The organism is Ruegeria sp. K5 (assembly GCF_056531805.1).
On record NZ_JBQFML010000002.1, the window covers coordinates 56,990 to 112,770 of the forward strand.

56 protein-coding genes and 1 pseudogene (2 of these 57 running past the window's edge) are annotated in these 55,781 nt (G+C 59.8%); 35 read left to right on the plus strand and 22 right to left on the minus strand.

Translation table 11 applies throughout. The features are described from left to right. On the minus strand, positions 1–408 hold the 5' portion of the coding sequence (locus tag ACR0MO_RS09680) for an SCO family protein (protein WP_480890956.1). The gene continues 219 nt to the left of window position 1, outside the view; the window shows 408 of its 627 coding nt (coding positions 1–408); the start codon lies at positions 406–408; its stop codon lies off the left edge, out of view. A 90-nt stretch (positions 409–498) separates the two neighbouring features. Between ACR0MO_RS09680 and regB the strand changes: the two genes are divergently transcribed. From regB to ACR0MO_RS09730, 10 genes and pseudogenes are all read left to right on the plus strand, one after another. After that, on the plus strand, positions 499–1,896 hold the full coding sequence (regB, locus tag ACR0MO_RS09685) for a sensor histidine kinase RegB (protein WP_480872878.1): 1,398 nt from the start codon (positions 499–501) through the stop codon (positions 1,894–1,896). Between the two features lie 68 nt (positions 1,897–1,964). Then, a complete protein-coding gene (locus ACR0MO_RS09690) occupies positions 1,965–3,473 on the plus strand; it encodes a PAS-domain containing protein (RefSeq protein ID WP_480890959.1) in 1,509 nt (502 codons plus the stop codon). Positions 3,474–3,514: 41 nt separating this feature from the next. Continuing rightward, the gene (gene tsaE, locus ACR0MO_RS09695) at positions 3,515–3,988 is read left to right on the plus strand and encodes a tRNA (adenosine(37)-N6)-threonylcarbamoyltransferase complex ATPase subunit type 1 TsaE (protein WP_480626460.1); all 474 of its coding nucleotides are present in this window, start codon (positions 3,515–3,517) and stop codon (positions 3,986–3,988) included. Beyond that, on the plus strand, positions 3,985–4,989 hold the full coding sequence (locus ACR0MO_RS09700; RefSeq protein ID WP_480890961.1) for an aminoglycoside phosphotransferase family protein: 1,005 nt from the start codon (positions 3,985–3,987) through the stop codon (positions 4,987–4,989). Before tsaE ends, ACR0MO_RS09700 begins: the two co-directional genes overlap by 4 nt. Next, complete coding sequence (locus ACR0MO_RS09705; protein WP_170623547.1) at positions 4,986–5,672, plus strand: nucleotidyltransferase family protein; 687 nt, start codon at positions 4,986–4,988, stop codon at positions 5,670–5,672. Before ACR0MO_RS09700 ends, ACR0MO_RS09705 begins: the two co-directional genes overlap by 4 nt. Continuing rightward, positions 5,665–8,589, plus strand: a complete 2,925-nt coding sequence (gene addB / locus ACR0MO_RS09710; RefSeq protein ID WP_480890963.1) for a double-strand break repair protein AddB — start codon at positions 5,665–5,667, stop codon at positions 8,587–8,589. Before ACR0MO_RS09705 ends, addB begins: the two co-directional genes overlap by 8 nt. Beyond that, positions 8,586–11,945, plus strand: a complete 3,360-nt coding sequence (addA, locus tag ACR0MO_RS09715) for a double-strand break repair helicase AddA (RefSeq protein ID WP_480890965.1) — start codon at positions 8,586–8,588, stop codon at positions 11,943–11,945. Before addB ends, addA begins: the two co-directional genes overlap by 4 nt. Positions 11,946–11,987: 42 nt before the next feature. Then, positions 11,988–12,326 (plus strand): annotated as a pseudogene (gene trxA / locus ACR0MO_RS09720) (thioredoxin); the annotation flags it as partial. A 75-nt stretch (positions 12,327–12,401) separates the two neighbouring features. After that, positions 12,402–12,752: a Lin0512 family protein gene (locus tag ACR0MO_RS09725; RefSeq protein ID WP_170623541.1), complete on the plus strand. Its 351-nt coding sequence runs from the start codon at positions 12,402–12,404 to the stop codon at positions 12,750–12,752. Next, the gene (locus ACR0MO_RS09730; RefSeq protein WP_170453332.1) at positions 12,749–13,111 is read left to right on the plus strand and encodes a Lin0512 family protein; all 363 of its coding nucleotides are present in this window, start codon (positions 12,749–12,751) and stop codon (positions 13,109–13,111) included. Before ACR0MO_RS09725 ends, ACR0MO_RS09730 begins: the two co-directional genes overlap by 4 nt. Before the next feature lie 61 nt (positions 13,112–13,172). On the opposite strand, the gene ACR0MO_RS09735 is transcribed toward ACR0MO_RS09730, so the two are convergent. Beyond that, positions 13,173–13,367: a DUF1127 domain-containing protein gene (locus ACR0MO_RS09735; RefSeq protein WP_170453333.1), complete on the minus strand. Its 195-nt coding sequence runs from the start codon at positions 13,365–13,367 to the stop codon at positions 13,173–13,175. Between the two features lie 197 nt (positions 13,368–13,564). On the opposite strand from ACR0MO_RS09735, the gene hslV reads away from it, so the two are divergent. After that, positions 13,565–14,122 carry an ATP-dependent protease subunit HslV gene (gene hslV / locus ACR0MO_RS09740; RefSeq protein ID WP_170453334.1) on the plus strand — a complete coding sequence of 186 codons (558 nt, stop codon included), beginning with the start codon at positions 13,565–13,567 and terminating at the stop codon, positions 14,120–14,122. Here the strand turns inward: hslV and ACR0MO_RS09745 are convergent. Further along, positions 14,114–15,355 (minus strand): MFS transporter, encoded by a 1,242-nt coding sequence (locus ACR0MO_RS09745; RefSeq protein ID WP_170453335.1) that lies wholly within the window; start codon positions 15,353–15,355, stop codon positions 14,114–14,116. The genes hslV and ACR0MO_RS09745 overlap by 9 nt on opposite strands. A gap of 105 nt (positions 15,356–15,460) precedes the next feature. Beyond that, entirely contained in the window at positions 15,461–15,862 is a 402-nt protein-coding gene (locus ACR0MO_RS09750; RefSeq protein WP_170453336.1) for a DM13 domain-containing protein, read from the minus strand. 200 nt (positions 15,863–16,062) lie between these two features. Between ACR0MO_RS09750 and hslU the strand changes: the two genes are divergently transcribed. From hslU to ACR0MO_RS09765, 3 genes are all read left to right on the plus strand, one after another. Continuing rightward, the gene (gene hslU, locus ACR0MO_RS09755) at positions 16,063–17,370 is read left to right on the plus strand and encodes an ATP-dependent protease ATPase subunit HslU (protein ID WP_480890968.1); all 1,308 of its coding nucleotides are present in this window, start codon (positions 16,063–16,065) and stop codon (positions 17,368–17,370) included. 96 nt (positions 17,371–17,466) lie between these two features. Then, a complete protein-coding gene (locus ACR0MO_RS09760) occupies positions 17,467–18,567 on the plus strand; it encodes an alpha/beta hydrolase (protein WP_480890970.1) in 1,101 nt (366 codons plus the stop codon). Beyond that, positions 18,564–19,784 carry an MFS transporter gene (locus tag ACR0MO_RS09765; protein WP_480890972.1) on the plus strand — a complete coding sequence of 407 codons (1,221 nt, stop codon included), beginning with the start codon at positions 18,564–18,566 and terminating at the stop codon, positions 19,782–19,784. The genes ACR0MO_RS09760 and ACR0MO_RS09765 overlap by 4 nt, the downstream gene beginning before the upstream one ends. On the opposite strand, the gene ACR0MO_RS09770 is transcribed toward ACR0MO_RS09765, so the two are convergent. The 3 genes from ACR0MO_RS09770 to ACR0MO_RS09780 are packed head-to-tail and all read right to left on the minus strand — an operon-like array spanning position 19,781 to position 22,064. After that, the gene (locus ACR0MO_RS09770) at positions 19,781–20,368 is read right to left on the minus strand and encodes a Smr/MutS family protein (protein WP_170520868.1); all 588 of its coding nucleotides are present in this window, start codon (positions 20,366–20,368) and stop codon (positions 19,781–19,783) included. The genes ACR0MO_RS09765 and ACR0MO_RS09770 overlap by 4 nt on opposite strands. After that, entirely contained in the window at positions 20,368–21,408 is a 1,041-nt protein-coding gene (mltA, locus tag ACR0MO_RS09775) for a murein transglycosylase A (protein ID WP_480890974.1), read from the minus strand. Before mltA ends, ACR0MO_RS09770 begins: the two co-directional genes overlap by 1 nt. Beyond that, on the minus strand, positions 21,405–22,064 hold the full coding sequence (locus tag ACR0MO_RS09780) for a Tim44/TimA family putative adaptor protein (protein ID WP_480626470.1): 660 nt from the start codon (positions 22,062–22,064) through the stop codon (positions 21,405–21,407). The genes mltA and ACR0MO_RS09780 overlap by 4 nt, the downstream gene beginning before the upstream one ends. Before the next feature lie 108 nt (positions 22,065–22,172). Between ACR0MO_RS09780 and ACR0MO_RS09785 the strand changes: the two genes are divergently transcribed. Beyond that, positions 22,173–22,673 carry an FxsA family protein gene (locus ACR0MO_RS09785; RefSeq protein ID WP_480626471.1) on the plus strand — a complete coding sequence of 167 codons (501 nt, stop codon included), beginning with the start codon at positions 22,173–22,175 and terminating at the stop codon, positions 22,671–22,673. Between the two features lie 54 nt (positions 22,674–22,727). After that, a complete protein-coding gene (secB, locus tag ACR0MO_RS09790) occupies positions 22,728–23,228 on the plus strand; it encodes a protein-export chaperone SecB (protein WP_170453344.1) in 501 nt (166 codons plus the stop codon). 24 nt (positions 23,229–23,252) lie between these two features. On the opposite strand, the gene dnaQ is transcribed toward secB, so the two are convergent. From dnaQ to ACR0MO_RS09810, 4 genes are read right to left on the minus strand one after another with little or no spacing between them, the layout of a single operon-like run. Further along, positions 23,253–23,975 carry a DNA polymerase III subunit epsilon gene (dnaQ, locus tag ACR0MO_RS09795; protein WP_170453345.1) on the minus strand — a complete coding sequence of 241 codons (723 nt, stop codon included), beginning with the start codon at positions 23,973–23,975 and terminating at the stop codon, positions 23,253–23,255. Beyond that, the gene (gene coaE / locus ACR0MO_RS09800) at positions 23,968–24,561 is read right to left on the minus strand and encodes a dephospho-CoA kinase (RefSeq protein ID WP_170453346.1); all 594 of its coding nucleotides are present in this window, start codon (positions 24,559–24,561) and stop codon (positions 23,968–23,970) included. The genes dnaQ and coaE overlap by 8 nt, the downstream gene beginning before the upstream one ends. Next, positions 24,558–25,391: a shikimate dehydrogenase gene (locus tag ACR0MO_RS09805; RefSeq protein ID WP_480890976.1), complete on the minus strand. Its 834-nt coding sequence runs from the start codon at positions 25,389–25,391 to the stop codon at positions 24,558–24,560. Before ACR0MO_RS09805 ends, coaE begins: the two co-directional genes overlap by 4 nt. Next, positions 25,388–25,987, minus strand: coding sequence for a Maf family protein (locus tag ACR0MO_RS09810; protein ID WP_480890978.1), 600 nt, complete (start codon positions 25,985–25,987; stop codon positions 25,388–25,390). Before ACR0MO_RS09810 ends, ACR0MO_RS09805 begins: the two co-directional genes overlap by 4 nt. Positions 25,988–26,391: 404 nt before the next feature. Between ACR0MO_RS09810 and ACR0MO_RS09815 the strand changes: the two genes are divergently transcribed. The 7 genes from ACR0MO_RS09815 (at position 26,392) to ACR0MO_RS09845 (ending at position 33,764) form a co-directional block, all read left to right on the plus strand. Next, on the plus strand, positions 26,392–26,841 hold the full coding sequence (locus ACR0MO_RS09815; RefSeq protein WP_170453349.1) for a CopD family protein: 450 nt from the start codon (positions 26,392–26,394) through the stop codon (positions 26,839–26,841). A gap of 123 nt (positions 26,842–26,964) precedes the next feature. Then, positions 26,965–28,236, plus strand: a complete 1,272-nt coding sequence (gene rho, locus ACR0MO_RS09820; protein WP_170453350.1) for a transcription termination factor Rho — start codon at positions 26,965–26,967, stop codon at positions 28,234–28,236. Between the two features lie 30 nt (positions 28,237–28,266). Beyond that, positions 28,267–29,553 (plus strand): tRNA uridine-5-carboxymethylaminomethyl(34) synthesis GTPase MnmE, encoded by a 1,287-nt coding sequence (gene mnmE, locus ACR0MO_RS09825; protein ID WP_480890981.1) that lies wholly within the window; start codon positions 28,267–28,269, stop codon positions 29,551–29,553. Between the two features lie 12 nt (positions 29,554–29,565). Next, a complete protein-coding gene (gene mnmG, locus ACR0MO_RS09830) occupies positions 29,566–31,434 on the plus strand; it encodes a tRNA uridine-5-carboxymethylaminomethyl(34) synthesis enzyme MnmG (protein WP_480890983.1) in 1,869 nt (622 codons plus the stop codon). Then, on the plus strand, positions 31,431–32,051 hold the full coding sequence (gene rsmG, locus ACR0MO_RS09835; protein ID WP_170453353.1) for a 16S rRNA (guanine(527)-N(7))-methyltransferase RsmG: 621 nt from the start codon (positions 31,431–31,433) through the stop codon (positions 32,049–32,051). The genes mnmG and rsmG overlap by 4 nt, the downstream gene beginning before the upstream one ends. Beyond that, entirely contained in the window at positions 32,044–32,847 is an 804-nt protein-coding gene (locus ACR0MO_RS09840; RefSeq protein ID WP_170453354.1) for an AAA family ATPase, read from the plus strand. Before rsmG ends, ACR0MO_RS09840 begins: the two co-directional genes overlap by 8 nt. A 20-nt stretch (positions 32,848–32,867) precedes the next feature. After that, a complete protein-coding gene (locus ACR0MO_RS09845) occupies positions 32,868–33,764 on the plus strand; it encodes a ParB/RepB/Spo0J family partition protein (protein WP_170453355.1) in 897 nt (298 codons plus the stop codon). Here ACR0MO_RS09845 and ACR0MO_RS09850 read toward each other — a convergent pair. From ACR0MO_RS09850 to rph, 4 genes are read right to left on the minus strand one after another with little or no spacing between them, the layout of a single operon-like run. Then, the gene (locus ACR0MO_RS09850) at positions 33,754–34,107 is read right to left on the minus strand and encodes a YbaN family protein (RefSeq protein ID WP_170453356.1); all 354 of its coding nucleotides are present in this window, start codon (positions 34,105–34,107) and stop codon (positions 33,754–33,756) included. The two genes, ACR0MO_RS09845 and ACR0MO_RS09850, sit on opposite strands and share 11 nt — an antisense overlap. Positions 34,108–34,110: 3 nt before the next feature. Beyond that, positions 34,111–35,265, minus strand: a complete 1,155-nt coding sequence (gene hemW, locus ACR0MO_RS09855) for a radical SAM family heme chaperone HemW (protein WP_480890987.1) — start codon at positions 35,263–35,265, stop codon at positions 34,111–34,113. After that, complete coding sequence (gene rdgB / locus ACR0MO_RS09860; protein WP_480890990.1) at positions 35,255–35,869, minus strand: RdgB/HAM1 family non-canonical purine NTP pyrophosphatase; 615 nt, start codon at positions 35,867–35,869, stop codon at positions 35,255–35,257. Before rdgB ends, hemW begins: the two co-directional genes overlap by 11 nt. Continuing rightward, the gene (gene rph, locus ACR0MO_RS09865) at positions 35,866–36,579 is read right to left on the minus strand and encodes a ribonuclease PH (protein WP_480890992.1); all 714 of its coding nucleotides are present in this window, start codon (positions 36,577–36,579) and stop codon (positions 35,866–35,868) included. Before rph ends, rdgB begins: the two co-directional genes overlap by 4 nt. Positions 36,580–36,691: 112 nt before the next feature. Between rph and hrcA the strand changes: the two genes are divergently transcribed. Together hrcA and ACR0MO_RS09875 are read left to right on the plus strand one after the other, a co-directional pair. After that, a complete protein-coding gene (hrcA, locus tag ACR0MO_RS09870) occupies positions 36,692–37,756 on the plus strand; it encodes a heat-inducible transcriptional repressor HrcA (protein WP_170631560.1) in 1,065 nt (354 codons plus the stop codon). Positions 37,757–37,766: 10 nt separating this feature from the next. After that, positions 37,767–38,330, plus strand: a complete 564-nt coding sequence (locus tag ACR0MO_RS09875) for a nucleotide exchange factor GrpE (protein ID WP_170453361.1) — start codon at positions 37,767–37,769, stop codon at positions 38,328–38,330. A gap of 58 nt (positions 38,331–38,388) precedes the next feature. Here the strand turns inward: ACR0MO_RS09875 and mutS are convergent, their stop codons facing one another. After that, on the minus strand, positions 38,389–41,004 hold the full coding sequence (mutS, locus tag ACR0MO_RS09880) for a DNA mismatch repair protein MutS (RefSeq protein WP_480891262.1): 2,616 nt from the start codon (positions 41,002–41,004) through the stop codon (positions 38,389–38,391). Between the two features lie 161 nt (positions 41,005–41,165). Here mutS and ACR0MO_RS09885 point away from each other — a divergent pair, with 161 nt between their 5' ends. Together ACR0MO_RS09885 and ACR0MO_RS09890 are read left to right on the plus strand one after the other, a co-directional pair. Then, a complete protein-coding gene (locus ACR0MO_RS09885) occupies positions 41,166–43,421 on the plus strand; it encodes an NADP-dependent malic enzyme (RefSeq protein ID WP_170520907.1) in 2,256 nt (751 codons plus the stop codon). Positions 43,422–43,424: 3 nt separating this feature from the next. After that, positions 43,425–44,297, plus strand: a complete 873-nt coding sequence (locus ACR0MO_RS09890; RefSeq protein ID WP_170453363.1) for a ribokinase — start codon at positions 43,425–43,427, stop codon at positions 44,295–44,297. On the opposite strand, the gene msrA is transcribed toward ACR0MO_RS09890, so the two are convergent. After that, positions 44,294–44,965 carry a peptide-methionine (S)-S-oxide reductase MsrA gene (gene msrA, locus ACR0MO_RS09895; RefSeq protein WP_170623512.1) on the minus strand — a complete coding sequence of 224 codons (672 nt, stop codon included), beginning with the start codon at positions 44,963–44,965 and terminating at the stop codon, positions 44,294–44,296. The genes ACR0MO_RS09890 and msrA overlap by 4 nt on opposite strands. Before the next feature lie 100 nt (positions 44,966–45,065). Next, positions 45,066–45,815 carry a creatininase family protein gene (locus tag ACR0MO_RS09900; RefSeq protein WP_480890996.1) on the minus strand — a complete coding sequence of 250 codons (750 nt, stop codon included), beginning with the start codon at positions 45,813–45,815 and terminating at the stop codon, positions 45,066–45,068. A 55-nt stretch (positions 45,816–45,870) separates the two neighbouring features. Between ACR0MO_RS09900 and ACR0MO_RS09905 the strand changes: the two genes are divergently transcribed. Further along, positions 45,871–46,479, plus strand: coding sequence for a helix-turn-helix domain-containing protein (locus ACR0MO_RS09905; protein ID WP_480890999.1), 609 nt, complete (start codon positions 45,871–45,873; stop codon positions 46,477–46,479). Positions 46,480–46,512: 33 nt separating this feature from the next. Here ACR0MO_RS09905 and ACR0MO_RS09910 read toward each other — a convergent pair whose 3' ends face one another. Then, positions 46,513–47,283, minus strand: a complete 771-nt coding sequence (locus tag ACR0MO_RS09910; protein WP_170520917.1) for a transporter substrate-binding domain-containing protein — start codon at positions 47,281–47,283, stop codon at positions 46,513–46,515. A gap of 121 nt (positions 47,284–47,404) precedes the next feature. Here ACR0MO_RS09910 and ACR0MO_RS09915 point away from each other — a divergent pair, with 121 nt between their 5' ends. From ACR0MO_RS09915 to ACR0MO_RS09930, 4 genes are read left to right on the plus strand one after another with little or no spacing between them, the layout of a single operon-like run. Next, positions 47,405–48,145: an amino acid ABC transporter ATP-binding protein gene (locus tag ACR0MO_RS09915; RefSeq protein WP_170453368.1), complete on the plus strand. Its 741-nt coding sequence runs from the start codon at positions 47,405–47,407 to the stop codon at positions 48,143–48,145. Positions 48,146–48,154: 9 nt separating this feature from the next. Continuing rightward, positions 48,155–48,916, plus strand: coding sequence for an amino acid ABC transporter permease (locus ACR0MO_RS09920; RefSeq protein WP_480891001.1), 762 nt, complete (start codon positions 48,155–48,157; stop codon positions 48,914–48,916). A 13-nt stretch (positions 48,917–48,929) separates the two neighbouring features. Next, a complete protein-coding gene (locus tag ACR0MO_RS09925; protein ID WP_170453370.1) occupies positions 48,930–49,265 on the plus strand; it encodes a carboxymuconolactone decarboxylase family protein in 336 nt (111 codons plus the stop codon). A gap of 5 nt (positions 49,266–49,270) precedes the next feature. Further along, positions 49,271–50,323 (plus strand): aromatic ring-hydroxylating dioxygenase subunit alpha, encoded by a 1,053-nt coding sequence (locus ACR0MO_RS09930; RefSeq protein ID WP_480891003.1) that lies wholly within the window; start codon positions 49,271–49,273, stop codon positions 50,321–50,323. On the opposite strand, the gene ACR0MO_RS09935 is transcribed toward ACR0MO_RS09930, so the two are convergent. Further along, entirely contained in the window at positions 50,312–51,418 is a 1,107-nt protein-coding gene (locus ACR0MO_RS09935) for a hypothetical protein (protein ID WP_480891005.1), read from the minus strand. The genes ACR0MO_RS09930 and ACR0MO_RS09935 overlap by 12 nt on opposite strands. A 139-nt stretch (positions 51,419–51,557) precedes the next feature. On the opposite strand from ACR0MO_RS09935, the gene ACR0MO_RS09940 reads away from it, so the two are divergent. Beyond that, entirely contained in the window at positions 51,558–52,139 is a 582-nt protein-coding gene (locus ACR0MO_RS09940) for a peroxidase-related enzyme (RefSeq protein WP_170631544.1), read from the plus strand. 18 nt (positions 52,140–52,157) lie between these two features. Here the strand turns inward: ACR0MO_RS09940 and ACR0MO_RS09945 are convergent, their stop codons facing one another. Then, complete coding sequence (locus ACR0MO_RS09945) at positions 52,158–52,439, minus strand: SCP2 sterol-binding domain-containing protein (RefSeq protein WP_170520927.1); 282 nt, start codon at positions 52,437–52,439, stop codon at positions 52,158–52,160. A gap of 153 nt (positions 52,440–52,592) precedes the next feature. After that, positions 52,593–53,819: an argininosuccinate synthase gene (locus tag ACR0MO_RS09950; RefSeq protein WP_170520929.1), complete on the minus strand. Its 1,227-nt coding sequence runs from the start codon at positions 53,817–53,819 to the stop codon at positions 52,593–52,595. Positions 53,820–54,108: 289 nt separating this feature from the next. Between ACR0MO_RS09950 and ACR0MO_RS09955 the strand changes: the two genes are divergently transcribed. Then, a complete protein-coding gene (locus ACR0MO_RS09955; protein ID WP_480891008.1) occupies positions 54,109–54,729 on the plus strand; it encodes a threonine dehydratase in 621 nt (206 codons plus the stop codon). A 59-nt stretch (positions 54,730–54,788) separates the two neighbouring features. Then, positions 54,789–55,781, plus strand: the 5' portion of a protein-coding gene (ilvA, locus tag ACR0MO_RS09960) for a threonine ammonia-lyase IlvA (protein WP_170520933.1). It continues 234 nt past the right edge of the window; the window shows 993 of its 1,227 coding nt (coding positions 1–993); it begins with the start codon at positions 54,789–54,791; the stop codon falls past the right edge of the window.

Here is a 55,781-nt window from a genome sequence, read left to right on the forward strand (position 1 = left end):
CGCGATGGTTTTGCCACCCAGGTTGAAGGCATAGTCGCCGACCACTTCGGGCGTGTCCCGATCCGGATCGATCGAGATGAACAGGGGCGTCGTGGAATACCCGCGCCCGGCCAGAATATCGACCGCCTCGGCGTTGCGGGACATATCGAACGGGCAGACATCGGGGCAAAAGGTATAGCCGAAATAAACCAGCGTCGGTTCGGTGATCACATCTGCGTCAGTTACCGTCTCGCCCTTGCCGTTAATCAGCTCGAACGGCCCGCCAATGGCCGCTGTACCCCCGGCGATCTGACTGGACCGGCATTGCGCGAACTTGTCGTCCGAGCCCGACCCTTGCGTCAAAAGCCACATGGCCCCAAGGCCAATAGCCAGAACAACGGTTGCGAGAACAGCATACAGGCGGGTCATGGCGATTATCCGTGCGCAAGGGGTTGTTGATCGTTTCGGCCGGGACACCTATCAAGATGATCAGCCGATGCAACAGGACATAATCGACCGATGGCAGATTCCAACCAGACGTTTTGGCGCGGCCAGGAGCGCAGCAGCTGGATCCGGCTGCGCACGCTGATCCTGTTGCGCTGGGTGGCCATCGTGGGGCAGATCACCGCGATCACCGTGGCCCAGCAAACCTATCACGTGCAGCTTGAGGTTGGGCTGTGCTATCTGGCCATCGGTGTTTCGGTCATGGGCAATCTGACCGCGATTTTCCTGTTCCCGCAGAACAAGCGCCTGACCGAATTCGAAAACTTCCTGATGGTGCTGTTCGACCTGATGCAACTGGCGTTTCTGCTGTACCTGACCGGCGGTCTGAACAATCCGTTTGCCCTGCTGTTGCTGGGGCCCGTCACGATCTCGGCCAATGTCATGAGCACGCGGTCCACTTTGATCGTTGGTGGCGTTGCCATCATTCTGGCCACCCTGCTGGCCGAATTTCACCTGCCCCTGCGCACCGATATCGGGCTGATTCTGCGCATTCCGGATATTCTTCTGTTCGGCAACTGGGCCGCGATCCTGATCGCCATCGTGTTCATCGGCGCTTATTCGCACCGCGTCAGTTCCGAGGTGCAATCCATGTCCGAGGCGCTGTCGGCCACCCATATGGCCCTGGCGCGTGAGCAGAAGCTGACCGATCTGGGCGGTGTGGTTGCCGCTGCCGCACACGAATTAGGGACGCCTCTGGCCACGATCAAACTGACCAGTTCCGAGTTGATCGAAGAGCTGGATGACCGACCCGACCTGAAAGAAGACGCCGCGTTGATCCGCGAACAGGCCGACCGCTGCCGCGATATCCTGCGCGATATGGGCCGGGCCGGGAAGGATGACCTGCATCTGCGGCAGGCCCCGATCTCGACCGTGGTGCATGAGGCCGCAGAACCGCATATCGAGCGCGGCAAGATAGTTCACTTCGCCGAAGGCCCGGCACAGGATGGGGACGTGCAACAGCCCTCGATCCTGCGCAAACCCGAGATCATTCATGGCCTGCGCAACCTGATCCAGAACGCGGTGGATTTCTCGCGCGCCAATGTCTGGGTCGAGGCGCATTGGACCACGGATCAGATCACCGTCAGCATCATGGATGACGGTCGCGGCTACCCCTCGCACCTGATTGGGCGGATCGGGGATCCGTTTATGCGCCGTCGCCGGGCCGAGACCGATCAGCGCGCCCGCCCGGAATACGAAGGGATGGGGCTGGGCCTGTTCATCGCCAAGACCCTGCTGGAACGCAGCGGGGCCGAACTGGAATTTGCCAACGGATCGGACCCCTATCAGCACCTGTCCGACAATCCCGCCCACAAGGGCGCGATTGTGCGGGTGTCCTGGCCGCGCAAGCTGATTGACGCGCAAAAGGGCGACACGCCGGTGCCTTCGGGCAGCAACCAGCACATCCAGGTCTGAATTAACAGACCGTTAACCAATCAGAGCCATAGTCTGATCCCAGCATTTGTTCTGGCATGGGGTTTTCTATGGCTGACTGGATCATCCTGGCCGCAATCAGCCTTGTATCGTGCTGTCTGGCCATTCAATGGCTGCTTCCGCGCCGCGCGCGCCGGGATGAAAGCTATGGGATGTTTTCGAACGCCTTGCTGTTTGACGCAGTGTTTCTGTTCGACGGGGATCGGCTGATCAGCCATTCCGATATCGCGCTGGCAGGGTTCGAGCAGGTGGGGGATTGGGACGGGCTGCGCCGCTTGTTGCAGCGGGACTTCCCCAACTTTCCGGAAACGCCGGATATCGTGCGTGATCAGGGCAATCTGGTGGTCTCTGCCATCGATTGCACGGTTGAGCGAGAGGTTCTGTGCGAATGGATCGACGGAATCGTACGGGTGCAGTTGCACGAACCTGCGAAATCATCCGAAAGTCAACTGCGCGATCCGAACGATCCGATCCGGCTGGCGATGGATCAGGCCCCCTATCCGGTCTGGCTTTGGGGCCACAAAAACCGGGTTACGTGGTGCAACGCCGCTTATATCGCGCTGGCCCGCAAGGCGCGCGGTCAGGACGTGGATCTGACTGCGCCACTGTTTCCGACCCAAAAGGGTGACCCAAGACCTGCCGGGAAAACCCGCATCCCGATTGATGTTGTCGGCAGCGACAGTCAGTTATGGTTCGACCTGACCCAGATCGAACATGACGAGGGCTGCCTGTGCTATGCCATGGACGTCAACGCGATTGTCGAGGCGGAAACCGCCCAGCGCAAATTCGTGCAGACGATGACCAAGACCTTTGCACAGCTCTCCATCGGTCTGGCCATCTTTGACCGCAACCGTCAGCTGGCCCTGTTCAACCCGGCCCTGATCGACCTGACCACCCTGCCCCCGGATTTCCTAAGCTGCCGTCCCAGCCTGTCCAGTTTCTTTGACCGGCTGCGGGATCAGCATATGATGCCGGAACCCAAGAATTACCGGTCGTGGCGCAAGCAGATGAACGATCTGCTCGAGGCGGCAGAGGATGGGAATTATCAGGAAACATGGTCTCTGCCGTCCGGCTCGGTCTATTCTGTCAGCGGTCGTCCGCATCCCGATGGGGCCGTCGCCTTTCTGTTCGAAGATATCACGGCCGAGATTACCCTGACCCGCCGGTTCCGTGCGGAAATGGACCTGATGCAATCGATTCTGGACAAGCTGGCAGACGCCATTGCCGTCTTTGCGGATGATGGCACGCTGGCGCTGACCAACTACGCCTATCAAAAGCTTTGGGGCGATGCCGAGGATGCAGGATTCCACAGCGACTCGGTCATGGATGTGACCCGCAAATGGCAGGAGCGTTGTGTTGCCACGCCCATTCTGGGCGAGATCCGCGATTTCGTTGAAATGCGCGACAACCGGGCCGAATGGTCAGCTGAGATCGGGATGCGCGACGGCACCAAACTGGAGTGCACGGTGACCCCAATGCAGAACGGCGCGACCATTGTGCGCTTTGCCTGTGACGCCGCCGTGCTGGACCGAACTCCAATCCAGCAAATCAGCGCCTGAACCGGGTTGCAGCCGCGCGGGCGCGAGGCCATTGTGGCGCCATGACGATGCCGCCTGTTTCCCTTACCCTGACATCCCCGGACGACACCGCCGATTTTGCCACCCGATTGGGCAACACCCTCGGCCCCGGCGATATTGTGCTGCTTGAAGGGCCCATCGGCAGCGGTAAGACGCATTTCGCCCGCAGCCTGATCCAGTCGCTGATGCAGGTGCCCGAGGATGTGCCCTCACCCACATTCACTCTGATTCAGGCCTATGACACGCAGGCCGGTGAGGTCTGGCATTGCGATCTCTACCGGCTGAGCATGGTCGAAGAGGTCGAAGAACTGGGCCTGATCGACGCGTTTGAAACCGCGATCTGCTTGGTTGAATGGCCCGATAAACTGGGCCCTCTGACGCCGCAATCCGCGTTAAACCTTGTGTTCGAAACAGACCCTAACGCGGAAGAAACCCGCCACCTGACGCTTAAATGGTCCGACCCGAAATGGTCGCAAAAACTGGAGACGACCACATGACCAACCGGGCCATACTGACCGAGGCGCTGATCGCGCAGACCCCATGGGCCGGGGCCCGCCGCGCGCCTCTGGCCGGGGACGCGTCGAACCGCAGCTATGAGCGTCTGACCGATCACGCGACCGGCCGCACCGCCGTTCTGATGGATGCGCCGCCCGAAAAGGGCGAAGACGTCAACGCGTTTGTGCGGGTTGCAGAATACCTGCGCTCGGTCGGGTTGAACGCCCCCGAGATCTACGCCGAAGACGCCGAATTTGGCATTCTGCTGCTGGAGGATCTGGGCGATGACCTGTTCGCCCGCGTTCTGGACAAAGACCCCGGCAAGGAACGCGCGCTGTATGAGGCCGCGACCGATGTGCTGCTTCACCTGCACAATGCGCCCTCGCTGTCTTTACCGTCCTACGACCCGGCGCTGATGACCGAGCTGTCATCGCTGTCCTTCACGAAATATGCCCAGGGCATTCTGGGGCACCACGACACCGACGCGCTGGCCCGGTTCGAAAGCCGGTTTTCCGATATTCTGCACCGTGAAACCTCAGGCACAAAGGTGGTGGTTCTGCGCGATTATCACGCCGAAAACCTGATCTGGATGCTGGATCGTAACGGGGTGCAGCGGGTCGGCTTGCTGGACTTCCAACTCGCGATGCTGGGGCACCCGGCCTATGATCTGGTGTCCTTGCTGCAGGATGTCCGCCGGTCGGTTTCGGTGGGGACCGAGATGCAGATGATCAACCGCTATGTTGCGGCCTCGGGCATGAATGATCACGATTTCCGAACCGCTTACAGCGTTCTGGGCGCACAACGGAACCTGCGTATTCTGGGCGGGTTTGCGCGATTGGCCACGGATTATGGAAAACGACATTACATTGACCTGATCCCTGCGACATGGTCGCACCTGATGCGCGATCTGGAACATCCTGCCCTGCTTTCCGTGGCAGATGTAGTGCGGGAGGCGCTGCCCGAGCCGACCCCTGAAAATCTGGCGAGGCTGAGGGCGGTATGACCAACGCTCCGACCGCGGTCATGATGTTTGCCGCCGGGTTTGGAACCCGCATGGGCGCGTTGACCAAAGACCGGCCCAAACCCTTGATCGAAGTGGCAGGGAAACCTCTGATCGATCACGCTTTGGACCATGTGGAAGGTTTAAATCCCGAACGCGTGGTCGTAAACCTGCACTACCATGCCGATCAGCTTGCGGCGCATCTTACGCCCAAGGGGGTGCTGCTATCGCGGGAAGAGCCCGAGATTCTGGAAACCGGTGGCGGGTTGCGTGCCGCCTTGCCCCTGCTGGCGTCAAACCCGGTCTTCACCTTGAACACCGACGCGGTCTGGGCCGGGCCGAACCCATTGACCTTGCTGCAAAACGTGTGGGATCCGCAAAGGATGGATGCCCTGCTGATGTGCATCCCCATTGCCCACACGGTGGGTCACAGCGGCACCGGCGATTTCACTGCAGATGCCGAAGGCCGGATCACGCGCGGGCCGGGCCTGGTTTATGGTGGCGCGCAGATCATCAAAACGGATCGCTTGGCAGAATTTTCGGAACAGGCGTTCTCTCTCAACCTGCTTTGGAACCGGATGCAGGACCAAAATCGGCTGTTTGCAACCGAATACCCCGGTCGATGGTGCGATGTCGGACGACCCGAGGGGATTGCCCTGGCCGAAGGGTTGCTGGCCGATGTTTAAACCCAGCGCCCTGCCCCGCGTATTCGCCGTTCCGCCCGGCACCGACTTTCCCAAGGCGCTGGTCGACGGGCTGCACCAACGCAGCGATGGCCCGCCCGAGGCGCTGGCGCGGGTGCAACTGGTGGTCAATACCCGCCGCATGGCGCGCCGCGTGCGGGACCTGTTCGATCAGGGCCCGCCCTGCCTGCTGCCCCGGCTGTCTCTGGTCACCGATCTGGGGGAAAGCGTCGATCTGGCGCAAATCCCGCCCGCCATTCCGCCCCTGCGGCGGCGGTTGGAACTGACGCAGCTGATCTCGAAACTGTTAGAACAACAGCCCGATCTGGCCGCGCGCGCCTCACTGTTTGATCTGTCCGACAGTCTGGCGGCGCTGATTGATGAGATGCAGGGCGAAGGTGTCTCACCCGACGCGATCCGGCAATTGGATGTCAGCGACATGTCTGGCCATTGGGCGCGGGCACAGGCGTTTATCGGCATCGCCGATCATTTTGTCGATGCAGGCGATCAGGCGATGGATGCGCAGGCCCGCCAACGTCGTGTGGTCGAGAACCTGATTGCCCGCTGGCAGGGCGCGCCGCCTCAGCATCCCGTAATCCTGGCCGGATCGACCGGATCGCGCGGTACAACGCTGATGCTGATGCAGGCCGTTGCGCGCTTGCCGCAGGGCGCGTTGATCCTGCCGGGTTATGATTTTGACCAGCCGGATGCCGTTTGGGATCGTCTGGATGAGGCGCTGACCTCAGAGGATCATCCGCAATACCGCTTCCGCAAGCTGATGCACGCGCTGGAACTGACCCCCGATCAGATTCAGCCCTGGACGGACAAGCAACCACCGTCACCCGCGCGTAACCGGTTGGTTTCGCTGGCTTTGCGCCCTGCCCCGATCACCGACGCCTGGATGTCCGAAGGCCCGCAACTGGCGGATCTGGACCTTGCGACCAAGGACCTGACACTGATCGAGGCGGACTCGCCCCGGTCCGAAGCGCTGGCCATCGCCCTGCGACTGCGGCAAGCGGCTGAAACCGGCCAGACCGCCGCCCTGATCACGCCGGATCGGATGCTGACCCGACAGGTCAGTGCGGCGCTGGACCGTTGGAACATCCTGCCCGATGACAGCGCAGGCCTGCCCTTGCAACTGTCGCCTCCGGGCCGGTTTCTGCGCCATGTCGCGGGGTTGTTTGCCCGTCGGCTGGATGGTGAGGCTTTGCTGACCCTGCTGAAACACCCGCTTTGCCATGACGGAGCTGAGCGTGGCGCGCATCTGCTGCACACCCGCGATCTGGAACTGGATCTGCGCCGCTATGGCGCCCCGTTTCCCGATCATGTCAGCCTGACGGCCTCGGCCATTCGCACCGACGCGCCTGCGGATTGGCTGAACTGGGTCGGAGCGCATTTCTGTGATCAGCAAGTCACCGGTGAGCGCCCGCTGACCGAATGGGTTGACCGCTTGCGGCCTCTGGCCGAAGCCATTTCAGCCGGCAGTGCAGGCGAACAAGGCACGCTCTGGGACAAAAACGCGGGGCAAAAGGCGCTGGCCGTTTTGACCGCCCTGCAGGATGAGGCGCACCATGGCGGGCCCATGACCGCCCATGATTTCGCCGACTTACTTGGTGCGCTTTTGGCCGGGGAAGAGGTCCGCGACCGCGACGCCCCGCATCCCAACATCATGATCTGGGGAACGCTTGAGGCCCGCGTGCAGGGGGCCGATCTGCTGATTCTGGGCGGCCTGAATGAAGGTAGCTGGCCCGAGGCCCCTGCGCCTGACCCCTGGCTGAACCGTCAGATGCGCGACAAGGCGGGGCTGTTGCTGCCAGAACGCCGGATCGGCCTTTCGGCGCATGATTTCCAGCAGGCCATCGGCGCGACCGAGGTCTGCCTGACCCGCGCCACCCGCTCGGACGATGCGGAAACTGTGCCGTCGCGGTGGCTGAACCGCCTGACCAACCTGCTGCAGGGTTTGCCCGATCAGGGAGGCCGAGAGGCTCTAAAAGACATGCGCGCGCGCGGTCAAACGTACCTGAGTTGGGCGAAAGCGCTGGAACAGGCCCCCCGGATCGATGCGGCGCACCGCCCGTCCCCACGCCCTCCGGTCGCGGCGCGGCCCCGGCGTCTGTCGGTGACCGAAATCAAGCGGCTGATCCGCGATCCGTACTCGATCTACGCCAAGCATGTGCTGCGCCTGAAACCGCTGGACCCGTTGGTGCAGGCCCCAGATGCCTTGTTGCGCGGGATCGTGATCCACGAAATCCTCGAACATTTTGTCAAGGACAGCGTGTTGGATACCGCCTTGCTGACCCGCGAGAATTTCCTGAAACGCGCACATGATCTGCTGGAAACCCATGTCGCCTGGCCGACCGCGCGCAAATTATGGCTGGCGCGGCTGGAACGGATTGCCGACGCTTTCCTGTCCGCCGAAACCGCGCGCCGGGGCGATGGCGGGCCGGTGGCCTTTGAGGCCGCGATGAAGCTGGTGCTTGCGCCGTTGGATTTCACCATTGTCGGGCGCGCCGATCGGATCGACCGCAACAGCCGGGGCGCGCTGCGGATTATCGATTACAAAACCGGCGCGCCACCGAGCGAAAGCCAGCAGGCCAAGTTCGACAAACAGCTGTTGATCGAGTCCGCCATGGCCGAGCAGGGTGCCATCGAAGGGATCGACCCCGTCAGCGTGGCCGAGGCGATCTTTATCGGCATGGGCGGCAGTTACAAAGAGGTCGCCGCACCGCTGAACAAGGAACCCGCAGACAAGGTGTTGGCTGAGTTGAAAGAGCTTGTTTCGGCCTATTTAGAGCCTGATCAGGGCTTTTCCTCTCGCCGGATGCTGCACAAGGACACCGACATTGGCGACTATGACCATCTGGCCCGGTTCGGCGAATGGGATCGCACCGCCGAAACCCACCCCGAGGACTTGACATGACCCCTCGCAACGACGCGACCGAGCGGCAGGTGCAGGCCGCGCGCCCCGATGCTTCGACCTGGCTGGCGGCCAATGCGGGGTCGGGCAAAACCCGGGTGTTGACCGACCGCGTGGCGCGGTTGTTACTGGACGGGGTGCAGCCCCAACACATCCTGTGTCTGACCTATACCAAAGCCGCCGCCAGCGAGATGCAGAACCGGTTGTTCAAACGGCTGGGCGAATGGGCGATGCTGGGCGACGCATCGCTGTTGCAACAACTGACCGATTTGGGGGTCAAAGGTATCATCGATCCCAACCGGCTGGCGCAGGCACGCACGCTTTTTGCGCGCGCGATTGAAACGCCGGGCGGGCTGAAAATCCAGACCATTCACTCGTTCTGCGCCTCGCTGCTGCGCCGTTTCCCGTTGGAAGCCGGGGTCAGCCCGCAATTCGCCGAGATGGAAGACCGGGCCGCCGCCTTGTTGCGCGAAGAAATCATTGAGGATTTCGCCGAAGGCCCCCAAGCCGGGTTGATCGAGGATGTTGTACGGTTCGTCACCGATACAGATTTTGACAAGGTGACAGCAGCGGTTGCGCAACGGCGCAACCTGTTCGCACAGCCGTTACAACACACCGACCTGTTGCAGCGTTTTGGGCTGTCCGAAGGGTTCGACGAAGACCAGTTGCTGGCCCGGGTGTTTCTGGGTGGCGAGGTCGAGTTGATTCAATCCATGCTGCCCGCGCTGATCGAAAGTGGCGGCAACAACGCCAAGGCGGCGGCAAAACTGGCCGGATTCACCGAGGCGCGGTTGGCACATCTGCCCATGCTTGAGGCTGTGTTTCTGACCGGCAAAAGCGCAAAAGAACCCTTTACCGCCAAGGTTAACGGCTTCCCGACCAAGGCCCTGCGCGAAGGCGCGCTGGCTGACCGGATGCCGCAACTCGAAGCGTTGATGTTACGGGTCGAGGCTGCGCGCGAACAGCGCCTCGCACTGGTTGCTGCGCAAAAAACGGCCGTTCTGCACCGCTTTGCCGCCGCCTTCCTGCCGGAATACGAGCGGCGCAAGCAACTATGCGGCTGGCTGGATTTCGACGACCTGATCCTGCGCGCGCGGCAGGTTTTGAACGACCCGGCAGTGGCCGAATGGGTGCTGTACCGACTCGATGGCGGTATCGACCACATTCTGGTGGATGAGGCGCAGGATACCAGCCCGGATCAGTGGGATGTGGTCGAGAAGCTGGCGCAGGAATTCACCAGCGGAGAGGGGGCCCGATCCGGAGTCGAACGCACGATTTTTGTGGTCGGGGACAAGAAACAGTCGATCTACTCGTTTCAGGGCGCGGACCCGCAAGCCTTTGATCGGATGCAAGCTGAGTTTGGGCGAAAGCTGACAGAATCTGGCTCTAAACTGTGGGATTCGACGCTGGAATACTCGTTCCGATCCTCCAGCGCGATCCTGTCTCTGGTCGATATTCTGTTCGAAAACCGCACCGATGCGGGGTTTCACAAGGACAGCCAGCACCGCGCGTTCAAGGCGGATCTGCCGGGGCGCGTCGATCTGTGGCCGGTGGTCGAAAAGGTCGAAGATGACGAGGATGGTGACTGGACCGATCCCGTCGACCGACCCGGTTCGCGCCACCACACCGTAATTCTGGCCGAGCAGGTGGCAGGGTCGATCAAGCGCATGATCGAGCAGGGTGAGACGGTCCCCGAAGATGGCAAAACGCCCGGCACATTTGTCCGTCGCAAAGTTCGGCCCGGAGACTTTCTGATCCTGGTCCAGCGCCGCTCGGACCTGTTTGCCGAGATCATTCGCGCCTGCAAGGCCCAGGGCCTGCCCATTGCCGGGGCCGACCGCCTGAAAGTTGGCGCTGAGTTGGCGGTCAAGGACCTGGCCGCGCTGCTAAGTTTCCTTGCCACGCCCGAGGACAGCCTGTCGCTGGCCACCGTCCTTAAATCACCACTGTTCGGGTGGAGCGAGCAGGCACTGTTCGATCTGGCCCATCGGCGGCAAGAGAAATTCCTGTGGGTCGCGCTGCGCAACCGGGCCGAGGAATTTCCCGAAACGCTGTCCATGCTCAACGACCTGCGCGGGCAGATCGATTTCCTGCGCCCTTATGACCTGATCGAGCGCATTCTGACCCGCCATGATGGGCGGCGAAAACTGTTGGGACGTTTGGGGGCCGAGGCCGAGGATGGAATCAATGCGCTGCTGTCGCAGGCGTTGGCTTATGAGCGCACGGATATTCCCAGCCTGACCGGGTTTCTGGTCTGGATGCAAACCGATGATCTGGAAATCAAACGGCAGATGAGCGGTGTCGGCGACATGATCCGGGTGATGACGGTGCATGGCTCAAAAGGGTTGGAAGCGCCCATCGTGATCCTGCCGGATACCGGAAAACGGCAGGCCCCCCGCGATGCCGAGATCATGGTCGCGGATGGAACACCGTTGTGGAAAGTGCCTGCGGATGTATCGCCCAAGCTGATCTCTCAGGCACGGGATGAGGCCCGAAGCCGTGAGGAAAATGAACGGCTACGCCTGCTCTATGTGGCTCTAACACGGGCTGAAAAGTGGTTGATCGTGGCGGCCGCGGGGGATGTCGGCAAGGATGGGACCAGCTGGTACCAGATGGTCGAGACCGCGATGGAGCGGGCAGGGGCGACCCAGCTTGAAGGTTCGCGCACCCGGCGATTGGCCCATGGGGATTGGGATGCCCTGCCATGCGTTGAACACCGTGCCGCGCCGGAAACGGCGTATGATCTGCCCGCGTTCTGCGCGCAAGCCGCCCCAGATGCACCGCAGATCGAGGAAACCATCAGCCCGTCGGAACTGGGCGGGGCAAAGGCGCTGCCCGGTGATGCCGGTCAGGATGAAGAGGCCGCGAAGCTGCGCGGCACTCGGCTGCATCTGTTGCTGGAGCACCTGCCCGGTACCGCACGGGACACCTGGGCACAGCTTTGCGCCCGGCTTCTGCCCGATATGCACGACGCGGATCGAACCGAGTTGCTGAACGAAGCCGTGGCCGTAATGACGGCGGCCCCCCTCAGTCCCGTGTTCGCCCCGGATACGCTGGCCGAGGTGCCCGTGACCGCCGACCTGAACGGGCAGCGGATGCACGGTGTTATTGACCGGCTGATCGTGACGGAAACAGAGGTGCATGTGGTTGATTTCAAATCAAATGCCACCGTTCCGGATAGTGCCGAGTCCTGTCCCGAAGGCCTGCTGCGCCAGATGGGGGCCTATGCGCAGGCGCTGGCGCAGATCTATCCCGACAAGACCATTCGCACGGCGATCCTTTGGACCCGCACAGCGGATCTGATGTGGCTGCCACACGATCTTGTGACGGATGCACTGGCCCGCACCCAGATATCTTGACCTTACCCGAACCGGCACCTACGTTCTGTTCCCGAGTTTACCCCATTCAGGAGACAGAATATGTCGACCGTAGCCGTTACCGACGATACCTTTGATGCCGAAGTCAAGAACTCGGCCGTTCCCGTAGTTGTGGACTTTTGGGCCGAATGGTGCGGCCCCTGCAAGCAGATCGGCCCCGCGCTGGAAGAACTGGCTGCCGAATATGGCGACAAGGTGAAAATCGCCAAAGTGGACGTGGACAGCAACCCCAACGCCGCCGCCGCAATGGGCGTCCGTGGCATCCCGGCGCTGTTCATCTTCAAGGACGGTCAGGTCGTTTCGAACCGCGCGGGCGCGGCACCGAAGGCAGCGCTGCAAAGCTGGATCGAAGAATCCATCTGATCCGTTTTGGATTGATGAAAGATCAAAGGCGCCTGCAACCGGGCGCCTTTTTTATTGAGAAACCGGAGGGGGCAGATGGCCAAAACACGGGTATTGGTGGAATTCGGCATGGGCACATCGCTGCGCCGGATGGATTATACCGAAGCAGCGCTGCGCGCGATCAAGGATGCGTTGTGGCATAACTCAATCAACATGGCCGAGCTGTTCGGCTTTCCGAAAGAGGCGATGATCATCGATGTCGAGATCGGCGTGCAACAGCCCGATCAGGTGGATACCAGCAAGCTGGTCGAGGTATTTCCCTATGGCTCGCCCAGTGTCACCGTCACCAAGGGCGGTCTGGACATCGACAAGCCCGGCGGCACCGGTCACACGGTCATTGCCAATGCCGCGCTTGCGGTTTCGTTCGACATGGAGGCGGTGCAATGAGCGAACAGCGCATCATTCTGGAAATGGGGATGGGCAATGACCTCTATGGTCAGGACTATACCAAGGCCGCGCGGCGTGCGGTGCAGGACGCGCTGCATCACTCCTCGATCACGCTGTTCTCGAATCTCGGCGTTGATCACGGCGAGATGCGGGTGCAGGTGACAATCGGCGTGCAAAACCCCGATCAGGTCGATTGTGCCCAGGTGGCGGCCGACCTTCCGCGCGGACAGGCCGTAGTACATGCGGTGCTGGGCGGGCAGGACGTGGTGGATCAGGCGGCTGGCACCCGACACATCGTGGCAACGGCTGCAATCGAGGCATTTGTGCCGTCTCAGGTCGGTAAATACGCTTTGAAATGACAAAGAAAAAGCCGCTCGGGGATCCGGGCGGCTGTTCCGATTTGACGATCCGGTCGATGGATCAGAGCTTCGCGATATCCGCGCGAACCAGACCGATGTCTTCCAGCTGTGTGTCGCTCAGTTCCGACAGAAGCTTGCGGGTCTTACGGCTTTCGTTCCATTCGACAACGGTTTCGAAAGCGTTGGTGAACGCGTCCACTACGTGCAGGATGGTAGCTGCTCCGAGCGGCGCATGAATATTTGCAGTGGTTGCCATGTGCGCAGTCCTTTGATGTGAAACAGCCGACCCGTTGTCGGTTGTGAGGCTCATGTAGGATCATCGTCCGAGTCCCACAATTGCTGGTTTGGCAGTCCCGATTTGCGTTTTCTGCATATCTTTTGGGCAATCTCACAACGGGTTGCGCCGGTCCTGCGCCCGGCCCATATATAACGCCGACAAGAACGGAGGCTTTCATGGCAGACAGCGATTTTCCCGGTTGGCATGGCACAACGATCATTGGCGTCAAAAAAGGCGGGCAGGTTGTCATTGCCGGGGACGGGCAGGTCAGCCTGGGCCAGACCGTGATCAAAGGCACCGCGCGCAAGGTGCGCCGCCTGACACCGGGCGGGTTCGAGGTTGTCGCCGGATTTGCCGGTTCGACCGCCGATGCGTTCACGCTGCTGGAGCGGCTGGAGGCCAAGCTTGAGGCCACGCCCGGCCAACTGGCCCGCGCCTCGGTCGAGCTGGCCAAGGACTGGCGCACCGACAAATACCTGCAAAAGCTTGAGGCGATGCTGATCGTCACCGATGGCAAGGATCTGCTGGTGATCACCGGGGCAGGGGACGTGCTGGAGCCCGAGCATAACGTGGCCGCGATTGGATCGGGCGGGAACTTCGCCTTGGCCGCAGCCCGCGCGATGATGGACAGCGACAAAGAGGCCGAGCAGGTGGCGCGTGAGGCGATGGCGATTGCCGCAGATATTTGCGTCTATACCAACGGCAATCTGACGGTTGAGACCATTTCAGGCTAACAGCGCCTTGATCTCTTTCCCTTTCCAGCGGCGGTGCATTCCGATCAGCCCGAAAATCGCGGCAATGACCACGATGTAATAGGGCACACGGATATCGATGCTCATCAACCCGCCGCCGATCAGGGACATGATGCCACCCGCCAGACAGAAAACGGCGGTGGTCACGCCCATGACCCAGCCCTGATCCGCCTCGCTGACGCTGGATGAGAACAGGCCCAGCAGGGTCGGATAGGCGACGCCGAACAGGAAATAGAACAGGAAAACCGGCACATAGCTGAGCACACCGCTGGGGCTGAAGGCAAATGCCAGCCCGCAGATCACCATGGCGATCAGTGATGTGTAGATGATCGAATGCTTGCTGAACCTCTCTTGCGCGGGTTTGACGAGGAAGGTGCTGGAGAACGCCAGCGCGACGCCGATCACCACCATGGCCATGCTGCCCCCGATCACGCCATAGCCAAAGCGGCTGGTCAGGAAATTGTCGACAAAGACATAGAAGGTCACGTTGGCGATCATGAAGAATGAATAGACCGGCAGGATTTTCAGAACCATCGGATGACCGCGCACGGCAATCAGACTGTCGGTGATGTCGCGCGGGCGGAAGACAAAGGGTTCGCGGTCGGTGCGGGTGTCCTTGAAGAATGTCGTCACGAGGAAGATGGCGACCAGCACCAGAACGAAGGCCCCGTAGAATGGGGTTTTCAGGGTGGCATAACTGCCCAGCAGGGCGGAATCGGACAGGACGGCGCCGATAATCGGGCCGCCGACAAGGCCAAAGCTGACACCGGTCACGATATAGCCCATGTTGCGGTCGCGGTCGGCGGCATCGGTGCTGCCATCAATCATCGCCGCCTGCGCGATGGGTTGGTTGCCCGCCGTGAACCCGGTGATCGAGCGCCCGATGATCAGCATCAGCAGGCTGTTCATATACAGCGCCGCGATGGTCAGGGCATAACCGACCAACGCGCCACCCAGACAGACCAGCAACGCATTCTTGCGCCCGATGGAATCCGAGACTTTCGAGACGTAAACGACCCCAAGAAACCAGGACAGAAAGAAACACCCGATCACGAGACCATAGTAAAAATGCCTCCGGCCTTCGGGGGTGCTGTCGGGCAGGAAGCCGGATTTGGGTTCCATGATCAGGGAATTGATGATCGGAAAGACCAGCCCTTGCCCGATCAGGTCGACAAACACCACGAACAGCAAGGTGATCTTGGCAATCTTGGTCATAAAAACGCCCCCGGTTCCAATACCTTGGGGCGAGTGTAACAGACAGTTGTCCTGTTACCTAACCGAGTGTCAGAGGTCGGTTGGCCCGACCTCTGACCAGAGTGGTTACTTCAGCGACGCAACGCCCAGCGGTACACCGGCAACCTCGCACCAGATGTAAACCTCGTTGTAGCCCGACACATCCATGGTCGGCGGTACGGCGTAGGATTGCTTGCCGGTCAGGTTCAGCAGCGCGCCCAGTTTGCTGTCGGGGGCGTAGGTGCCGTCTTTACCAAAGGCCACGCGCGGGTCGGGGCCACCATCCAGCGAGAAGTCGTCGCCCAGCTCAACGATGTAACGGTCGCCATCCTTGACCAGTTTCACCGAACCGCTTGTGATGTGGTTCGAGCGGCCTTCGAAATTGCCTTTCTTTTTGGCGCCGCCGGCCAGGGCAGTGGTGGTGCCGGCCAGGGTCAGGGCCGCGCCGGTGGCTGCAGCTTTCACAAAAAGCGAACGACGAGTCATCATGATGAGGTATCTCCATAAGATTGACGCGGGCTGGCTTGCCCGTCGCGCATGGTTATGCCGCAGCCCATGCCGGTATGGCGATTCACATCACCACGAAAATCCGTGTGCTTTCTGTGAGTTGGCGTGATGTTTTCGTGATCGGCTTGTGTTTTCGCCCGGTATGATTAGGTTCCGCTGCGAAACAAACGGATAGAACGCATATGACCGACCTGACCCCGCGCGAGATCGTCTCGAAACTGGACCGCTTTATCATCGGGCAGAAAGACGCCAAACGCGCCGTGGCCGTGGCGCTGCGAAACCGCTGGCGGCGCAAGCAACTGGCCGACGATATCCGGGATGAGGTCTATCCAAAAAACATCCTGATGATCGGCCCCACCGGCGTCGGCAAGACCGAGATCAGCCGCCGTCTGGCCAAGCTGGCCCGCGCGCCCTTCATCAAGGTCGAGGCCACCAAGTTCACCGAAGTCGGTTATGTCGGTCGCGACGTCGAACAGATCGTGCGCGATCTGGCCGATGCGGCCATTGTCCAGACCCGCGAATATATGCGCGAGGATGTAAAGGCCCGTGCCCATGAGGCCGCCGAGGATCGCGTCATCACCGCCATTGCAGGCGAAGACGCACGCGAAGGCACGCGTGAGATGTTCCGCAAGAAGCTGAAAGCGGGCGAGCTGGACGATACGGTGATCGAGCTGGAACTGTCCGATACCTCGAACCCGATGCCCATGCTGGACATTCCCGGCCAGCCGGCCGGGCAGATGGGGATGATGAATCTGGGTGACATTTTCGGCAAGGCCTTTGGCGGGCGCACCGTCAGAAAGCGCATGACCGTGGCCGAAAGCTATGGCGCGCTGATCGGGGAAGAGGCAGACAAGCTGCTGGACGATGAAACCGTCACCAAGACTGCGCTGGACTCGGTCGAACAGAACGGCATCGTGTTTCTGGATGAAATCGACAAGGTCTGTGCCCGCTCGGACGCGCGCGGCGGCGATGTCAGCCGCGAGGGGGTGCAGCGCGACCTGCTGCCTTTGATCGAAGGCACCACAGTCAGCACCAAACATGGCCCGGTGAAAACCGACCATATCCTGTTCATCGCGTCCGGTGCGTTCCACATTGCCAAGCCGTCCGACCTGTTGCCGGAATTGCAGGGCCGTCTGCCGATCCGCGTCGAACTGCGCGCCCTGACGGAAGAGGATTTCGTTCGCATCCTGACCGAAACCGACAACGCGCTGACCCGCCAATACACCGCCCTGATGGGCACCGAAGAGGTCACGGTCAGCTTTACCGAAGACGGGATCGCGGCGCTGGCGCGGATTGCGGCGGATGTGAACCAAAGCGTCGAAAACATCGGCGCGCGGCGGCTTTACACGGTGATGGAGCGGGTGTTCGAAGAGCTTTCGTTCAACGCACCGGATCAGGCCGGGGCCGAGATCACTGTGAACGCGCAATTCGTGGAAGACAATCTGGGCGAGTTGACCAGGTCCACCGACCTCAGCCGTTACGTTCTGTAACAGATTCAGCCGAAACTTGCCGTCGCACAGGCCCCATGTTGCTGGACGTGGGGCCAGAATTCGATAGCTTAGCGCCAAACGTTCCGGGGGCAGGTCGTGTTGCGCTATTTCATCCTATTGTTTCTATCCCTGTCTCTGGGGGCCTGCGTCGACAGGACGATTTCGGAAATCGTTCCAACCGCGCTGTCGGTTGGCACGCCCAAGACCGTCTTTGCCAGCACGACCCGCGCGCGTGAACCTGACGGATCCTTTGGCTTTCGGCGCGGCGAGGCGCTGCAATTTCTTGAGACCACCGTGTCCATCCCGCCCTCGCATACGCCCGGCAGCCTGAAATTCTCTTACGCCAACCCGAACCCGCAAAAGGAATTTGTACTGGCGGAAGTCGAGCAGCTGAACGGCGCGCAAGGGTTGCGGCAACATCTGCGGGGTCAGGATGATGTGACAATCTTTGTCCACGGGTACAACTCGACCCAAACCGAGACCATTTTTCGCGCGGCTCAGCTGTCTCATGACATTGGCATTCCCGGAACGACGCTGGTCTATTCCTGGCCCAGCCGGGCGACCGGCTATGGTTATGCATATGATCTGGACAGCATGTTGTTTGCCCGCGACGGATTGGAACAAACCATTCGCGAGTTGAAGTCCATGGGGGTCAAACGCGTGATCCTGCTGGCGCATTCCATGGGCAGCGCCTTGTCGATGGAGATGATGCGACAGGCCGAGCTTCAGGAACCCGGCTGGTCGAAACGAAACCTTGATGGGGTTGTCCTGATCTCACCCGATTTGGATGTGGATCTGTTCCGCTCACAGATGAGCCGGATCGCGACCCCGCCTGACCCGTTCATCGTGATGGTGTCGCAGAAGGACAAGATCCTGAACGTCTCGGCACGGCTGCGCGGCACGGCCGAGGGTGAACGGCTGGGCAATATCAGTTCGATCGAGACCTTGCAGGAATTCCCGATCAACGTGATCGACACGACCGCCTTTAACAGCGATGCGCAATCTTCGCATTTTGTGGCCGCGACCTCTCCGGCGCTGTTGGCCATTCTCAGTTCGCTGCGACGGGTCAGCAACACGTTCGGGCCGGATGAGAGGCCGGGCATCGATATTCTGGTTCCACCCAGCGAGCGCAATCCAACAGGCGCGACCGAGATTGTTCTGACCGAAACCGGACAGGCCGAGGTGTCGACCCCGTGACGCGGTTCAGCCTGCGTCAGTTTCTTTTCAACAACGCATCCTGGCTTGGCACGGGATTATTGCTGACCTTCCTGTCCAGCTTTGGGCAGACTTTCTTCATTTCGATCTTCGCAGGGGAAATCCGGGCGGATTACGGGCTAAGCCACGGGGCCTGGGGCGGGCTTTATTCGCTGGGAACGCTGGTGGCGGCAGGCGTGATGGTCTGGGCCGGGGGGCTGACCGACGTCTTCCGCGTGCGGGCACTGGGCCCCGTCGTTCTGGCAGGTCTGGCCTTGGCCGCGCTGGCGATGGCGCTGAACAGCTGGATCGTGCTGTTGCCGCTGGTTGTCTTTTTCCTGCGCCTGTTCGGGCAGGGGATGAGCGTCCATCTGGCGCAGGTAGCGATGGCGCGTTGGTTCACCGCATCGCGGGGCAAAGCCCTGTCCATCGCCTCGCTGGGTTATTCAATTGGCGAGTCACTGCTGCCTTTGACCTTTGTCGCAGCGATGGCGTTTCTGGACTGGCGCTGGCTTTGGGTCATTGCAGCGGGTCTGATCCTGCTGGGCATCCCGGTTCTGATCCGCTTGCTGCGTCAGGAACGAACGCCCCAAGCCCTTGCGGACGAGTACGCGGCAACTGGCATGCAGGGGCGTCACTGGACCCGACATGAGGCGCTGTTTCATCCGCTGTTCTGGTGCATGGCCCCGGCAATTCTGGGGCCGTCCGCCTTCATCACCGCCTTCTTCTTCCATCAGGTACATCTGGCCGAGGTCAAGGACTGGCCTCATATCCAGCTGGTTGCCTTGTTTCCGATATTCACGGGGGTTTCGATCCTGTCCATGTTTGCGGCAGGCTGGGCATTGGACAAATGGGGCACCGCGCGGATCATGCCGTTTTACCAGATCCCAATGGCCATCGGATTTGGTGTGTTGGCCTATTCGGACACCATCGGCAATGCTATGATCGGATTGATCTTTCTGGGCATCACCGCAGGGGCACATAACACCCTGCCCAGCGCCTTCTGGGCCGAGTTCTACGGCACCCGGCACATCGGCGCGATCAAGGCATTGGCAACAGCGCTGATGGTTCTGGGATCCGCCATCGGCCCGGTTCTGACCGGCGTGCTGATCGACCTTGGTGTTTCGCTCAGCGCGCAATTTCTGTGGGTCGCCGGATTTTTCTTGCTGGTCTGCGCGCTGATCTGGCTGGGCATTCACCGTGCCAAGGCCGATTTCTAACGACTGCGCCGCAGATAGACGTAATACGCCCCATCCCCGCCATGGCTGATATGGGCGGGCGTCACCTGCATCACCGCCTGTGCCAGCGGAGGGATCGACAGCCAATGCGGCACCTGATTGCGCAGCACGCCACGTGGTGTTGGGATCGGCCCGGGCTCATCGCGGTCTTTGCCCTTGCCGGTGATCACCAGCACCAGCCGCTTTCCCTGTGCCTGCGCGGTCAGCACGAAGCGCACAAGCGCTGGATGCGCCGTATCGATCCGCATGCCATGCAGGTCCAGCTTGCCCTCGGGCTTCAACTTGCCGCGCTTCATGCGACCGAACGCCTTGGTGTCCATCTGCACCGGTGCAGACCGCAGCGTTTCCGTGATCGACGGCTTCAGCGTGTTCCCAGAAGGTTTACTCTGATGGGATTGCCCCAACTCAAACGCCTCGATCCGCGGTTTTGGCAGTTTCTTGGGCGTTGGTTTCGGCAAGGTCGTCGGGTGCACGGTCTGAGGGATCTCGGGGTGCAGCCGCTCAGCCTGCTTGGCGACCTTGCGCCACAGATCGATCTCTTCACTGGTCAGTTTGCGCCGGGTCATCAGAATTCATCCGGCAACAGAGCGTAGGCGCGCTGGATTGGCAGCAGTACAACCATCCGGCCGGGGTCTTTCAGTCGCCCGGCTGCTTGACCGGCCTCGTCCCCGGTCCCAAAGAAAATATCCGCCCGCTGCGCGCCTTTGATCGCCGCGCCGGTGTCCTGCGCGATCATCAATCGGCGCAGCGGGTTCTTCCCGTCTTTTTCCACCCAGACAGGGGCCCCCAGCGGCGTAAAGGCCGGATCAGCCGCAATACTGCGCATGGTGGTGATGGATCGATTCATGGCCCCCAGCGGCCCCAGTTCGGGCGCGACGCGGCTGACTTCGCGGAAGAACACGTAAGATGGGTTATGAAACAGCAGTTCTGCCCCGGCTTCGGGGTTCTTGCGCACCCAGGCGCGGATCATCTGGGCGCTGACCTCATGCGAGCCCAAAATCCCGCGCCGGACCAGTTCCACGCCAATGGACCGGTAGGGATGGCCATTCGCGCCGCCATATCCCACACGCAATGCCCCACCATTCGGCAGACGAACCCGGCCCGAGCCCTGAATTTGCAAAAAGAACAGCTCGACCGGATCATCGACCCAGGCGATCTCAAGCCCGCGCCCCTGCATCACATCGCCGGTCAGGATGTCCCTGCGGCTCAGCCACGGCCCCTCGGCCCGTGCTTCGGGGGGCATCTTGTAGATCGGATATTTGAACCGATCCGTGCGGGTTTTCGATCCGTCCAGTTCGGGCTCGAAATACCCGGTGAACAACGCGTCTTCGCCGTCTTCCACCAGAACCGGGCGAAAGAACAGTTCAAAGAACGCCCGGGCGGCATCCGGCTCATAGGTCCGGGCCACGCCACATAACGCGCGCCAGTCCGGGTCTTTCAGATCGCCGCAGGTGTTGAGAAAAACGGAAAGGGCCGCGCCGTGGTCATCCTCGGCCCAGCCCTGCAGATCGTCAAACGACAGGATAGATCGCGTCGCCTCGGCTCCGGCGGCGCTGGCGGTGGTCATGACGCCCACCAGTAAAAGCGACCGGAGCGTGGCAATCATGCGTCCGTGGCAACAAGCAGCCAGTTCGGATCGTCCTTGCCCATCACACGGGCAAAGGTCCAGCTGTCCTTTTGGCGTTTCACGGTGTTCGGGTTGCCCTCGATGATGTCACCCCCGCGATCGCGCACGACCGAGGTCAGCTCACCAACGAATTTCATGGTGATCTCGGCCTCATTGGTGTCCTTGTCGAAGGACACATCCGCAAGCGTGGTTTCGCGCACACCGATGAACTCGGCCTCGATGGTCAGGCCCTGATCTTCGCGGGCCGCCACGACCGAGACGAAGGTGTCAAACACATCTTCCGCCAGGAAGGGCTGGATTTCGTCCAGATTGCCCTTTTCGAACCCCATCACGATCATCTCATAAGCACCGCGCGCGCCCTGAACAAACTCGCTGACAGAAAAGCTGGGTTCGACCCGCTTCATCGCGGCCAGGGTCTGCGCCTGTTCACTGTCTTCGGGGACGTGGTCGGTGATGTCATGATCGGGGCCGCCTTCGATCACCTCGAAATCACGACGGGATGCGCCCGTATCGGGCTGATGCGGAACAGGAGGTTTCTCGAAACCTTCACGCGAACCCAACACGCTTTTCAAGCGCAGGATCAGGAAAATGGCAATTCCGGCCAGGACCAGCAACTGGATCATGGGTTCGTTCATTTCATCCTCTTTTCAGAACCGAGACTTTGTGTACGCGGCCTCCTGCCACTATGTAGGTGACAGTTGGTGGCAAGTCCACAGCCCGGCCATATGGAAAGGATAACGCAAATGTATCTGTTCTTGGCATTTTTGTTGGTTCCGATCATCGAAATCGCCCTGTTTATTCAAGTGGGTGGTCTGATCGGCCTATGGCCAACGCTGGGAATTGTGGTCCTGACAGCGGTTTTGGGCACTGTTTTGGTGCGGACACAAGGTCGCATGGCGCTGGGACAATTGCAGCAATCCTTTGCCAAGCTGGACGACCCGACCGAGCCTTTGGCCCATGGGGCCATGATCCTGTTATCCGGCGCATTGCTGCTGACACCCGGATTTTTCACCGATGCCATTGGTTTTGCCCTGCTTATTCCGGGCGTTCGGGTGGCCGTGTTCCGGTATCTGAAGTCCAAAGTCAAAGTCACCCAGTTCCAGATGGGCACGGGTGCCGGGTTTCAGGCCGGGCGCAGCCCCTTCGATCAGGGCGACGTGATTGACGGAGAATTTACCGAGGTGCGCCCCCGGAAAGAGCCCTCGAAGCCTTCAAAATGGGTCGAAGGCCCGCCCCAGCATTGAGGTACCGCCCTCAAGTTGCTAAGCAGTGTCGAATTTCATTTTTGGAGTAGATCCATGGCCGAAGAAAACGCTGCAGAAAACACTGCGGCCCAAGCTGCCCCGCAGGTTCAGATGCGTGTTCTGGGACAGTTCATCCGTGATATGTCCTTTGAAAACGTCATGGCGCAAAAAGGCGTGTCGGGTGACGTACAGCCCGAGATTCAGGTTCAGGTGAACCTGGACGCGAAGAAGCGCCCGACCGAGCATCAGTACGAGGTTTCGGTCAAGCTGAAGCTGACCTCGAAAGCCAAGGGCATGGACGATGTTCTGTTCCTGTGCGAACTGGACTATTGCGGCCTGTTCCACGTGGAAGGCGTGCCAGAGGATCAGATCCATCCGTTCCTGATGATCGAGTGCCCGCGGATGCTGTTCCCGTTCCTGCGCCGCATCGTCAGCGACATCACCCGCGACGGTGGCTTCCCGCCGGTGAACCTGGACAATATCGATTTCGTGGCTCTCTACCGCAACGAATTGATGCGTCGTCAGGCCGCGCAGGCCGAAAAGACCGACGCCTAAGGGTTTGACCCGTGCCTGACTGGTTCAGGCGCGGGTCCACAGGGCGCTGTCGCCCAGTTTCTCGACAAAAGCCTGATGCGCTGTGCGTTCCTCATCGGTGATCCGAGGGGGCAGGGCCATTGCGCGCGGCGTCGGACGCCAGTCATCCGCACCACCTGCACCTGATGCAGCCGAGGTGGACAGGCCGAAATCGGGCTGCCGACCGCCGATCAGTTCCAGATAGACCTCGGCCAGAATTTCCGAGTCCAGCAACGCCCCGTGCAGCACCCGATTGGTATTGTCGATGTTGAACCGGCGGCACAGCGCGTCCAATGACGCGGGTGAGCCCGGAAACCGTTTGCGCGCTATGGCCAACGTATCCAGCGCCTGATCCATGGGAATCTGCGGCAGATTCATCCATCTGAGTTCCGCATTCAGGAATTTCATATCGAAGGATGCGTTGTGGATCACCAGTTTTGAATCCCTGATGAAATCCAGGAAGCCTTGCCCGATCTTGGCAAAAACGGGCTTGTCTTTCAGCGTCACCTCACCCTTTTCGGGCGGGCGCGGGGTGTCCAGCAGATCGGGGCCAATTCCATGCACACCAAATGCCTCTTCGGGCATCGACCGTTCGGGGTTGATATAGACGTGATAGGTCTCACCCGTGGCCACATGGTTCCACAGCTCGACCGCGCCGATCTCGACAATCCGGTCGCCGCTTTCGGGATCAAAGCCTGTGGTTTCGGTATCGAGTACAATCTCACGCATCTGCCATCCCCGCCCGTATCTGCCTGACCACATCCTGCACCTGCGCGCGGGCGTGGTCCAGAGTGTCGGTCACGATCACATAATCCGACCGGGCGCATTTTTCGTCATTTGGCATTTGTTTGGCTCTGATCTGCTCAAACTGCGCCTCGGTCATCGTGCCGCGCGCCATGACGCGGCGCTTTTGTTCTTCGGCCGGGATCGAAACACAGGCGACCGCGTCCATTGCCGCATTGCCGCCGGTTTCAAACAGCAGGGGGATGTCGAACACCAGAATGTCTGCCGTCGCGCTTTCGCGAAAAGCCGCCCGGTCCCCCGCGACCAGAGGATGGACAATGGCCTCAATGGCTTTCAGCGCAGACCCGTCCTGTGAAATGATCTGTTTCAACGCGTCCCGGCTGACCGATCCGTCGATGATGGCGTCAGGATAGGCCGCACCCATCGGCGCAACCGCCGCACCACCCGGCGCATAAAGCCGATGCACCGCCGCATCCGCATCCCACAGCGCGCAGCCTTCATCGACAAACATCTGCGCCGTGGTGCTTTTGCCCATGCCAATCGAGCCGGTCAGGCCAAGCGCAAAGCTCATGCCAGGGCCGCCGCGCGGGTGTCGGTGTCAACCTCGGGGCGGACGCCGAACCAACGTTCGAACCCAGGAACGGCCTGATGCAGCAACATGCCTAGGCCATCGACCGTGGTGCACCCGGCCTCTTCTGCTGTTTTCAGAAGGTTGGTTTTCAGCGGCGCGTAAACCAGATCGGTCACCACCGCTCCGGGCTGCAACCCATCCAGCGGCACGCGCAATTCCGGCTGACCCTGCATGCCCAGCGAGGTTGTGTTGACCACAAGCTCAGCATTTTCCACAACATTTCCGGCCTGAACCCAATCGACCACCGTGATGCGTTGACCGAACTCTTCTTTCAGATGGTCCGCGCGCGCGCGCGTGCGGTTGGTCAGCAGAATCTCGGGCACACCAGCATCGGCCAAGGCCTGCAGAACCGCGCGCGCCGCCCCCCCGGCCCCAAACACCACGGCTGGCCCGTCCTGAGCGTTCCAATCCGGCGCGCCGCTGCGCAGGTTCTCCATAAACCCGTACCCATCGGTGTTGTCGGCATGGATCGAGCCATCCTCGCGGAACACCAGCGTATTCGCGGCCCCGATCACCGTTGCCCGGTCAGAGACATGATGGGCAATCCGTAAAGCGGCTTCTTTATGGGGCACGGTCACATTCGCGCCCACAAACCCGGCCTTGGGCAGGGTTCGCAATACGGTCTCAAGATCCGCAGGGGCCACGTCCATCGGAATGTAATGCCCGGACAAGCCATAAGTCTTCAGCCAATGCCCATGCAGCTTGGGCGACCGGGAATGTCCGATCGGATGCCCAATCACCCCGGCCAGAGGTATCCGATAGTCCGTCATTGATCGATCACCCCTTTGACAGCCAGATAGTTGAGCAGTTCCAACAAGGGCATACCCAAAACGTTAAAATAGTCGCCGTCAATGGTTGCAAACAGGCGCACGCCTTCTTCCTCCAGCTTATAGGCCCCAACCGCATGACGAATGCTGTCCCAGTTCCGGTCAATATAGTCGCGCAGATAAGCATCCGAACTGGCCCGCATCCGCAGGCAGACCTGTCCTACATGCCGCCAGATCGGCTCGCCATCCTGATAGATCACCGCCGCCGATAACAGCATATGCCGCTTGCCGCGCATCGCCTTGAGCTGCGCCAACGCGTCCTCGGGCGTTTCCGGCTTCGACAGCAATTGCCCCTCGAAATCCAGCACCTGATCGCAACCCAGCACCATCGCGCCGGGGGACTTGTCGCTGATCTTGCGCGCCTTCATCTCGGCCAGCGCATCTGCGATGTCGCGGGGCGAGGCCTCTTCTGCCAGCAACGCCCGCTTTATAGTATCCTCATCCACGCGCGCCACCTGCACAGTGAAAGGCACGCCTGCATTTTCCAGCAGCTGCGCGCGAATGCTTGAGCCCGAGGCCAGGATGATGGGGACAGACATGTGGACAACCCCGTGTGCAAATCGTTGAGCGTTCTTGGACGCTTTGTATGGTTTTCCGATTGACACGCAAGCCCGGGAAATCTGCTCGAAACTTCCCCGAGTCGCCCGAACGCTGTCCATCCGGGACAAGGATAACTCGGAACCAAGGGATAACTGAATCCCCCATAGATATTCAGGCAGTTATCCCCAGAGGGTGCTAGACAGATAAGGTATAAGTGTCTGTTATTTAATACCTATTTCTAAAACTCACAGAATCGGCCTGCGTCTCGTCAAAACTGTCCACCTGGGGAAAACCAAGGGGTAAAAAAGTAATCCACGGAAATTACGCACCCTACAAAACCATCTTCCTTTCTTCTTTCTTATTTTTTTATTAGGGAGAGTTCCGAGCAACGACCGGAGCCGGAATGACTGATCTGCTTTTCACGATCTACCCATGGGTGAAGGCACTGCATATCATGGCCGTGATCTCATGGATGGCTGGCCTGTTCTATTTGCCCCGATTGTTCGTCTATCATGTTGAAAAGGCGCAGGCTGTCGATGGCGCGCAAGAGATCTTCTTTGAAATGGAAGAAAAGCTGCTGCGCGTGATCATGCGTCCCGCGATGATCGTGGCCTGGGTGTGTGGCCTGATCATGGTGTTCACGCCGGGCATCGTCGGATGGGATTTTACCTGGCCCTGGCTGAAAGGGACAGCCGTGATCGGGATGACCTGGTTCCATCACTGGCTGATGGCGCGGCGCAAGGACTTCGTTGAGGGGCGAAATACGCTGACAGGGCGGCAGTATCGCATGATGAATGAGGTTCCGACCATTCTGATGGTTGCTATCGTTCTAGCGGTCATTCTGAAGTTCTGACGGCCTGTTTGACTCCGCAGGTGGAGACAACTATGTAAGGTGACAACACGCCCGTCCGGGCGGCGTATTTTCCGCACTGAAATTCCACTTCGAGCCGCAATAGCAGCGGTGAAGGTATGCATCATGTCCTCTGAATCCCTGAATCTGGCCGACTTGAAGGCCAAAAGCCCCAAAGACCTTCTGGCGATGGCCGAAGAGCTGGAAATCGAAAACGCCTCGACCATGCGCAAGGGCGAGATGATGTTCCAGATCCTGCGCGAACGCGCGGATGAGGGCTGGACCGTTGGCGGCGATGGTGTGCTTGAGGTTCTGCAGGACGGCTTCGGCTTCTTGCGCTCGCCCGAGGCGAACTATCTGCCGGGTCCCGATGACATCTATGTCTCGCCCGACATGATCCGTCTGCATTCGCTGCGCACCGGCGACACCGTTGAAGGCGAAATCAAAGCGCCTGATGATAGCGAGCGGTATTTCGCGCTGACCAAGGTCACCAAGATCAACTTTGAAGATCCTGAGAAGGCCAAGCACAAGATCCTGTTCGACAACCTGACGCCGCTCTACCCAGATGAGCGCCTGAAGATGGAGATCGAAGATCCCACCATCAAGGACAAATCGGCCCGCGTGATCGATCTGGTCTCGCCCATCGGTAAAGGTCAGCGGTCGCTGATCGTGGCGCCGCCGCGGACCGGTAAGACAGTGATCCTGCAGAACATTGCCCATTCTATCGAACAGAACCACCCGGAATGCTATCTGATCGTCCTGCTGATCGATGAACGCCCGGAAGAGGTGACCGACATGCAGCGCTCGGTGAAGGGTGAGGTCGTGTCCTCGACCTTCGACGAACCGGCAACCCGCCACGTGGCCGTGTCCGAGATGGTCATCGAAAAAGCCAAGCGTCTGGTCGAGCATAAACGAGATGTTGTTATTCTTCTCGATTCGATCACAAGACTTGGTAGGGCCTTTAACACCGTGGTCCCATCCTCGGGTAAGGTTCTGACCGGTGGTGTGGACGCGAACGCCCTGCAACGCCCGAAACGCTTCTTTGGTGCGGCGCGGAACATCGAAGAGGGTGGCTCGCTGACCATCATTGCCACGGCGCTGATCGACACCGGCAGCCGGATGGACGAGGTGATCTTTGAAGAATTCAAAGGCACCGGTAACTCGGAAATCGTTCTGGACCGCAAGATTGCCGACAAACGCGTGTTCCCGGCCATCGATATTCTCAAATCCGGTACCCGGAAAGAGGACCTGCTGGTCGACAAAGGCGATCTGGCCAAGACCTTCGTTCTACGCCGCATCCTGAACCCGATGGGCACGACCGACGCAATCGAGTTCCTGTTGTCGAAGTTGAAACAGACCAAGACAAACGGCGAGTTCTTCGATTCGATGAACACCTGACACAGGTCTTAACCCACGCGAGGCCTTCGAATGGATACGATATTCGCCTTGGCCAGCGCGCAAGGCAAAGCAGGGGTGGCGGTCATCCGCCTCTCTGGCCCTGTCGCCCGTACCGCTGCGGAAAAGATAACCGGTGGCCCTCTTCCGCCACGGGGTATGAACCTGCGCGCCCTGCGGGACGCAGATGGCGCGCGTCTGGATGATGGGCTGATCCTGACCTTTCAGGCCCCGGCCAGCTTTACCGGTGAAGACGTCGCCGAGTTGCAAATCCACGGCAGTACCGCCGCCGTCAATGCTGTGATGCGATGCCTGTCTGAGACTGACGGGCTGCGTCTGGCCGAGCCCGGAGAATTCACCCGCCGCGCCCTTGAAAACGGCAAGATGGACCTGACTCAGGTCGAGGGTCTAGCAGATCTGATCGACGCCGAAACCGAAGCGCAACGCAAACAGGCACAGACGATTCTGGCCGGAGAGTTGGGCAATCTGGCCGAACGCTGGCGGCGCGATCTAATACGGGCTGCATCGCTGTTGGAAGCCGTGATTGATTTCGCCGATGAAGAGGTTCCCACCGATGTGACCCCGGAAGTCCGGCAGTTGATCTTAGGCGTGAGCGCAGAGTTGCAACGCGAAGCAGACGGCGTTCGGATCGCAGAACGCATACGAACCGGGTTCGAAGTTGCCATTGTCGGCCTGCCCAATGCAGGCAAGTCCACCCTGTTGAACGCTTTGGCCGGACGCGAGGCTGCAATCACGTCGGAATATGCGGGTACAACGCGGGATGTGATCGAAGTGCGCATGGATCTGGCCGGGCTGCCGGTCACTCTGTTGGATACGGCCGGGTTGCGCGACACCGAAGATCATGTCGAAAACCTGGGTATTGCGCTGGCGAAGAAGCGCGCGGAAGCGGCTGACTTGCGTGTTTTCCTCACCGATGATCCATCAGAGCTTGGGGTTGAAATGCGGTCCGGTGACATTCAGGTCAGGCCGAAAGCGGATCTTCAGAAAGGTGTAACGCTCGGTGTCTCGGGTAAAACCGGGCAAGGGATTGATGAGCTGATTTCCAACATATCGTGTGTTTTAAGTGAACGAACTACTAGCCATGGTATAGCTACCCGCGAACGGCACAGGATTGCGCTGATCAACGCCAAAGAGGCGTTGACCGCTACCATGTCGGTTCTGGAATCAGGCCCGGACCTGTATGATATTGCGGCAGAAGAACTTCGCACCGCGATCCGCGCGCTTGAGGTTTTGGTCGGCAGAATTGGGGTCGAAGATTTGTTGGACGAAATCTTCTCAAGCTTCTGTCTTGGAAAATAAGGAGTGTTTCACGTGAAACATTCGGATTTCGATGTTGTAGTCATAGGCGCCGGCCATGCCGGAACCGAAGCCGCTCACGCCGCAGCCCGTATGGGAGTAGCGACAGCATTGGTGACGTTGTCCGCATCCGACATCGGGGTCATGTCCTGCAACCCGGCCATTGGTGGGCTGGGGAAGGGCCATCTTGTGCGCGAAATCGACGCGCTGGATGGCGTTATGGGTCGGGTCGCGGATCAGGCGGGTATCCAGTTTCGTCTTTTGAACCGCCGCAAAGGCCCGGCGGTGCAGGGGCCCAGAACCCAAGCCGACCGCGCGCTGTACCGCGCGGCGATGCAGAAAGAGACGGAAGGCCAGAGCAATCTGTCAGTCATTGTTGGTGAAGTGATCGATTTTCTGATGGATGGGGAGCGCGTGGCCGGAGTGAAACTCGGCGACGGTTCAGAGGTCAAAGCGCGCGCTGTCATCCTTACATCCGGTACCTTCCTGCGCGGCGTTATTCATATCGGTGACGTGTCCAAGCCCGGAGGCCGCATGGGCGACCGACCCTCTGTCAAACTGGCAGAGCGGCTGGACAGCTACAACCTGCCGACCGGACGCCTGAAAACAGGTACACCACCTCGGCTGGACGGGCGAACCATCGACTGGACCGGGTTAGAGCGGCAGGACGGGGATGATGAACCGACCCTGTTTTCGTTCTTGTCGACTTCGGTTGTCGCGCCCCAAATCTCCTGCGGGATCACACATACAAACGCGCGGACCCATGAGATTATTGAAAAAAACCTAAGTAAATCGGCGATGTATGGCGGTCATATCGACGGTGTTGGGCCTCGGTATTGCCCGTCAATTGAAGATAAGATTGTTCGGTTCGCGGATAAGGACTCGCATCAGATCTTCCTGGAACCGGAAGGCGTGAATGATCATACAATATACCCCAACGGGATCTCAACCTCGCTGCCGCAAGACGTGCAGCTGGACTATGTCCGGTCGATCAAAGGGTTGGAACAGGCCGAGATCCTTCAGCCTGGATATGCGATTGAATATGATTACGTCGATCCGCGTGTGTTGACCGCAAGATTGTCTCTGCCGGATGTTCCCGGACTATATCTTGCGGGTCAGATCAATGGCACCACAGGATATGAGGAGGCGGCAGCCCAAGGCATGGTCGCGGGCCTCAACGCGGCATTGGACGTACAGGGCAAAGATCCGCTGCATTTCACGCGGGCCGATAGCTATATCGGCGTCATGATTGATGATCTGACAACCCGAGGGGTGGCTGAGCCGTACCGTATGTTCACCTCACGCGCCGAGTTTCGGTTGTCTCTGCGGGCGGACAATGCGGACCAACGCTTGACCCCGCTGGGGGTGCAGACTGGATGTGTTGGTCAGGAACGCCGTGTCCATTTTGAAGCCAAAATGGACAAGTTGGATGCCGCCAAATCGCTGCTGACCCAGCAGACATACACCCCAAAACAGGTCCGAGAGGCTGGAATCAACGTCAATCAGGACGGAAATCGCCGGGATGGGATGGCGATTCTGGCGTTTCCTGACGTCTCTTTTGAAGATATGTTGCCGCTCATTCCTCAGTTGACCTCGGTGGAACCTGATATTCGGCTGCAGATTGCGCGGGATGCGCTGTATGCGAATTACATCGCACGACAGCAGCGCGACGTCGAAGCCATGAAGCGTGATGAGTCCTATGTTATTCCGCGCGAATTCGATTTCTTTTCGCTCGATGGGTTGTCATCAGAGATGAAACAGAAACTCTCGCAAGCCAAACCAGCAAATATCGCCCAAGCCAGCAGGGTTGAAGGCGTGACTCCGGCGGCTTTGACACTGGTGCTGGCCAAGTTGCGTCGGGACGAAAAAGCGCGAAAAGCATGACTCTGGACCATTCAAAACTCGATGCGCTCGATGTTTCACGTGAAACATTCGAGCGGCTGAGCCTCTATGTTGACCTGGTGAAGCGCTGGAATCCAAGGATCAACCTGGTATCGCGTAACAGCATGAATGACATCTGGAATCGGCACATTCTGGATTCAGTACAGGTTTTCCGGTGCGCTGATCCCTTTGAAGCCTGGGCTGATCTGGGTAGCGGTGGCGGTTTTCCCGGGATGGTCTGTGCGATCATTGCTGTGGAAGAGGCGCCGAACACCCATTTTCATTTTGTCGAAAGCGATCAAAGGAAATCTGCTTTTCTGCGGAATGTCGCGCGGGAGTGCGGGGTTTCCTGCCAGGTGATCTCCAAAAGGATCGAAGCGATTGATCCATTGGGCGCTGACATCCTATCAGCCCGGGCCCTGGCAGACTTGAATACGCTTTTGTCATTTTGTGACAGGCATTTAAGCGAGTTCGGCACGGCCTTGTTGCCGAAAGGCGCGAACTGGAAAAAAGAACTGGTCGAGGCACAGGAAGAATGGAAATTCGAAGCCGAGCCGATTACAAGTTTAACAGAACCCCAGGCTGTCATCCTTAAGATCAAAGGAGTATCACGTGGTTGATCTATCTCGTCCTTCCGGGCCCCGGATAATTGCGGTTGCCAATCAGAAGGGCGGAGTTGGAAAGACAACCACGGCGATCAATCTGGCAGCAGGGTTGGCCGAGGCCGGATGCCGCGTTTTGGTGGTTGACTTGGATCCTCAGGGTAATGCTTCAACCGGGCTGGGTGTCGAAGATCGGGATTGGACCACCTACGACCTCATTCTTGACGATGCGCCCTTGGAAGCCGTTGTGCAGGAGACCGAGATTGATGGGCTGTTTGTCGTTCCGGCCACTGTTGACCTGAGTTCTGCCGATATCGAACTGATTTCCAACGAAAAACGCAGCTATCTGTTGCATGATGCGCTGCGTCAGACCTCGATCGACAGTTTTGAGCTTGATTTTGTTCTGATCGACTGTCCCCCATCCCTGAATTTGTTGACTGTGAACGCCATGGTTGCCGCCCATTCGGTGCTGGTTCCATTGCAAAGCGAATTCTTCGCGCTGGAAGGTCTTTCGCAGCTTATGCTGACGATCAGAGAGGTTCGGCAAACCGCGAATCCGGACCTGAGAATCGAAGGTGTTGTGTTGACCATGTATGACAACCGCAACAACTTGTCCCGTCAGGTCGAAAAAGATGCGCGTGACAATCTGGGTGAGATGGTTTTTAAAACCAAGATACCGCGGAATGTCCGGGTCAGTGAGGCCCCGTCTTATGCGTTGCCTGTTTTGCAATATGATTCAGGTTCGCTTGGGGCGATGGCGTATCGGCATCTGGCCCGCGAAGTCATGCACAAGAACAATAAAGTCGCCGCTTAGGCGGCAGTGAGGAGGGCGACGTGAGCGCCAAGAAAGCAAAGCCAAGGGGTCTGGGACGCGGGTTGTCTGCCCTGATGGCGGACGTAACTCAGGAAGCTGATGATCTGGCACCGACTCAGCCGCGTCGACCTGACCTGACGGTTCCGATTGAAAAGCTGCAAGCCAACCCAAATCAGCCGCGCCGGACGTTTTCGCCAGAGCAGTTGGATGAGCTCGCGACCTCGGTCAAGGAAAAGGGCATCATCCAGCCCCTGATCGTGCGGTCCATTGGTGAAGGCGCCTATGAAATCGTCGCGGGTGAGCGTCGTTGGCGCGCGGCGCAAATGGCGCAACTGCATGATATTCCAGTCATAGTTCGGGATTTCGACGATACCGAGGTTCTGGAAGTTGCAATCATTGAAAACATTCAGCGGGCCGATCTGAACGCGGTGGAAGAAGCCGCCGGATATAAGCAGTTGATGGACCGGTTTGGTCACACGCAGGAAAAACTGGCCGAGGCTTTGGGTAAAAGCCGCAGCCATATTGCAAACCTTCTGCGTCTTTTGTCCTTGCCGATGGATGTGCAGACATTGGTGATCGAAGGCAAACTGTCCGCAGGGCACGCGCGGGCGCTGATCACGGCCGAAAATCCGTCGGAACTTGCCAAACAGGTTGTTAAGGAAGGTCTGTCCGTTCGCGCCACCGAAGCTTTGGTGAAGAAGCAGCAGCAGGGTGATACTGACCGCCCCGCGCCGAAGTCGCGAAACCTGAATGCAGGCAAGGATGCGGATACGCGGGCGCTTGAGAAGGATCTTTCGGCTATTCTGGCGATGAAAGTGTCGATCAATCACAAGCCGGGAACCGAGACCGGGCAGGTTGTTCTGACCTATGAGAATCTGGATCAGCTGGACGATCTGTGTGCGAAACTCAGCCGTTAGGGCGGGTCCAGATAAAGACCATGACGCCGCCCAGAACGACGGCTTGAATGATCAAGACATGGGGCGGCGCAGATAACATGACTGCGAGGCTGAATACGGCGGCGACCGACAAGGTGGCCGCCTTTTTTGCAGCCGGGCGGATAGCGCCGGATCGCTGCCAGTCCAGGATCATTGGCCCGAACAGCCTGTGCGTGATCAGCCAGTTATGTAGGCGGGAGGAGGATCGGGCGAAGAAAAACGCAGCCAGCAGCAGAAAAGGCACCGTAGGCAGCAACGGCAGAACGACGCCGACCATTGCAAGCGCAACGCAAACAAGTCCCAGCCCGGCCCAGAGAAACTGCATTCGCTACTCCAAAAGCTCTCGGATCACGGCATTCAAAACCGCGCGCCCATCTGCTGTTGCACTAAGCCGCCCGTTCTGATGGCAGATCATGCCAATATCGGTCAGGTGATCCAGTGCGTCCGAGGGCAGGGGTAGGCCAGATAACCGACTGTATCGATCAATATCTAGTCCTTCAGCTACGCGCATACCCATCATAAGGTATTCTTTGGCTTGATCCGTCGGGGATAACGTTGTGCGCTCTTTTTCCCCGTTGCCTTGTGTGGCCGCTTTCAGCCAGCGGTCCGGGTTCAGGTAGGTCTCGGTTGCGTGTTTCTGGCCGTTCAACGTGACCCGCCCATGGGCACCGGGACCGATCCCCACGTAATCGCCATAGCGCCAATAGATCAGATTGTGCCGGGATTCCGCACCGGGGCGGGCATGGTTGGAGACCTCATAGGCAGGCAGGCCGTGGGCGTCGCAGATATCCTGCGTGGCCAAGTACATATCGGCGGCGCTTTCATCTTCGGGCAGACCGCGCAGCTTGCCTAGGGCGTAACGGTCGCCAAAGGCGGTGCCGTCTTCGATGGTCAGTTGGTACAGCGACAGGTGGTCGATGGCCATCGACAGTGCATCAGACAGTTCCGCGCGCCACGCGTCCAAAGTTTGATGTTGTCGGGCATAGATCAGATCGAAACTGACCCGGTCAAAGCAATTGCGCGCGATGTCATAGGCGGCGCGGGCCTCGGCCACCGTATGGATGCGGCCCAATCGGCGCAGGTCTTCGTCATTCAGGGCCTGAACCCCCATCGAGATGCGGTTCACCCCGGCGTCGCGATAGGCGGCAAACCGACCAGCCTCGACCGAGCCGGGATTGGCCTCAAGCGTGATTTCCATATCGTTCGAGGGGCGCCACAGGGCGCGGGCCGTGTCGATCACCGCTGCGACGGTGTCGGGGTCCATCAGTGACGGGGTGCCGCCACCAAAGAAAATCGTATCAAGAACGCGATCCGGGGTTTCAGTGGCGCTGCGGTGCAACTCGCCCAGATATGCGTCAAGCCATTGTTTTTGATCAATATTTCTGGAAACGTGACTGTTGAAATCGCAATAGGGGCATTTGGCCTCGCAAAAGGGCCAATGCACATACAGGCCAAAGCCCCCGTTGCGCCAATCATCCGCCAAAGCAGCCTTTCACGAACATCTCCACCGCGCGGCCGCGATGGCTGATCTTGTTCTTTTCCCAGCGATCCATTTCGGCAAAGGTAATGTCATGGCCCTCGGGGACAAACATCGGATCATAGCCGAACCCGTCCTTGCCACGGATTGGCCAGGTCAGATGGCCGGGGGCGATGCCTTCGAACACCTCGTCATGCCCGTCGGGCCAGGCAAGAACCAGCGTGCAGCGGAATTGCGCGGTGCGCGGATGAGGGGCGTTTTTCGCCTCGAGTTCGTTATGGGCGCGGGTCATCGCCATCAGAAAATCGCGACCGTCACCGGTTTCGGCCCAATCTGCAGTGTAAACGCCGGGCGCGCCGTCCAGCGCGTCGATGGTGATCCCGGAATCGTCCGACAGGGCAGGCAGGCCAGTGGCCCTGGCGGCGGCATGAGCTTTGATCCGGGCGTTGCCGACAAAGGTATCCTCGGTCTCTTCCGGTTCCGGCAGGTTCATCTCGCCCGCACCCACGACGGTCACACTAAAGGGCTCAAGCAGATGCGCCATCTCCTCAAGCTTGCCCTTGTTATGCGTGGCCACCAGCAGCCTGTCGCCGTCGAACCTGCGGGTCATACGGTGGCGGCTTTCTGGGCTGCGGCCAGTTCCGCCACGCCTTTTTCGGCCAGATCCATCAACTGGTCCATCTGGGCGCGGCTGAAGACGGAGCCTTCAGCGCTCATCTGCACTTCGATCAGTTTGCCCGATCCTGTCATGATGAAGTTTCCATCGACGCCCGCTTCGCTGTCCTCGGGGTAGTCCAGATCCAGAACCGGCTGACCGGCGTAAATCCCGCAGGACACGGCGGCAACAGGGTCTACCAAGGGGTCCGAAATCACATCGCCCGCCTTCATCAGCTTGTTCACCGCCAGACGCAGCGCCACCCAACCGCCGGTGATAGAAGCACAACGGGTGCCGCCATCGGCCTGGATCACATCGCAGTCCACGGTGATCTGACGTTCACCCAAGGCAACCCGATCCACACCGGCACGCAGGGCGCGGCCGATCAGGCGCTGAATCTCCACGGTGCGCCCGCCTTGCTTGCCGCTTGCCGCCTCACGCCGCATCCTTGTGTTGGTCGCGCGGGGCAGCATACCGTATTCGGCAGTGACCCAACCAAGGCCCGAGCCTTTGATGAAGGGCGGCACGCGATCCTCGATCGTGGCGGTGCACAGTACATGGGTATCGCCCATCTTGATCAGGCAGGAACCTTCGGCATGTTTGGTAAAGCCGGTCTCGATTGAAACCGCGCGCATTTCGTTTAGATCACGTCCTGAGGGTCGCATGGAAAATCCTTTGTTTGCTGGGTTGGGGATAACGCCCCGCAGCGTTACGATGCAACCCCGATTGACCTTTCATTTGCCTGCGATTTAATGGCGATCCAGCAAAGGAACGCGGATGAGCGAAGCAAGCAAAATTCTGAGCGAGATGAACGACCGGTCGCGCGAGGTGTTCCGGCTGATCGTCGAAAGCTATCTGGACAGCGGTGAGCCCGTTGGCAGCCGGACGCTGACCCGCACCCTGTCGGAAAAAGTCAGCGCCGCAACCGTGCGCAACGTGATGCAGGATCTGGAATATCTCGGCCTGCTCGACAGTCCCCATGTCAGTGCCGGGCGGATTCCGACCCAGCAGGGTCTGCGGATGTTTGTGGACGGCTTACTTGAAGTTGGCGATCTGGGGGCTGATGACCGGCAGAAGCTTGATGAGACTTTAGGCTCTAACGCGGGCGATGTGGGCGGGATGCTGGACCGAGTGGGGTCGGCCTTGTCACACGTGACACATGGGGCCTCGCTGGTTCTGACCCCCAAACATGAGACCGAGATCAAACATATCGAGTTTGTCTCACTGGCGCATGATCGCGCCTTGGTGGTTCTGGTGTTCTCGGACGGGCATGTGGAAAACCGCCTGTTCACACCACCTCCGGGGCAGACGCCCAGTTCGATGCGCGAGGCAGCGAATTTCCTGAACGCGCTGATCGAGGGGCGCACGCTGAGCGAAGTGCGCCGTCAGATGCAAAGCCAGATCGACGCGCGCAAACAGGAAATCGACGTGCTGGCACGCGAGATGGTCGAAAGTGGCATGGCCGCCTGGGACGGGGATGGGGGCGACTCGGCCCGTTTGATCGTGCGCGGGCGGGCGAATCTGCTGGGTGACTCTGGCGAGGCCGAGGAGCTGGACCGTATCCGCACCCTGTTTGACGATCTGGAACGCAAGCGGGACATCGCGGAATTTCTGGAATTGACCGAAGAAGGCGACGGTGTGCGCATTTTTATCGGGTCCGAGAACAAACTTTTCTCACTTTCGGGTTCCTCTTTGGTGGTGTCTCCATATATGAACGCTGATCGAAAGATTATCGGTGCGGTTGGGGTCATCGGGCCCACGCGTCTGAACTATGGACGGATCGTGCCGATCGTGGATTATACGGCGCAACTGGTCGGCAAGCTGATATCCGACCGGAGCTAGAGGGTAAGAGATGGCAGAGCCCAAGAACGAAGATTTTCTGGACGATATCGCAACCGCCGAGGCGGAAGAGCTGGCCGAAGAGCTGATGGATATCAGCGAAGAGGCGCTGGAGATCGACGCGCTGCGTGCCGAGCGGGACGATTACAAGGACAAGTTCATGCGCGCGCTGGCGGATGCCGAGAATGCGCGCAAGCGTGGCGACAAGGCGCGCCGCGATGCCGAGCAATATGGTGGTTCAAAGCTGGCCCGTGACATGTTGCCAGTCTATGACAACATGAAACGTGCGCTTGAAGCGGCGACGGATGAGCAGAAAGAGGTTGCTGCCGGTTTGCTGGAAGGTGTTGAGCTGACCATGCGGGCGCTGAAGGATGTGTTCCAGAAGCACGGGATCGAGGTGATCACGCCCGAAGTTGGCGACCGTTTCGATCCGAATGTGCATGAGGCGATGTTTGAGGCTCCGGTGCCGGGGACCCGCGCGGGCGATATCATTCAGGTTTCTGCCGAAGGGTTCATGCTGCATGACCGGTTGCTGCGTCCGGCGCAGGTTGGGGTGTCGTCGACACCTGCGAGCTGATTGGCCTCTGCGAGGCCAAGCCTCCGGCGGAGGTATTTTTGAACAGAAGAAGGGGCGGTCAGGATTTGGCCGCCTCTTTCAGTTTGTAGATCAGGTCGAGGGCCTCGCGCGGGGTAAGCTCGTCCGGCAGAATATCCGCCAGCATGTCGGTGACAGGGGAAGCCTTGGGGGCTGGCGGCGGCGGGGGCGGCGCGGCGGAGAACAGGGGCAGGTCATCGATCAGGGCTTTTTGCTTGCCGCCTTCGCGTTCGGTTTTTTCCAGCTGGTCCAGTACGATACGCGCCCGGTCCACCACCGATGCGGGCAGGCCTGCAAGCTGGGCGACCTGTACGCCGTAGGACCGGTCGGCGGCGCCTTTGTGGACCTCGTGCAGGAAGATCACCTCGCCTTCCCACTCCTTGACCGCCACGGTGGCGTTGTCGACGCCTTCGAGTTTACCGGCCAGCGCGGTGAGTTCGTGGTAGTGGGTCGCAAAGAGCGCGCGGCATTGGTTGGCCGCGTGAAGATGTTCCAATGTGGCCCAGGCGATCGACAACCCGTCATAAGTGGCGGTGCCGCGGCCAATCTCGTCGAGGATCACCAGCGCGCGGTCGTCGGCCTGGTTCAAGATGGCGGCGGTTTCTACCATTTCCACCATGAAGGTCGAGCGGCCCCGTGCCAGATCGTCGGATGCGCCGACACGGCTGAACAACTGGCTGACGAGGCCGATATGGGCCTTCTCTGCCGGGACGTAGCTGCCCATTTGCGCCAATAAGGCGATCAGGGCGTTCTGGCGCAGGAAGGTTGATTTACCCGCCATGTTGGGGCCGGTCAGCAGCCAGATGGCGGCACCCTTGTCGGCGCTGAGGTCGCAGTCATTGGCGATGAAGGCATCGCCACCTTGCTGGCGCAGGGCGTGTTCGACAACCGGGTGGCGACCGCCCTGAACGTCGAAGGCGCGCGAGGTGTCGACCTGCGGGCAGCACCAGTTTTCGCCGCGTGCCAGATCGGCCAGCGCGGTGGTCAGATCGAGTTCGGCCAGCCCTCGGGCGGCTTGATTCAGATGCGCAGCTTTGGCCAGAATCTCACCAGAAATCCTTTGATAGAGCCTTTTTTCAATCTCCAGCGCCAGATTACCCGCATTCAGGATGCGGGTTTCGATCTCGGACAGTTCAACGGTGGTGAACCGCACCTGATTGGCGGTGGTCTGGCGGTGGATATAGGTCTCGGAGAACGGCGGGTTCAGCATCTTTTCGGCATGGGTTGCCGTGGTTTCGATGAAATAGCCAAGCACGTTGTTGTGTTTGATCTTCAGCGATGTGATGCCGGTATGTTCCGCGTATTTCTGCTGAAACCCTGCAATGACGGATCGGCCTTCGTCGCGCAGGGTGCGGGCCTCGTCCAACTCGCTGTCGAAACCGGGGGCGATGAAGCCACCGTCGCGGGCCAGCAGGGGCGGTTCGGCGACAAGGGCGTCGTCCAGCAGGGTCAGCAGGTCGTCGAAACCGGTCAGGTTCTGCACGGCGGTGGCCAGAAGGATGGGTAGATCTTGCGGGGCGCAGAGTTCGGCGATGGTCGCCGCCTGCGCCAGACCGTTGCGGATGGCGGCGAGATCGCGGGGGCCACCGCGTTCCAGCGAAAGCCGCGACAGGGCGCGGTCCAGATCGGGGGTTTTGCGCAACGCCTCGCGCAGGTCCGAGGCGGTCAGGCTGTCTTCGGTGGCGAAGCTCACCGCGTCCAGACGGGCGTGGATGACGTCGAGATTGCGCGAGGGGCTGGAGAGGCGCTGTTCCAGCAGCCGCGCGCCGCCCGGTGTGACTGTGCGGTCGACCACCGACAGCAGCGATCCGGCGCGTCCGCCGGACAAAGATCGGGTCAGTTCCAGATTGCGCCGCGTCGCCGCGTCGATCTGCACAACGCGGTCTTCGGATTCCTTGAGCGGCGTTTGCAACAGGGGCAGTTTGCCCTTTTGCGTGATCTCCAGATAGTCGATCAAAGCGCCCATGGCCGAAATCTCGGCACGCCCGAAGGTGCCGAAGGCGTCCAAAGCGCCCACGTGAAACAACCCGCAGATGCGTTTTTCTGCCGCGGTGCTGTCGAAACTGGCGCGCCCGATGGGAGTGAGTGAAATGCCCAGATCGCGGACGGATTCCTGCAGAGGCTGTTCCGACCCGTCTGCCACGATCAACTCGGACGGGGCAAGCCGGGCCAGTTCGGGGCTGAGGCGTATGGACGTCAAAGGCATCACGTGAAACGCACCGGTGGAAATGTCGGCCCAGGCCAAAGCGGCCTCATCCCGGACCTCGGCATAAGCGGCCAGAAAGTTGTGGCGGCGGGCCTCAAGCAGCGCGTCCTCTGTCAGAGTGCCGGGTGTCACCAGACGTACGACATCGCGCTTTACCACCGATTTAGAGCCTCTTTTCTTCGCCTCGGCCGGGCTTTCCATCTGTTCGCAGACGGCCACGCGGAACCCTTTGCGGATCAGGGTCAGCAAATAGCCCTCGGCGGCATGAACCGGCACGCCGCACATGGGAATATCGGCGCCGTTGTGCTTGCCGCGTTTGGTCAGGGCGATATCCAGCGCCTCGGCGGCATTCACCGCATCCTCAAAGAACATCTCGTAGAAATCGCCCATGCGGTAGAACAGCAGAGCGTCGGCATGGGCCTGTTTGATTTCGAGATATTGCGCCATCATCGGCGTGACTGTGGACAAAAGCGGCCCCCTTCTGGCGTATTCCGGGCGCGACCTTACAAACGCGGCCCCCGCGACGAAAGGTGAAAACGTATTCCCGTTGAGGCGCAGCCCCGCCTGCGCTATGAGGCATCAGCCCCGAAGTCATGGAACCGACGTTTAAAATGCCCAAAGCGAAGATCACCAAAGAAGAGGCGCTGGCCTTTCACCTGGACCCCACCCCCGGCAAATGGGAGGTGCAGGCCACCGTCCCCATGACCACCCAGCGCGATCTGTCGCTGGCCTACAGCCCCGGCGTGGCGGTTCCCTGCGAAGCCATCGCCGAAGCGCCCGAGACGGCGTATGACTATACCAACAAGGGCAATCTGGTGGCCGTGATCTCGAACGGCACCGCCGTTCTGGGCTTGGGTAATCTGGGCGCGCTGGGCTCGAAACCGGTGATGGAGGGGAAATCGGTCCTGTTCAAACGGTTCGCCGACGTGAACTCGATCGATATCGAACTGGATACCGAGGACCCGGATGAGTTCTGCCGCGCGGTCAAGCTGATGGGGCCGACCTTTGGTGGTATCAACCTGGAAGACATCAAGGCGCCGGAATGTTTCATCATCGAGCAGCGCCTGAAGGAAGAGATGGACATCCCCGTCTTCCACGACGACCAGCATGGCACGGCGGTGATCTGTGCGGCGGGTCTGCTGAACGCGCTGCATATCTCGGGCAAGAAGATCGAGGATGTGAAGATCGTTCTGAACGGGGCAGGCGCTGCGGGGATTGCCTGTATCGAACTGCTCAAGGCGATGGGTGCAAAGCATGAAAATTGCATCGTCTGTGACACCAAGGGCGTGATTTATCAGGGCCGGACCGAGGGCATGAACCAGTGGAAATCGGCCCACGCGATCACCACCGAGTTGCGCACGCTGGAAGAGGCCATGAAGGGCGCGGACGTGTTCCTGGGCGTGTCGGTCAAAGGTGCGGTGACGCAGGATATGGTTGCCAGCATGGCCGACAACCCGGTGATATTTGCGATGGCGAACCCGGACCCCGAGATCACTCCGGAAGAGGCGCATGAGGTCCGCGTTGACGCCATCGTCGCCACCGGGCGCAGCGACTACCCGAACCAGGTGAACAACGTTCTGGGCTTCCCCTACCTGTTCCGTGGGGCGCTGGACATCCACGCTCGCGCCATCAATGACGAGATGAAGATCGCCTGTGCCCATGCGCTGGCCCGTCTGGCGCGCGAGGATGTGCCGGATGAAGTCGCCATGGCCTATGGCAAATCGCTGACCTTTGGCCGCGATTACATCATCCCGACGCCGTTCGATCCGCGCCTGATCCACCGTATCCCGCCTGCGGTCGCCAAGGCCGGGATGGATACCGGGGCCGCGCGGCGTCCGATCATCGACATGGACGCCTATGAGCTGAGCCTGAAATCCCGCATGGACCCGACCGCCAGCATTCTGCGCGGCCTGAACGCCCGCGCCCGTCAGGCGCAAAGCCGGATGATCTTTGCCGAGGGCGACGATCCCCGCGTGTTGCGCGCGGCGGTGATGTATCAGCGCTCGGGCTTTGGCAAGGCGTTGGTTGTCGGTCGGCCCGACGAGGTGAAAACCAAGCTGGAAGAGGCCGGTCTGGGCGACGCCGTGCGCGAGCTTGACGTGGTTAACGCCGCCAACACCACTCATTTGGAAACCTACAAGGATTTCCTTTACAAGCGTTTGCAGCGCAAAGGGTTCGACCGCAAGGACATCCACCGCCTTGCAGCCCGAGACCGGCATGTGTTTTCGTCGCTGATGCTGGCGCATGGGCATGGGGACGGGCTGGTCACCGGTGCCACGCGCAAATCGGCGCATGTGATGGACCGGATCAACCATGTCTTCGACGCCGATGCCGCCCATGGCGCGGCAGGCGTGACCGCGCTGCTGCACAAGGGCCGCATCGTGTTGATCGGCGATACGCTGGTGCATGAATGGCCGGACGAAAACGATCTGGCCAACATCGCCGAACGCTCGGCCGCTGTGGCGCGTCATATGGGGCTGGAGCCGCGTGTGGCCTTCGTCAGCTTCTCGACCTTCGGCTATCCGGTGTCGGAACGGGCCGAGAAGATGCATGTCGCGCCCGAGGTTCTGGACCGTCGCGGCGTCGATTTCGAATACGAAGGCGAGATGACCGTCGATGTGGCGCTGAACCTCGATCAGCAAGAGGCGTACCCCTTCTCGCGCCTGACCGGCCCGGCAAATATCCTGATCGTGCCTGCACGCCATTCGGCCAGCATCTCGACCAAGCTGATGCAGGAAATGGGCGGTGCCACCGTGATCGGTCCGATCCTGTCCGGTGTCGACAAGCCGATCCAGATCTGCTCGACCGTGTCGACGGCGAATGACATTCTGAACATGGCCATTCTGGCCTCTTGCGATATTGGATAAGCCATGACGATCTGGAACCTCGGCTCGATCAATGCGGATATGGTCTATGCCCTGCCGCATCTGCCCGCGCCGGGGGAGACGCTGGCGGCCAGCGGGCTGGAGCGTTTTCTGGGCGGCAAGGGGGCCAATATGTCGGTCGCGGCAGCGCGGGCCGGGTCACGGGTCAGTCATATTGGCGCGGTCGGGGCCGACGGGCGCTGGGCGAAGGATCGGCTGACCGAATATGGCGTCGATACAAGGTTTATTGCCGAAGTCGATGTGCCCACCGGCCATGCCATCGTGGCCGTGGATGCGCAGGGTGAGAACCTGATTGTCCTCTTCCCCGGATCCAACCACGCGCTGGAGGTGTCGCAGGTCGGGCAGGCGCTGGCGTCTGCCAATACCGGGGACCTTCTGGTTCTGCAGAACGAAACCAACGCGCAGGTCGAGGCCGCCCGGATGGGGCGCGAGCTGGGCCTGACCGTCTGCTACGCGGCCGCCCCGTTTCAGGCCCAAGCCGTGCAGGACGTTCTGCCTTATCTGGATTTTCTGATCCTGAATGAGGTTGAGGCCGAGCAATTGCGGCAGGAAACCGGGCTGGATGCCGCGCAACTGCCGGTGCGCCATGTCATCGTCACCCTTGGCGCAAAAGGCGCGCGGTATCTGCAACAGGGCTGTGAACCGGTTGATTTTGCGGCCCACAAGGTTCAGGCGGTCGATACGACCGGTGCGGGGGATACGTTCACCGGTTATGTTCTGGCCGGGATGGACCGGGGGATGCCGATGGAACAGGCGATCCTGCAAGCAAATCGTGCCGCGGCCCTGATGGTCACGCGGCACGGTACGGCGGATGTCATTCCTGATCTGCGCGAAGTGCGCGACGCGTCTTTCGATTAAGACCCGGCAAAGGGTGCGTCTGTGCCCCAAAGCTGTTTCACACGCGCATCCCGACCGCAGGCATTGCGATAGGCCTTATAGGCGTTCTTCTGACGTTTCGGACCAAAGCGGGTGAAGACCAGTTTTTCGCCCTTGTAATAATCCTGATGGTAGGCCTCGGCCGGGTAAAAGGTAGATTCTTGCAAGATTGGCGTCACCACCGTCTGACCCAATGCGGCCTGCGCCTGTGCCTTGGCCTTTTCCGCTTGCGCCTTTTCGCCCGAGTTAGAGACGAAAATCGCTGTGCGATAGCTGTCACCCCGGTCGCAGAACTGACCGCCCGCATCGGTGGGATCGACCGAGCGGAAGAACATGTTCAATAGCGTTTCACGGGAAACCCGGGCCGGATCGAAGGTGATCTGAACCGCTTCGTAATGGCCTGTACCGCCTTTTGAGACCTGATCATAGGTTGGGTTGGCCGATTTGCCACCGGTATATCCCGACACCGCGCCCACGACACCGGGGACGGATTCGAAATCGGATTCGACGCACCAGAAACACCCGCCCGCAACGGTCAGTGTCTCGGTGCCTGCCGCCTGAGCGGGCAGGACCCGCAGCATCGCGGCCAAAGTTATGAACGTCAGCAACAGGGCGGGCTTCACAAAATCGAGGTAGGCAGTTCGGGTCATGGCAGGTCTCCTTCCGAGACTGAAAGTGGCCCGAGAACCGACCCGTTGCAATTGCCTGACATCGATTGTCACGCGCTGGTGAGACGAGTTTATCCGCAGCCTAACCAACCTGTCTCGCCAGATCCTGAAACGCTGCAAACTGCTCTGCAATCGCCTGTGCGGCGGTGTCCAGCAGGCGCGCGCCATCCTCGGGCGTGGCCAGCGCGGAATGGGATCCGACGCGGCCATCCGGGAACGCCGCCCGGTGCTCATTGGGCGGGCCGTGACGGTCGCCGCTATGGGCGCGGATGTATTCAGGGCTGAGTTTCACAGGGGGATCGGCGGCCAATCCCGCTGGCAGAGCCCCCAACAGGTTTTGCGTGATGGCGATCTCGGACGGGGTGGCGTGCATCCCTTCCCACGCGCCATAAAGGTTCTGGCGCAGGGCGTTGACGCTGGGCGGCTCCCACCAGCTGACAATTTGAATCCGACCAGCGGGCAGGGCGTCAGCAATACGGTTCAACGGTGCCAGATTGGCGCCGTGACCATTCACAACAAAAACACCGGTAAACCCTTGCACCAGCAGGCCCGAGATGACCTCGCTCCCCATGGTTTGAAAAATCGGCTCCGACAGGGAGACCGTACCGGGAAAGGCCGTATTGAACGGGGTCGGGGTGTAGGCCAGCGCCGGGGCCACGATGGCATCGCACCGCTTGGCTGCGGCCAGCGCAATCGCTTCGGTGCAGATCGTGTCGGTTCCGATCCGGCCCATCGGCCCATGCTGCTCGGTCGATCCCACGGGCAGAAGGATTGCGGCCCCGGCCTTGATCCGGGCCTCGACCTCATACCATGTCATATGATCCAGTTTCATGATTACAGCCTGACTATTACTTTTCCTTTTGGCAACACGCCGATACGCTGAGCGCATGGAACAGCCGCGTACCATTGAAACCCGGAAGCCGCCGCTTGATCATGTGATCGGGCTGGCCGTCAAAACCCATCGTATGCTTGCAGGTCTGACGCTGGCCGAGTTGTCGGGTCAGTCCGGGGTCTCGACCGCGATGATCTCGAAGATCGAACGCGGACAGGTCTCGGCCTCGCTTGGAACGCTGGAAGCGCTGGCAAACGGGATCGGTGTCCCCCTGATCAATTTCTTTGCCGCAACGGTCGAACGGTCCGATGTGTCCTTTGTTGCGGCGGGCGAGGGTGTGACGGTGCAGCGGCTGGGCAGCGGTTACGGTCATGGCTACAAGCTGATCGGCCGCGCCGAGGCCAAGCATGTCAGTTTCGAAAGCTTCAGCGTAACGCTGGAATCGCCTCTGGGGCCACGACCGTCATATCAACATCAGGGGATCGAGTTCATCCACGTCACCGATGGTGAGATGGTCTATGGCTGCGGGGATGAAACCTATCATATGCGCCCCGGCGACTCCTTAAGCTTTGATTCAAACGCAGCGCATGGGCCGGTTGAGCTGAAGACGGACAAGGTCAGTTTCATAACCGTTGTGGCCAAGGCCGTGCCCAGCGGAAATTGAAAACGCCCGGCGGTTGGCCGGGCGCTGGTCAGGTCAGAGACCCCATTTCTTTCTGTTTTCTTCGAAGAAGCCCTGCGCCTTCTTCACCTCGATCCAGTTGTTGACGTAGTTGATCCAGACCTGATCGTCCTGCGGCAGGATCATCGCGATGGGCGAAGGCGAACGGGGGCCCGCGTTCTTCACGCGGACAACCGGGAATTTGTCTTCAAGGGTCGAGCCTTCGATGTTCGATGTGATGAACACATCCGCGCGTCCGGCGATAACCTCCTGAAAACCACGGGCCGGCGCTTCGACAACCTTGATTTCCGCATTCGGGAACCATTCACGCACGCGCTTTTCAAAGGTGGTGCCCAATGTGGTGGCAACCGTCACATCGGGTTGGTTGATCGAGTCGTAGCCGTCGAATTTGTCGGCCTTGTCCTTGGTGGTGTAGGGGAACAACTCGACCGCGATATAGCTGTCCGAAAACCCGGCAACCTTCATGCGCGGCGGCGAGATCGAAGCCGAGCCGGTCAGGTGGTACTTGCCCGCAACCACACCGTTGACCAGGGTTTTCCAGTCGGTCGGCACATATTCGACCTCGACCCCCAGATCGGTGGCCAGTTCGTTCATGATGTCGATGTCATAGCCCTTGTAGCTGTTCGTCGCCGGATCGCGCAGGGACATCGGGTTCCAGTCGCCGGTTGTGCCGACTTTCAGAACGCCCGAATCCAGCACTTCGTTCAGGGCCGATTGTGCATGTGCCGCGCCCGACAATACCAGTCCAAGCGCTGCGGCTGCCGCAGCTTTCCAAATCGTGTTCATTTATTTCTCCCGTTGGTGGCTGTTGGGTCTTGCTGCCATATTGTTCCTTGATTTAAGCGCGAAGGGGAAGATAACCTCAAGAAAATATTCCACTGTGAATAAAATAAGGGCAGGTCAGCCAATGCCAGACGCCGCCATCGAGCTTGTTGATGTGAACAAGTGGTTCGATACGTTTCACGTTCTCAAAGACATCAATCTGACGGTCAACAGTGGCGAAAAGGTGGTGATCTGCGGGCCTTCGGGGTCGGGCAAATCCACCGTTGTGCGCTGTATCAATCAGTTGGAGAAGCACCAGAAAGGCACCATCCGCATTGATGGGGTGGAACTGAAGGATGATGCCAAATCCGTGGCCACGATCCGGTCCGAGGTCGGCATGGTTTTTCAGCAGTTCAACCTGTTCCCGCATCTGACCGTTCTGGAAAACCTGACGCTGGGCCCGATCAAGGCGCGCGGCCTCAGCCGGAAAGACGCCGAAGACCGCGCCCGCCATTACCTGGAACGCGTGCATATCCCCGATCAGGCCGACAAACGCCCGATCCAACTGTCTGGCGGTCAGCAACAGCGCGTGGCAATCGCCCGGTCTCTGTGCATGGAGCCCAGGGTTCTGCTGTTTGACGAACCGACCTCGGCCCTCGATCCGGAAATGATCGCCGAGGTGCTCGATGTGATGGTCGAACTGGCGAATGAGGGCATGACCATGGTTGTTGTCACGCATGAGATGGGCTTTGCCCGCAAGGTCGCCGACAACATGATCTTCATGGATGCGGGTGAGATCGTGGAACAGGGCAAGCCGGAACATTTTTTCACCAATCCCACCTCGGATCGGTGCCGGAAGTTCCTGAGCCAGATTTTGCAGCACTGAGTGGGTATGATGAAAAAAACGCTTCTTCTTCTGATCCCGCTTTTGGCTCTGACCGGCTGTTCTTCGTCCCAGACCTGGGGCTGGTACGTGATCGATCCCACGACGGATACGGGCTGGACCAATGTGAAATTCCTGATTTCGGGCATGGGGGCGACGATCCAGATCTCTTTGATCGCAGCCGTTCTGTCGATTGTGATCGGTCTGCTGGTCGCCTTGCCCGGTCTGTCCGAAAAACGCGGCTGGCGGTTGCTGAACAGGGTCTATGTCGAGTTCGTCCGCGCGATTCCGCTGCTGCCTATGCTGTTTTGGGTGTTCTACGGCCTGCCGATTGTCTTTCAGTCGATGGGTATGAACATCCCAATCGATCCGTTCTGGGGTGCAATCATCACTCTGGCGATCTCGGACAGCGCCTTTACGGCTGAAATTTACCGCGCGGGCATTCAATCCATCGCACGCGGTCAGCGCGAAGCGGCGCAGACCATCGGGCTGAACTATGTGCAAACCATGCGCTACGTGATCCTGCCGCAGGCGATCCGACGCATTCTGCCCCCCTTGGCAAACCAGTTCATCTACATCGTCAAGATGAGCGCCTTTGCCAGCGTCATCGGCATGCAGGAACTGACCCGCCGCGCGAACGAGCTGGTGGTGACCGAATACCGCCCGCTGGAAATCTACACATTGCTGATTTTCGAGTACCTGATCCTGGTTCTGATCATCAGCGCCGGTGTGCGCTGGCTGGAACGCCGCATGGGCGCGGATGAACGCGGTTAAGACGGAGAATAAAATGGACTGGAAAGACTTCATGGCCGAGACCGAGGCCAATATCGGCACCTTCTCGAAAGAAGTGCCCGAAACCGTGCGCGGTTTTGGCATCATGGGAAAGGCCGCCAAGGCCGATGGGGCGCTGAGCGAAAAGACCAAGGAATTTGTCGCGCTGGGCATTGCCGTTGCCACAAAATGCGACAGCTGCATCGGGTTTCACGTGAAATCGCTCGTCCGCCTGGGTGCCACGCGCGAGGAACTGTGCGAGGCGCTCGCCATGGCAACCTATATGGGTGGAGGCCCATCCTTCGGATACAGTGCAAAGGCCCTGAAAGCCTTTGATGTGTTTTCGGAGTAACCCCCATGCGTCCTGATCTGGCCGGAGCCGAGGGCTTTATCCGAAACTGCTGGTACGTTGCAGGACGCAGCGGGGATTTCGGTCGCGATCTCAGTCCCGTGCGGATGCTGAACGAAGCGATCGTGATCTACCGCGACACCAAAGGCGCGGCCATAGCGCTGGAAGATGCCTGTCCGCACCGCAAACTGCCCCTGTCGCGCGGAACGGTCGAGGGCGATCATGTTGTTTGCGGCTATCACGGGCTGACCTTCGATTGCAGCGGCGAATGTGTGATCGCGCCAACGCAGTTGGACAACCCCCCGCGTCGCGCCGCTGTGCATTCCTACCCGGCCGAGGATCGCTGGGGATTCCTGTGGCTGTGGATGGGTGATCCGGCGCAGGCCAATCCGGATGACATCATCGACATCCCGAATTTCGACAACCCAAGCTGGGGCAAGACCCAGACCGGCGCGATGGAGATGGCGTGCCACTACCTGTACATCATCGACAATCTGCTGGACCCCAGCCATGTGGCCTGGGTGCATCTGACTTCATTTGCCGGGGCCGGAACCGACAACCGGCCCCTTGATCTGGAAGAGACCGAAAGCGGCGTCATCGTCTCACGCTGGATCGCGGACGAACCTGCACCGCCATACTATGCGCCGATCCTGCCCTTTGGCCCAACCTGCGACCGCAAGCAGCATTACGAATGCCGCCTGCCATCGACCGCGATCAACATGTCCGTCTATACGCCGGTGGGTGAGGGCGGGGCGGATCGTCCCATCTCGGACAATGCGTTCATCAATATCTCTTACAACTTCATCACGCCGGTGGATCACGAAAGCGCACGCTATTTCTGGTTCCAGCATCGCAACATGCACGCCGATGACGCCGCCATGTCCCAGCGGATGTTCGACGGCGCGGTTATGGCGTTCAATGAGGACAAAGAGGTGCTGGAATATGTCCAGACCGGTATGGCGCAGCGCAAATCCGGCTATATCAACCTTGGGCTGGATGCGGGCGCGATGCGTTTCCGGTCGCGGGTAGCGAAGATGATCGCGTCCGAGTCAGTGGGCTGACAACCGGCCATTTGCGCCCTGTCCGACCCGCTGTTCGGGCGCGTCAAAAACGGCTCTGATACAGGGGTATTCGTCCAGAATTGCCTGCCCACCCGGGATCAGCCCGGGTCTGAAAACACCATTGTCCCAGATCGCCACACCATCCACGGCAATCGTCGGGTCCAGCACGTTCAGCGAAATCTCACCCGGCGCGTAATGCCCGCAGGTGTGAAAATGCAACAGGCGGGGGTTGCCAAAGGCCGACCCGCTCCACCGTTCGAAATTCTCGAAAGCAGGCGCGGTATAGGCGCATCCCGGATGAATGCCAGCATGCCACGAATGCATGGTCATCGGGTCCAGATCAAACATCTGCCCGACCTTCTGATAATGCATCTGGGCGCAGTGAACGTCCATGTCATGACCGGAAAACCCGGTCAAACGCCCGCCGTCAAAGTGAACCGCCAACGGTTCCCTCAGGTCGCAGCCATAAGGCTGATAGAATTTCGACCCGGTCCCCACAAGAAATCCATCCTGCATTACAATGCCGGAAAAGCCCTGGGCCGGGACGGGCGCAAAAACGGACATCGGAAAGCGCGCCACGCTGACATCCGCTGCGCCTTGCTTAGGATACGCGGCCCCCGGTCCGCTGAAATCCGTACCCAAGGGGCAGGTGACATGGATGCGCTCGGCCCCGGCCATCACGGCATTCACCGCGTTTTTCAGGGCGACAAACCCGGTGTAATTCGCCCGGCCAAAGCCCGAGGCCAGCATCTGCGCGTCCAACGCATATGACATGATGGGCTGAATGCCCGACAAGCCCGTGTCAAACCTGATCTGGTCGCCGGTGCGGGACAGGAACAGCGTTCGATCCGCAGCCTTCATATCGGCAATCAATTGATCGGACAGTTTGACCTCAATCGGGTCAAAAGGCACTGTTTGTACGGATGTGTCGATCTGCAGGGTGCGGGCGCAGTCCAGAATGGCCTGTCCGATCTCTTCATCGTAGTAGGCGTTTCCGGGGTCTTCGCACAGAACAAGCAGGCGATCGCCCCGGGACAGGCCACCGCATCGCAGCAACAGGTTTTCAGCGCCTGAATACAAATCAGACCGGTGCATTCCGTCTGCTCCTTACCAAGAATGATCCCAAGACTCGCTGGCCTGTTCACGATTTTGTTATAATCAAAAATCTCTTGCCAGTAAAAACTTTTACTGACACTCCCAAAAACACCGGCAATCAACCGCAGGAGAACCCCAGATGAGCGCCTGGATCGACATGATCCCCGATGAACAAGCCGAAGGTCGCCTGAAAGAGCTGTTGGACAAAGCGCGGACGCCGCACGGCACCGTCGACACCGTGATGCGGGTGCATTCGTTGCGGCCCGAGACGATGAACGGGCACGTCACGCTGTATCGGTCGGTCCTGCATTCACAGGACAACAAGCTGCCGTTCTGGTTTCTTGAGGTGGTGGCCAGCTATACCTCGATCCTGAACGACTGTACCTATTCGCTGACGCATCACTTCATGAACGTGCGCAATCTGCTGAAGGATCAGCCGCGCAGCGACCGGATTTTTGTCGCGCTCAAGGCGCATCGACCCGAGGATGAGTTCGACGGCAAGGAACTGGCCTTGCTGCGCTATGCGGCCAAGCTGACCACGGATGTGGGAAAGATGGTGAAATCGGATTTCGAGGCGCTGAAAATCGCCGGGTGCGAGGATGGCGAAATCCTCGAGGTCAATCAGGTCTGCGCGTATTTCAACTATTCCAACCGGTTGCTGAACGGGCTGGGGGCCACGACCGAGAACGATGTGATCGGGTATTACAAAGGCGACGACTAGCCGGGGATTGGGCTGAATTCAGCCCAGCAACTGCCCCAGCTTCATCGCAACGCCCATATTGCCCGAGATCTTGAGTTTCCCCAGCGCGACGCCGGTCATCGGGTTCAGCTTGCCGGTCAGCAATTTGCCCAGATTGTCTTTGGAAATCCGGATCGTGCAATCGGTGTCGCGATCCTGGGTGCTGGCGGTATTGTCGGCCAGAACGATCACACCATCGTCGCCGCAATCGAATTTGAGCGAGCCATCAAAGCTTTTGCCGTTCAGGCCTTTTTGAATTCCGTCGGCAATCTCTTGCAGCATGATCTGTCCTTTCCAAGTTGACCTTTGCGTAAGGACAAACCCGGAGGTCAGGCAAGCCTGACGTCGCGGGAACTGACAGAGCGTTGATCCGATAAAGAAAACCCCGGCATCCTCAAGGGTCGCCGGGGTCGTAGGTTCAGTCTGCGGCGGCGGTTACTTCGCCAGGCGCTTATCCCGCGCCGCCAGCAGTTTCAGGCGCAGCGCGTTCAACTGGATAAAGCCTGCCGCATCGGTCTGGTCATAGGCACCGGCGTCTTCCTCAAAGGTCACATGCGCCTCGGAATAGAGCGAATGATCCGACCAGCGGCCCACGGTCGAGGCCAGACCTTTATACAGTTTCACGCGGACAGTGCCGGTGACGTGCTCTTGCGATTTGTCGATGGCGGCCTGCAGCATTTCACGTTCGGGCGAGTACCAGAAGCCGTTATAGATCAGTTCCGCATATTGCGGCATCAGCTGGTCTTTCAGATGCATCGCGCCGCGGTCCATGGTGATGGATTCAATGCCACGGTGTGCTTCCAGCAGGATGGTGCCGCCCGGGGTCTCATAGATGCCGCGCGACTTCATGCCGACAAACCGGCCTTCGACGAGGTCCAGACGACCAATGCCGTGCTTGCCGCCATATTCGTTCAGCTTGGTCAGGATGGTCGCGGGGCTCATCGCCTCGCCATTGATGCTGACCGCGTCACCTTTTTCAAAGCCGATCTCGATGAACTCGGGCTGATCGGGCGCGTCCTCGGGGTGGACGGTGCGCTGATAGACGTAATCGGGCGCCATATCGGCGGGGTCTTCCAGAACTTTCCCTTCCGACGAGGTGTGCAGCAGGTTGGCATCGACCGAGAACGGAGCTTCACCGCGTTTGTCCTTGGCAATCGGGATCTGGTTCTGCTCTGCAAATTCCAGCAGCTTGGTGCGGCTGGTCAGATCCCACTCGCGCCACGGCGCTATCACCTTGATGTCGGGGTTCAGCGCGTAAGCCGCCAGTTCGAACCGGACCTGATCGTTGCCCTTGCCGGTCGCGCCATGGGCGACGGCATCGGCACCGGTCGCTTTAGCAATCTCGACCAGACGTTTCGAAATCAGCGGGCGCGCGATCGAGGTGCCCAGAAGGTACAGCCCTTCGTACTGCGCATTGGCGCGGAACATCGGGAAGACGAAGTCGCGCACGAATTCCTCGCGGATGTCTTCGATATAGATGTTCTCGGGCTTGATCCCCAGCAGCTCGGCCTTTTGGCGGGCGGGTTCCAGTTCCTCGCCCTGACCCAGATCGGCGGTGAAGGTGACGACCTCACAACCATACTCGGTCTGCAGCCATTTCAGGATGATCGAGGTATCAAGGCCACCGGAATAGGCCAGAACAACTTTCTTGGGCGCGGACATCTGACTTCCCCTTATTCGTAAGACGATTGGCCCCTAACGGGTTTTGAACGCGGGGGCAAGTTATGTGCGTTGACGAGGCGCGGGAATTGGGGTGAAACGAGGCGATAGAGAACAAGAATTGGTTGAGAGGCGCGGTTTTCGGATGTTGGGCTGGAAGATATTTGTGCATTCGGTGCGGATGGTTTTGGGCAATTTCAGGCAGGCCTTGCAGATCGGTCTCGTTCCTGTTGCACTCTGGTTTGGCGGTGCAATTGTCGTGTTTGTCGCTGCGAGTATTTTGCAGAGGATGATGTCCTCCGGGGGACCGGAAAACGATCTGTTCTCATCAGGGAATGCAACGATCTTCCTAGTCCTGATCGTGATCTGGATTGGCATGTTGATCACGGCATGCTGGATCGTTGTCGAATGGCACCGATTTGTATTGCTGGCCGAATACCCGACGGGATGGATTCCGCAGTTCCGGGTTGATCGCGTGTTGTCCTATGTCGGCCACGGGTTTTTGTTGGGTCTTGCCGCCGTTATCCTGTTGATACCAGTCGCGATTGCCTCTGGCATTGCCTCATCAATGTCTCAGTCGTCGGGCATTGTTGTGCTGGGTCTTGGGGCGCTGGGCGTAATCGTCTGCCTGTACCGGCTGGTCGTATTGCTGCCAGCTGCCGCGATTGGTCAGCCCCTGACGTTCAAACAGGCATGGGACGCGACCCGAGGTGCCGAGGGCGCGATCTTTGTTTTGCTGATCGTGTCCGGGCTTATTCAGGGTGCGGTGAACCTTATCACAGCGCCATTGATGGGTGTTTCGATTGTCGGAGCGCTGGTTGTTTTTGCAGTCACGTTGATCCTCTACCTTATCAATGTCAGCATCCTGACCACGATGTACGGTGTTTTCGTCGAAAAACGCGAACTCTCCTGACCGCCCGTACACATATGTATTCCTTGCCCTTTTAGCCGGGATGGGTCAGTGAAACGGTCATGAGTGATTTCATGACCCGCGCCCGTGCCGCCGAACAGGCGATGCGCACTGTTTTCCCTGCAACGCCGCTGCAGCGGAATGCGCATCTGTCCGACCGTTATGGCGCCGATATCTGGCTCAAGCGCGAAGATCTCAGCCCGGTGCGGTCCTACAAGATTCGCGGTGCGTTCAATGCCATGCGCAAGCAGCAGGGGCAGGACCTGTTCGTCTGCGCCAGCGCCGGCAATCACGCGCAGGGCGTGGCCTTCATGTGCAAGCATCTGGACGTCAAAGGCGTGATCTTCATGCCGGTGACAACCCCGCAGCAGAAGATCCAGAAGACCCGCATCTTTGGCGGCGACAATATCGAGATTCACCTGACCGGCGACTATTTCGATGACACTCTGGCCGCCGCGCAGGCCTGGTGCGCGCAAAAGGGCGGGCATTTCCTGTCGCCCTTTGACGATGAAGATGTGATCGAAGGACAGGCCTCATTGGCGGTCGAGATCGAGGAACAGCTTGGCGGTGTACCCGATCATCTGCTGTTGCCGGTGGGCGGCGGCGGTATGTCGGCGGGCGTAGCAACGTGGTTCGGCGATCGCACGCATTGCCTGTTTGTCGAACCTGCGGGCGGGGCGTGCCTGCGCGCGGCTTTGGCGGCGGGGCATCCGGTGTCACTGGATCAGGTGGATACGTTTGTGGACGGGGCCGCCGTTGGCCGGATCGGCGCGAAACCCTTTGACCTGCTGCGCTCTCGCCATTTGTCAGATGTTCTGGTGATGTCCGAGGATCGCATCTGCGCCACCATGATCGAAATGCTGAATGTCGAAGGCATCGTTTTGGAACCCGCCGGGGCGCTGGCGGTCGAGGCGGTGGGCGATGTGCAAAGCTTTGTCCGGGGCAAGACGGTGGTCTGCGTTACCTCAGGTGGTAATTTCGACTTTGAACGCCTGCCCGAGGTCAAGGAGCGGGCTCAGCGCTATTCCGGGGTCAAAAAATACTTCATCCTGCGC

Excerpts from the sequence above, each read along its gene's own strand:
- regB (WP_480872878.1), top strand. The coding sequence starts at position 499 with ATGGCAGATTCCAACCAGACGTTTTGGCGCGGCCAGGAGCGCAGCAGC.
- ACR0MO_RS09690 (WP_480890959.1), top strand. The coding sequence starts at position 1,965 with ATGGCTGACTGGATCATCCTGGCCGCAATCAGCCTTGTATCGTGCTGT.
- tsaE (WP_480626460.1), top strand. The coding sequence starts at position 3,515 with ATGACGATGCCGCCTGTTTCCCTTACCCTGACATCCCCGGACGACACC.
- ACR0MO_RS09700 (WP_480890961.1), top strand. The coding sequence starts at position 3,985 with ATGACCAACCGGGCCATACTGACCGAGGCGCTGATCGCGCAGACCCCA.
- ACR0MO_RS09705 (WP_170623547.1), top strand. The coding sequence starts at position 4,986 with ATGACCAACGCTCCGACCGCGGTCATGATGTTTGCCGCCGGGTTTGGA.
- addB (WP_480890963.1), top strand. The coding sequence starts at position 5,665 with ATGTTTAAACCCAGCGCCCTGCCCCGCGTATTCGCCGTTCCGCCCGGC.
- addA (WP_480890965.1), top strand. The coding sequence starts at position 8,586 with ATGACCCCTCGCAACGACGCGACCGAGCGGCAGGTGCAGGCCGCGCGC.
- ACR0MO_RS09725 (WP_170623541.1), top strand. The coding sequence starts at position 12,402 with ATGGCCAAAACACGGGTATTGGTGGAATTCGGCATGGGCACATCGCTG.
- ACR0MO_RS09730 (WP_170453332.1), top strand. The coding sequence starts at position 12,749 with ATGAGCGAACAGCGCATCATTCTGGAAATGGGGATGGGCAATGACCTC.
- ACR0MO_RS09735 (WP_170453333.1), bottom strand. The coding sequence starts at position 13,367 with ATGGCAACCACTGCAAATATTCATGCGCCGCTCGGAGCAGCTACCATC.
- hslV (WP_170453334.1), top strand. The coding sequence starts at position 13,565 with ATGGCAGACAGCGATTTTCCCGGTTGGCATGGCACAACGATCATTGGC.
- ACR0MO_RS09745 (WP_170453335.1), bottom strand. The coding sequence starts at position 15,355 with ATGACCAAGATTGCCAAGATCACCTTGCTGTTCGTGGTGTTTGTCGAC.
- ACR0MO_RS09750 (WP_170453336.1), bottom strand. The coding sequence starts at position 15,862 with ATGATGACTCGTCGTTCGCTTTTTGTGAAAGCTGCAGCCACCGGCGCG.
- hslU (WP_480890968.1), top strand. The coding sequence starts at position 16,063 with ATGACCGACCTGACCCCGCGCGAGATCGTCTCGAAACTGGACCGCTTT.
- ACR0MO_RS09770 (WP_170520868.1), bottom strand. The coding sequence starts at position 20,368 with ATGACCCGGCGCAAACTGACCAGTGAAGAGATCGATCTGTGGCGCAAG.
- mltA (WP_480890974.1), bottom strand. The coding sequence starts at position 21,408 with ATGATTGCCACGCTCCGGTCGCTTTTACTGGTGGGCGTCATGACCACC.
- ACR0MO_RS09780 (WP_480626470.1), bottom strand. The coding sequence starts at position 22,064 with ATGAACGAACCCATGATCCAGTTGCTGGTCCTGGCCGGAATTGCCATT.
- ACR0MO_RS09785 (WP_480626471.1), top strand. The coding sequence starts at position 22,173 with ATGTATCTGTTCTTGGCATTTTTGTTGGTTCCGATCATCGAAATCGCC.
- secB (WP_170453344.1), top strand. The coding sequence starts at position 22,728 with ATGGCCGAAGAAAACGCTGCAGAAAACACTGCGGCCCAAGCTGCCCCG.
- dnaQ (WP_170453345.1), bottom strand. The coding sequence starts at position 23,975 with ATGCGTGAGATTGTACTCGATACCGAAACCACAGGCTTTGATCCCGAA.
- coaE (WP_170453346.1), bottom strand. The coding sequence starts at position 24,561 with ATGAGCTTTGCGCTTGGCCTGACCGGCTCGATTGGCATGGGCAAAAGC.
- ACR0MO_RS09805 (WP_480890976.1), bottom strand. The coding sequence starts at position 25,391 with ATGACGGACTATCGGATACCTCTGGCCGGGGTGATTGGGCATCCGATC.
- ACR0MO_RS09810 (WP_480890978.1), bottom strand. The coding sequence starts at position 25,987 with ATGTCTGTCCCCATCATCCTGGCCTCGGGCTCAAGCATTCGCGCGCAG.
- ACR0MO_RS09815 (WP_170453349.1), top strand. The coding sequence starts at position 26,392 with ATGACTGATCTGCTTTTCACGATCTACCCATGGGTGAAGGCACTGCAT.
- rho (WP_170453350.1), top strand. The coding sequence starts at position 26,965 with ATGTCCTCTGAATCCCTGAATCTGGCCGACTTGAAGGCCAAAAGCCCC.
- mnmE (WP_480890981.1), top strand. The coding sequence starts at position 28,267 with ATGGATACGATATTCGCCTTGGCCAGCGCGCAAGGCAAAGCAGGGGTG.
- rsmG (WP_170453353.1), top strand. The coding sequence starts at position 31,431 with ATGACTCTGGACCATTCAAAACTCGATGCGCTCGATGTTTCACGTGAA.
- ACR0MO_RS09850 (WP_170453356.1), bottom strand. The coding sequence starts at position 34,107 with ATGCAGTTTCTCTGGGCCGGGCTGGGACTTGTTTGCGTTGCGCTTGCA.
- rdgB (WP_480890990.1), bottom strand. The coding sequence starts at position 35,869 with ATGACCCGCAGGTTCGACGGCGACAGGCTGCTGGTGGCCACGCATAAC.
- rph (WP_480890992.1), bottom strand. The coding sequence starts at position 36,579 with ATGCGACCCTCAGGACGTGATCTAAACGAAATGCGCGCGGTTTCAATC.
- hrcA (WP_170631560.1), top strand. The coding sequence starts at position 36,692 with ATGAGCGAAGCAAGCAAAATTCTGAGCGAGATGAACGACCGGTCGCGC.
- ACR0MO_RS09875 (WP_170453361.1), top strand. The coding sequence starts at position 37,767 with ATGGCAGAGCCCAAGAACGAAGATTTTCTGGACGATATCGCAACCGCC.
- mutS (WP_480891262.1), bottom strand. The coding sequence starts at position 41,004 with ATGATGGCGCAATATCTCGAAATCAAACAGGCCCATGCCGACGCTCTG.
- ACR0MO_RS09885 (WP_170520907.1), top strand. The coding sequence starts at position 41,166 with ATGCCCAAAGCGAAGATCACCAAAGAAGAGGCGCTGGCCTTTCACCTG.
- ACR0MO_RS09890 (WP_170453363.1), top strand. The coding sequence starts at position 43,425 with ATGACGATCTGGAACCTCGGCTCGATCAATGCGGATATGGTCTATGCC.
- msrA (WP_170623512.1), bottom strand. The coding sequence starts at position 44,965 with ATGACCCGAACTGCCTACCTCGATTTTGTGAAGCCCGCCCTGTTGCTG.
- ACR0MO_RS09900 (WP_480890996.1), bottom strand. The coding sequence starts at position 45,815 with ATGAAACTGGATCATATGACATGGTATGAGGTCGAGGCCCGGATCAAG.
- ACR0MO_RS09905 (WP_480890999.1), top strand. The coding sequence starts at position 45,871 with ATGGAACAGCCGCGTACCATTGAAACCCGGAAGCCGCCGCTTGATCAT.
- ACR0MO_RS09910 (WP_170520917.1), bottom strand. The coding sequence starts at position 47,283 with ATGAACACGATTTGGAAAGCTGCGGCAGCCGCAGCGCTTGGACTGGTA.
- ACR0MO_RS09915 (WP_170453368.1), top strand. The coding sequence starts at position 47,405 with ATGCCAGACGCCGCCATCGAGCTTGTTGATGTGAACAAGTGGTTCGAT.
- ACR0MO_RS09920 (WP_480891001.1), top strand. The coding sequence starts at position 48,155 with ATGAAAAAAACGCTTCTTCTTCTGATCCCGCTTTTGGCTCTGACCGGC.
- ACR0MO_RS09925 (WP_170453370.1), top strand. The coding sequence starts at position 48,930 with ATGGACTGGAAAGACTTCATGGCCGAGACCGAGGCCAATATCGGCACC.
- ACR0MO_RS09930 (WP_480891003.1), top strand. The coding sequence starts at position 49,271 with ATGCGTCCTGATCTGGCCGGAGCCGAGGGCTTTATCCGAAACTGCTGG.
- ACR0MO_RS09935 (WP_480891005.1), bottom strand. The coding sequence starts at position 51,418 with ATGCACCGGTCTGATTTGTATTCAGGCGCTGAAAACCTGTTGCTGCGA.
- ACR0MO_RS09940 (WP_170631544.1), top strand. The coding sequence starts at position 51,558 with ATGAGCGCCTGGATCGACATGATCCCCGATGAACAAGCCGAAGGTCGC.
- ACR0MO_RS09945 (WP_170520927.1), bottom strand. The coding sequence starts at position 52,439 with ATGCTGCAAGAGATTGCCGACGGAATTCAAAAAGGCCTGAACGGCAAA.
- ACR0MO_RS09950 (WP_170520929.1), bottom strand. The coding sequence starts at position 53,819 with ATGTCCGCGCCCAAGAAAGTTGTTCTGGCCTATTCCGGTGGCCTTGAT.
- ACR0MO_RS09955 (WP_480891008.1), top strand. The coding sequence starts at position 54,109 with ATGTCCTCCGGGGGACCGGAAAACGATCTGTTCTCATCAGGGAATGCA.